General features: G+C 36.2%; 50 protein-coding genes, 5 pseudogenes and 3 riboswitches (1 of these 58 cut by a window edge). Of the genes and pseudogenes, 18 read left to right on the forward strand and 37 right to left on the reverse strand.

From position 1 onward, the window contains the following. Nucleotides 1-357: 357 nt before the first annotated feature. The 3 genes and pseudogenes from AB1280_RS15905 to AB1280_RS15915 all read left to right on the forward strand — a co-directional run bounded on the left by AB1280_RS15905 (nt 358) and on the right by AB1280_RS15915 (nt 2,355). Nucleotides 358-552 (forward strand): hypothetical protein, encoded by a 195-nt coding sequence (locus tag AB1280_RS15905; protein WP_429756419.1) that lies wholly within the window; start codon nt 358-360, stop codon nt 550-552. A gap of 30 nt (nt 553-582) precedes the next feature. Next, nucleotides 583-1,217, forward strand: a pseudogene (locus AB1280_RS15910) (IS66 family transposase); the annotation flags it as partial. A gap of 328 nt (nt 1,218-1,545) precedes the next feature. Continuing rightward, nucleotides 1,546-2,355 (forward strand): hypothetical protein, encoded by an 810-nt coding sequence (locus tag AB1280_RS15915; RefSeq protein ID WP_429756420.1) that lies wholly within the window; start codon nt 1,546-1,548, stop codon nt 2,353-2,355. A 252-nt stretch (nt 2,356-2,607) separates the two neighbouring features. On the opposite strand, the gene AB1280_RS15920 is transcribed toward AB1280_RS15915, so the two are convergent. Continuing rightward, entirely contained in the window at nt 2,608-4,857 is a 2,250-nt protein-coding gene (locus AB1280_RS15920) for a glycoside hydrolase domain-containing protein (protein WP_429756421.1), read from the reverse strand. 463 nt (nt 4,858-5,320) lie between these two features. On the opposite strand from AB1280_RS15920, the pseudogene AB1280_RS15925 reads away from it, so the two are divergent. Both AB1280_RS15925 and AB1280_RS15930 read left to right on the forward strand, forming a co-directional pair. Continuing rightward, nucleotides 5,321-5,572 (forward strand): annotated as a pseudogene (locus AB1280_RS15925) (recombinase family protein); the annotation flags it as partial. An 833-nt stretch (nt 5,573-6,405) separates the two neighbouring features. Beyond that, on the forward strand, nt 6,406-6,582 hold the full coding sequence (locus AB1280_RS15930; protein ID WP_429756422.1) for a hypothetical protein: 177 nt from the start codon (nt 6,406-6,408) through the stop codon (nt 6,580-6,582). Between the two features lie 22 nt (nt 6,583-6,604). Here the strand turns inward: AB1280_RS15930 and AB1280_RS15935 are convergent, their stop codons facing one another. The 10 genes from AB1280_RS15935 to AB1280_RS15980 form a co-directional block, all read right to left on the reverse strand. Next, nucleotides 6,605-6,748, reverse strand: a complete 144-nt coding sequence (locus tag AB1280_RS15935) for a histidine kinase (RefSeq protein ID WP_272188853.1) — start codon at nt 6,746-6,748, stop codon at nt 6,605-6,607. A 135-nt stretch (nt 6,749-6,883) separates the two neighbouring features. Further along, entirely contained in the window at nt 6,884-7,108 is a 225-nt protein-coding gene (locus AB1280_RS15940; RefSeq protein ID WP_429756423.1) for a hypothetical protein, read from the reverse strand. 263 nt (nt 7,109-7,371) lie between these two features. After that, nucleotides 7,372-7,608, reverse strand: coding sequence for a DnaJ family domain-containing protein (locus AB1280_RS15945; RefSeq protein ID WP_429756424.1), 237 nt, complete (start codon nt 7,606-7,608; stop codon nt 7,372-7,374). A gap of 95 nt (nt 7,609-7,703) precedes the next feature. Then, nucleotides 7,704-7,832: a DnaJ family domain-containing protein gene (locus AB1280_RS15950; RefSeq protein ID WP_429756425.1), complete on the reverse strand. Its 129-nt coding sequence runs from the start codon at nt 7,830-7,832 to the stop codon at nt 7,704-7,706. 43 nt (nt 7,833-7,875) lie between these two features. Continuing rightward, the gene (locus tag AB1280_RS15955; protein ID WP_429756426.1) at nt 7,876-9,414 is read right to left on the reverse strand and encodes an ABC-F family ATP-binding cassette domain-containing protein; all 1,539 of its coding nucleotides are present in this window, start codon (nt 9,412-9,414) and stop codon (nt 7,876-7,878) included. Nucleotides 9,415-9,823: 409 nt separating this feature from the next. Then, nucleotides 9,824-10,573: an ABC transporter ATP-binding protein gene (locus AB1280_RS15960; protein ID WP_429756427.1), complete on the reverse strand. Its 750-nt coding sequence runs from the start codon at nt 10,571-10,573 to the stop codon at nt 9,824-9,826. Next, complete coding sequence (locus AB1280_RS15965; RefSeq protein WP_429756428.1) at nt 10,570-11,562, reverse strand: ABC transporter substrate-binding protein; 993 nt, start codon at nt 11,560-11,562, stop codon at nt 10,570-10,572. The genes AB1280_RS15960 and AB1280_RS15965 overlap by 4 nt, the downstream gene beginning before the upstream one ends. After that, on the reverse strand, nt 11,559-12,359 hold the full coding sequence (locus tag AB1280_RS15970; RefSeq protein ID WP_429756429.1) for an ABC transporter permease: 801 nt from the start codon (nt 12,357-12,359) through the stop codon (nt 11,559-11,561). The genes AB1280_RS15965 and AB1280_RS15970 overlap by 4 nt, the downstream gene beginning before the upstream one ends. Next, nucleotides 12,307-12,627 (reverse strand): MTH1187 family thiamine-binding protein, encoded by a 321-nt coding sequence (locus AB1280_RS15975; RefSeq protein ID WP_272188845.1) that lies wholly within the window; start codon nt 12,625-12,627, stop codon nt 12,307-12,309. Before AB1280_RS15975 ends, AB1280_RS15970 begins: the two co-directional genes overlap by 53 nt. Nucleotides 12,628-12,733: 106 nt before the next feature. After that, nucleotides 12,734-12,836, reverse strand: a riboswitch (TPP riboswitch). A gap of 275 nt (nt 12,837-13,111) precedes the next feature. After that, complete coding sequence (locus AB1280_RS15980) at nt 13,112-13,618, reverse strand: DNA topology modulation protein (RefSeq protein WP_429756430.1); 507 nt, start codon at nt 13,616-13,618, stop codon at nt 13,112-13,114. A 278-nt stretch (nt 13,619-13,896) separates the two neighbouring features. Beyond that, nucleotides 13,897-13,983: riboswitch (cyclic di-GMP riboswitch) on the reverse strand. A 160-nt stretch (nt 13,984-14,143) separates the two neighbouring features. Here AB1280_RS15980 and AB1280_RS15985 point away from each other — a divergent pair. Both AB1280_RS15985 and AB1280_RS15990 read left to right on the forward strand, forming a co-directional pair. Continuing rightward, nucleotides 14,144-14,356, forward strand: a pseudogene (locus tag AB1280_RS15985) (anaerobic C4-dicarboxylate transporter family protein); the annotation flags it as partial. Between the two features lie 161 nt (nt 14,357-14,517). Next, nucleotides 14,518-14,709 carry a hypothetical protein gene (locus AB1280_RS15990; protein WP_429756431.1) on the forward strand — a complete coding sequence of 64 codons (192 nt, stop codon included), beginning with the start codon at nt 14,518-14,520 and terminating at the stop codon, nt 14,707-14,709. 112 nt (nt 14,710-14,821) lie between these two features. On the opposite strand, the pseudogene AB1280_RS15995 reads toward AB1280_RS15990, so the two are convergent. The 3 genes and pseudogenes from AB1280_RS15995 to thiM form a co-directional block, all read right to left on the reverse strand. Further along, a pseudogene (locus tag AB1280_RS15995) lies at nt 14,822-15,016 on the reverse strand (threonine ammonia-lyase); the annotation flags it as partial. A gap of 265 nt (nt 15,017-15,281) precedes the next feature. Beyond that, nucleotides 15,282-15,935 carry a thiamine phosphate synthase gene (gene thiE / locus AB1280_RS16000; RefSeq protein WP_429756432.1) on the reverse strand — a complete coding sequence of 218 codons (654 nt, stop codon included), beginning with the start codon at nt 15,933-15,935 and terminating at the stop codon, nt 15,282-15,284. Nucleotides 15,936-15,950: 15 nt separating this feature from the next. Then, nucleotides 15,951-16,760, reverse strand: coding sequence for a hydroxyethylthiazole kinase (gene thiM, locus AB1280_RS16005; RefSeq protein ID WP_429756433.1), 810 nt, complete (start codon nt 16,758-16,760; stop codon nt 15,951-15,953). A gap of 72 nt (nt 16,761-16,832) precedes the next feature. Then, nucleotides 16,833-16,942: riboswitch (TPP riboswitch) on the reverse strand. Between the two features lie 244 nt (nt 16,943-17,186). Here thiM and AB1280_RS16010 point away from each other — a divergent pair. Then, a complete protein-coding gene (locus tag AB1280_RS16010) occupies nt 17,187-19,376 on the forward strand; it encodes a DNA topoisomerase III (protein ID WP_429756434.1) in 2,190 nt (729 codons plus the stop codon). 119 nt (nt 19,377-19,495) lie between these two features. Here AB1280_RS16010 and AB1280_RS16015 read toward each other — a convergent pair whose 3' ends face one another. From AB1280_RS16015 to AB1280_RS16070, 12 genes and pseudogenes are all read right to left on the reverse strand, one after another. Next, nucleotides 19,496-22,132 carry a YhgE/Pip family protein gene (locus tag AB1280_RS16015; protein ID WP_429756435.1) on the reverse strand — a complete coding sequence of 879 codons (2,637 nt, stop codon included), beginning with the start codon at nt 22,130-22,132 and terminating at the stop codon, nt 19,496-19,498. 428 nt (nt 22,133-22,560) lie between these two features. After that, nucleotides 22,561-23,352, reverse strand: a complete 792-nt coding sequence (locus tag AB1280_RS16020) for an endonuclease/exonuclease/phosphatase family protein (RefSeq protein ID WP_429756436.1) — start codon at nt 23,350-23,352, stop codon at nt 22,561-22,563. Between the two features lie 3 nt (nt 23,353-23,355). Then, a complete protein-coding gene (locus tag AB1280_RS16025) occupies nt 23,356-24,999 on the reverse strand; it encodes a PTS transporter subunit IIBC (protein WP_272188823.1) in 1,644 nt (547 codons plus the stop codon). Between the two features lie 191 nt (nt 25,000-25,190). Then, a complete protein-coding gene (locus AB1280_RS16030) occupies nt 25,191-26,855 on the reverse strand; it encodes a glycoside hydrolase family 13 protein (protein ID WP_272188822.1) in 1,665 nt (554 codons plus the stop codon). Between the two features lie 282 nt (nt 26,856-27,137). Further along, nucleotides 27,138-27,827 carry a Crp/Fnr family transcriptional regulator gene (locus AB1280_RS16035; protein WP_272188821.1) on the reverse strand — a complete coding sequence of 230 codons (690 nt, stop codon included), beginning with the start codon at nt 27,825-27,827 and terminating at the stop codon, nt 27,138-27,140. A 280-nt stretch (nt 27,828-28,107) separates the two neighbouring features. Next, the gene (gene arcC / locus AB1280_RS16040; RefSeq protein ID WP_429756437.1) at nt 28,108-29,049 is read right to left on the reverse strand and encodes a carbamate kinase; all 942 of its coding nucleotides are present in this window, start codon (nt 29,047-29,049) and stop codon (nt 28,108-28,110) included. Nucleotides 29,050-29,083: 34 nt separating this feature from the next. Continuing rightward, nucleotides 29,084-30,499 carry an arginine-ornithine antiporter gene (arcD, locus tag AB1280_RS16045; protein ID WP_272188818.1) on the reverse strand — a complete coding sequence of 472 codons (1,416 nt, stop codon included), beginning with the start codon at nt 30,497-30,499 and terminating at the stop codon, nt 29,084-29,086. A 356-nt stretch (nt 30,500-30,855) separates the two neighbouring features. Continuing rightward, a complete protein-coding gene (gene argF, locus AB1280_RS16050; RefSeq protein WP_429756438.1) occupies nt 30,856-31,854 on the reverse strand; it encodes an ornithine carbamoyltransferase in 999 nt (332 codons plus the stop codon). A 30-nt stretch (nt 31,855-31,884) separates the two neighbouring features. Continuing rightward, the gene (gene arcA / locus AB1280_RS16055; RefSeq protein WP_272188816.1) at nt 31,885-33,117 is read right to left on the reverse strand and encodes an arginine deiminase; all 1,233 of its coding nucleotides are present in this window, start codon (nt 33,115-33,117) and stop codon (nt 31,885-31,887) included. Nucleotides 33,118-33,726: 609 nt separating this feature from the next. Continuing rightward, the gene (argR, locus tag AB1280_RS16060) at nt 33,727-34,176 is read right to left on the reverse strand and encodes an arginine repressor (RefSeq protein ID WP_272188815.1); all 450 of its coding nucleotides are present in this window, start codon (nt 34,174-34,176) and stop codon (nt 33,727-33,729) included. A gap of 167 nt (nt 34,177-34,343) precedes the next feature. Continuing rightward, nucleotides 34,344-35,270, reverse strand: a complete 927-nt coding sequence (locus AB1280_RS16065; protein WP_429757354.1) for a methyl-accepting chemotaxis protein — start codon at nt 35,268-35,270, stop codon at nt 34,344-34,346. Nucleotides 35,271-35,285: 15 nt separating this feature from the next. Then, a pseudogene (locus AB1280_RS16070) lies at nt 35,286-35,651 on the reverse strand (HAMP domain-containing protein); the annotation flags it as partial. A gap of 745 nt (nt 35,652-36,396) precedes the next feature. Between AB1280_RS16070 and AB1280_RS16075 the strand changes: the two are divergent. The 3 genes from AB1280_RS16075 (at nt 36,397) to AB1280_RS16085 (ending at nt 38,688) form a co-directional block, all read left to right on the forward strand. Beyond that, the gene (locus AB1280_RS16075) at nt 36,397-37,119 is read left to right on the forward strand and encodes an amino acid ABC transporter ATP-binding protein (RefSeq protein ID WP_429756439.1); all 723 of its coding nucleotides are present in this window, start codon (nt 36,397-36,399) and stop codon (nt 37,117-37,119) included. Between the two features lie 17 nt (nt 37,120-37,136). Next, nucleotides 37,137-37,922, forward strand: a complete 786-nt coding sequence (locus AB1280_RS16080; RefSeq protein ID WP_272188812.1) for an ABC transporter substrate-binding protein — start codon at nt 37,137-37,139, stop codon at nt 37,920-37,922. Nucleotides 37,923-38,001: 79 nt separating this feature from the next. After that, nucleotides 38,002-38,688 carry an amino acid ABC transporter permease gene (locus AB1280_RS16085; protein ID WP_272188811.1) on the forward strand — a complete coding sequence of 229 codons (687 nt, stop codon included), beginning with the start codon at nt 38,002-38,004 and terminating at the stop codon, nt 38,686-38,688. A 187-nt stretch (nt 38,689-38,875) separates the two neighbouring features. On the opposite strand, the gene AB1280_RS16090 is transcribed toward AB1280_RS16085, so the two are convergent. Further along, nucleotides 38,876-39,955: a fatty acid desaturase family protein gene (locus AB1280_RS16090; RefSeq protein WP_272188810.1), complete on the reverse strand. Its 1,080-nt coding sequence runs from the start codon at nt 39,953-39,955 to the stop codon at nt 38,876-38,878. 540 nt (nt 39,956-40,495) lie between these two features. On the opposite strand from AB1280_RS16090, the gene AB1280_RS16095 reads away from it, so the two are divergent. Beyond that, a complete protein-coding gene (locus AB1280_RS16095; protein ID WP_429756440.1) occupies nt 40,496-42,022 on the forward strand; it encodes an FAD-dependent oxidoreductase in 1,527 nt (508 codons plus the stop codon). A gap of 257 nt (nt 42,023-42,279) precedes the next feature. Here the strand turns inward: AB1280_RS16095 and AB1280_RS16100 are convergent, their stop codons facing one another. Continuing rightward, nucleotides 42,280-43,056, reverse strand: a complete 777-nt coding sequence (locus tag AB1280_RS16100; RefSeq protein WP_429756441.1) for a nucleotidyltransferase domain-containing protein — start codon at nt 43,054-43,056, stop codon at nt 42,280-42,282. 142 nt (nt 43,057-43,198) lie between these two features. Here AB1280_RS16100 and AB1280_RS16105 point away from each other — a divergent pair, with 142 nt between their 5' ends. After that, nucleotides 43,199-44,407 (forward strand): NAD(P)/FAD-dependent oxidoreductase, encoded by a 1,209-nt coding sequence (locus AB1280_RS16105; protein ID WP_429756442.1) that lies wholly within the window; start codon nt 43,199-43,201, stop codon nt 44,405-44,407. Nucleotides 44,408-44,443: 36 nt separating this feature from the next. On the opposite strand, the gene AB1280_RS16110 is transcribed toward AB1280_RS16105, so the two are convergent. Continuing rightward, nucleotides 44,444-45,586, reverse strand: a complete 1,143-nt coding sequence (locus tag AB1280_RS16110) for a PRK06851 family protein (RefSeq protein WP_429756443.1) — start codon at nt 45,584-45,586, stop codon at nt 44,444-44,446. A 473-nt stretch (nt 45,587-46,059) separates the two neighbouring features. Between AB1280_RS16110 and AB1280_RS16115 the strand changes: the two genes are divergently transcribed. Then, on the forward strand, nt 46,060-46,482 hold the full coding sequence (locus AB1280_RS16115) for an SRPBCC family protein (protein ID WP_429756444.1): 423 nt from the start codon (nt 46,060-46,062) through the stop codon (nt 46,480-46,482). Between the two features lies 1 nt (nt 46,483). Then, nucleotides 46,484-46,810 (forward strand): ArsR/SmtB family transcription factor, encoded by a 327-nt coding sequence (locus tag AB1280_RS16120; RefSeq protein ID WP_429756445.1) that lies wholly within the window; start codon nt 46,484-46,486, stop codon nt 46,808-46,810. Nucleotides 46,811-46,980: 170 nt separating this feature from the next. On the opposite strand, the gene AB1280_RS16125 is transcribed toward AB1280_RS16120, so the two are convergent. Beyond that, nucleotides 46,981-47,373 carry a RidA family protein gene (locus AB1280_RS16125; RefSeq protein ID WP_272188802.1) on the reverse strand — a complete coding sequence of 131 codons (393 nt, stop codon included), beginning with the start codon at nt 47,371-47,373 and terminating at the stop codon, nt 46,981-46,983. Nucleotides 47,374-47,493: 120 nt separating this feature from the next. Beyond that, nucleotides 47,494-48,729, reverse strand: a complete 1,236-nt coding sequence (locus tag AB1280_RS16130; RefSeq protein ID WP_429756446.1) for an ATP-binding protein — start codon at nt 48,727-48,729, stop codon at nt 47,494-47,496. A gap of 588 nt (nt 48,730-49,317) precedes the next feature. Between AB1280_RS16130 and AB1280_RS16135 the strand changes: the two genes are divergently transcribed. Beyond that, a complete protein-coding gene (locus AB1280_RS16135) occupies nt 49,318-49,449 on the forward strand; it encodes a hypothetical protein (RefSeq protein ID WP_429756447.1) in 132 nt (43 codons plus the stop codon). A 368-nt stretch (nt 49,450-49,817) separates the two neighbouring features. Here the strand turns inward: AB1280_RS16135 and AB1280_RS16140 are convergent, their stop codons facing one another. The 5 genes from AB1280_RS16140 to mtnK form a co-directional block, all read right to left on the reverse strand. Continuing rightward, entirely contained in the window at nt 49,818-50,516 is a 699-nt protein-coding gene (locus AB1280_RS16140) for a hypothetical protein (RefSeq protein ID WP_429756448.1), read from the reverse strand. A gap of 457 nt (nt 50,517-50,973) precedes the next feature. After that, nucleotides 50,974-51,213, reverse strand: a complete 240-nt coding sequence (locus tag AB1280_RS16145) for an excisionase family DNA-binding protein (RefSeq protein WP_090919763.1) — start codon at nt 51,211-51,213, stop codon at nt 50,974-50,976. 118 nt (nt 51,214-51,331) lie between these two features. Next, nucleotides 51,332-51,973 (reverse strand): L-fuculose-phosphate aldolase, encoded by a 642-nt coding sequence (locus tag AB1280_RS16150; protein ID WP_429756449.1) that lies wholly within the window; start codon nt 51,971-51,973, stop codon nt 51,332-51,334. Nucleotides 51,974-52,057: 84 nt separating this feature from the next. Beyond that, nucleotides 52,058-53,101, reverse strand: coding sequence for an S-methyl-5-thioribose-1-phosphate isomerase (mtnA, locus tag AB1280_RS16155; RefSeq protein WP_429756450.1), 1,044 nt, complete (start codon nt 53,099-53,101; stop codon nt 52,058-52,060). Between the two features lie 12 nt (nt 53,102-53,113). After that, nucleotides 53,114-54,346: an S-methyl-5-thioribose kinase gene (gene mtnK, locus AB1280_RS16160; protein ID WP_429756451.1), complete on the reverse strand. Its 1,233-nt coding sequence runs from the start codon at nt 54,344-54,346 to the stop codon at nt 53,114-53,116. A 271-nt stretch (nt 54,347-54,617) separates the two neighbouring features. On the opposite strand from mtnK, the gene ahpC reads away from it, so the two are divergent. Continuing rightward, nucleotides 54,618-55,181: an alkyl hydroperoxide reductase subunit C gene (ahpC, locus tag AB1280_RS16165; protein WP_272188795.1), complete on the forward strand. Its 564-nt coding sequence runs from the start codon at nt 54,618-54,620 to the stop codon at nt 55,179-55,181. A 14-nt stretch (nt 55,182-55,195) separates the two neighbouring features. Further along, nucleotides 55,196-56,725, forward strand: a complete 1,530-nt coding sequence (ahpF, locus tag AB1280_RS16170; protein ID WP_272188794.1) for an alkyl hydroperoxide reductase subunit F — start codon at nt 55,196-55,198, stop codon at nt 56,723-56,725. Between the two features lie 149 nt (nt 56,726-56,874). Here ahpF and AB1280_RS16175 read toward each other — a convergent pair whose 3' ends face one another. Then, nucleotides 56,875-57,671, reverse strand: partial view of a WD40/YVTN/BNR-like repeat-containing protein gene (locus tag AB1280_RS16175; RefSeq protein ID WP_429756452.1) — the 3' portion only. Its footprint extends 646 nt past the window's final position; only the last 797 of its 1,443 coding nucleotides appear in the window; the start codon falls outside the window, past its right edge; its stop codon occupies nt 56,875-56,877.

Consider the following 57,671-nt stretch of genomic DNA (forward strand, 5'->3'; position numbering starts at 1 on the left):
AACAAAAAGGTAGAAGATTTATATTGTGACAAATTATTTTTGAGACAGTATTTAGTTACATCTAAATTCAATACAATCTAGTTTAGAATTTAAAAAGAAATACTGTAACAAAAACGAACGTTTGAGTTACAGTTTGGTCTCTTCACTAAAATAATTGGGATTTATTTGCATATGGTCCCCAAAAAGCGTTTTAGTTGCCATACCCCAACCAGGGACAAAAAGTAAAGTTCAGTTTATAATTTTTTGTAATCCGTACACTTTACTGTTAAATAGTAAGCCCGTATTCAAACAACGCATATAAATAGAGTAGCACCCCCTGGTATGATAAACCTATCAATTTAAGGAGGTGCTTTTCTTATGCCACAACAAAAACTTACCATTGTCCCCGTATCATTACATACCGAAAGCAAAAATACCTCTGTAACAAATTCAGCAGTACTTTCCTCAAGTCCTACTTGCACGATTAAAACGAGCAACGCTGAAATTTCTTTTTACAATGGCGTAGATGAGCGCATCATCCAAATGGTCTTCAGGGAGTTGAAAAATCAGTGAAACACGATTATACAAATGTGAAGAATATTTATATTGTTTGCGGAAAAACAAACATGCGAAAAGGAATTGATGGACGGGCAATGTTCATTATTTGATGATGAATCGTCTTTTAGTGAATCTGAGCATACAGAAGAACAAAGCCAACAGATGATTTCCTATACTGTTGTACGAAATATTCAAAAGAAAAAACGAAATGATTCATTACGGGATGATATCGAAGTAGAAGCATTTCACCATTATCCAGAAAATACACAATGTGACTGTTGCCAAGGACAAATGATTGAAATCGACAGTACAATCGTACGTGAAGAAGCAAAATTTATTCCTGCGAAAATGAGAAAAATTCAGCATATTGAACACGCTTATGAATGTAAAAATTGTAAAGACGACGCATTGAAATCGATAATAACCCAGCTGAAAATGCCATCCGTCCAAACGTTATAGGCAGAAAAAATTGGCTTTTTTCGGTCAGCGAAGCTGGCGCAAAAGCGAATGCTATTTGTTTGAGTATCGCAGAAACAGCCAAAAGTAACGGGATTGATTTCTACGAGTACACAAAGAAACTTTTGATGGATTTACCGAATCCCGGAATACATCAAAATCCTGAAAATTCAGACCAATACATACCTTGGTCCAAAAAGATTCAGCTGGAATGTAGTAAGTAAATGAAAGTAGCCGTATTTTTGATTAAAAAGATCAGATTATACGGCTTTTTGTGATGCGTACCGTAAAGGTACGCTTATTTTTTATAATTCGGGCTTACGGACAGTCAAACCCATACCTACATCAAATTGATGTTAATACAACGATTGTTGTGTTTTAAATAAGGAACGACTTCTCACAAGAGAGTCCCTTTTTCATCTTTAAAAATGGTAAAATGTAGTTTAAGGAAGGGTAAGAATGAAAAATGAACATAGGGGGATTTAAATAAGGGATGGGCAAAAACCCCAACTATGATTGTATGAAGTATATAATAGAAAAGGGAGAACTTGAATGAGGAAACCAAAAGTAACTGTTTTTATCTTATTACTGAGCATACAACTATTCCTATTAAGTGGTTGCTCTACAGAAACAAAACTATTAGAAAAACCAATAGGAGATTATTTGTCCGAAAACTACGGGATAAAGAATGGGGATTTTAAAATTCTTTCTACTGATAGTGGGTTTGGAGCTCCTGATCAACAGACTTACGTGGAAATAAAAAAACCATACCGCACTCTTGCTTATTTAATTGTAGACAAAGACTCACATGAAATAGTTAAAAATGGAAGCGATGATGTTTTTCTAAAAATATTCAAAGGAGCTTATGTTGAACAACATCGTGATGTTTTGAAACAATCCGATAAGATGATAAAAAAGTATAACTTATTAAGTGAATTCTCCTATCATAAAAAGAATCCAAATTTCTATTACTATTTAGATATACATATAGATAAACAACAAGAAAAGGAATTAATTAAAAATTTCAAACGCGATCAAAAAATAAACACTGACAACATAATGAAAATATTAAAAGATAGTAACTCTAGAGATCATGCTAATTATACAGGAGTTATCAATTTTAATTACTATTATAATACCTACAAAAATAGTGAAACTGTTCCCAATGCTCAAAGTATTATGGATGATTTCGAAAAGAGCCACGTGCTAACAGAGGGCATTTATGAGATAGCTGTTCTGACCATGTATTCCAGCCCTAATGAAACAAGCATAGGAGGAACGGATAGTCGTAATAATAATGTCATGTTTACAGTGGATGAACAAGGGAAATTCGAAATATTAAAAACAACTGTAGATTCTTGATAAAATACGTCAATTGTTGTGTTTTAAAAAAGGGGCGACTTCCGACAAGGAAGAGGGGGCACTAAAAAAGTCCTCATGGTTTAAAAAGTGAAACCGACTTATGAGCAGCCCTTTCCTTTTTGAGTATACAAAAAAACCGCCCATCCATCTTTAAAGAAATAAAAAAACCAGCTATATTATGCAAAATACTCACAATATAGCTGGTTTTTACTGTATTTCTATAAGGGTATAGTGACCTTATTAGAAATACTTCTATTTTAAATTTACTTCTTTAAAGCGAGATGGATGATGATAATATTCAATAATCTCTTTTCGACCCTTAGTGTCTTCAATTGTTTTGTTATATTTGTCATAAACATAGAGTATTCCTAAGTCAAATCCAAACTTACTTATACTATCTTGTTCAATACGATGATTAATTATAAGATCATCATATTTTTTTAGTTTATTATTAGCAAGTTTTTGGATTACTTTTGCTTGATGTGTAATATCATGAAAATTGATAATAGGACTAAATCCTGGCGCATTAAATGTCACTGTGTTTGATTCAACCCAAGGTAAATTTTCATCAATCATTTCACTTTGTACCCATTGTGCTAAGTACCCACCAAGTGAGTGACCTGTAATGTACAAATGACTCATCTTTTTACCATCAGTCTCTATTAATTCTTTAACAAAATTAGCAGCTTCACCAATTTGTAAACCTCCCATGTTTAACCCTACTTGTAAGAAATCTACTACAAAGTCCTGCCACTGCTGTGAACCTCTAAATGCAACTGTATAAGCATATTTTTCTTTGGAAATTTCTTTTCTATACACATATACATCAAAGGAAGTTATTGATTGATTTGCATGTTTTTTGTGTAATACCCAGCCTCCTGGACTTATAAAGGCCTCAGCAGGGGTTTTTTCATCAGTTTTTAGATCATCATTATACGTGGATCTTGCCATTTCAAGAAGCTGAAGTGTAAAGGATAACTTATCAAATTCTGTTTTAGAAACACCAGTATCTCGACCTGATTTCATATTATTATCTATTTCAATAAGACCACTACCTGATCCAACTTTAATCGTTGAAATTTGATCAAAAGCCCAGTTTTTTGGTAGTGGATACCCTAAATTCCCACTAAATCCTGTGGACATTCCACTAACAAAACTTGTCTTCGCATAACCTTTCTCTGAAACTTGAATACATACGTTTCGAGCCCCATAAACACCTACTTTATAAGATCCACCAAGTTGAACCATTTTCTCATTTAAGGCTTTGAAATGGGGAAGAATATTATCCGTAATATCTGTCCCATATGCATCAAAATCAACTGCAAAATAAATAGTCGTACCATCTTGGAATCCATATTCTTTCGCTGCATCATATGCTGTTTTTGCATCTAATCGACCTTGTTCTGCACTAAAACTTGAAGCCTGTCTACCATTAGCTTGGTAAATGGGAAATACAGATAATCCAGCATCAAAAATATTTTTCAATTCACCTGGTTGTAGTTTTTTATTTAAAATACCTGGACTAGCATTAGTAAGATAACGTCCTACAGTTTCATAACCAGCAGCCTTTAAAGCTTTACCTCTCTCTAAAGTGACTTCCGTTATACAATCACAAGCCTTTCCTTTTCGATCAGGATCCCCGGTACTAACTAATGCTGATAACCAAGTTGACTTATTTGCAACACCATCTTGAGGAAGTAGTGTGAACTCTTGGAATTTCTTAACTGCACTTTCTATGCTGGCATTATATGTTGTTGAAAACGAACCAGAATCATAACCATTAAAATATAAAGCATATTGAAATAATGTAACAAATCTACCCGAACTACCTACTTTTAGAATTGGTAATCCATTCTTTGTCGCAGGACCAATCGAGCCAGTTTGAGAATCTGCAGCAATTCCCATTTCTGTTTGTAAACCGTACACTAAAGCTTTGTTTGTACCTCGTTGGTAATGACCATCTGTTGGTTGAACACCAGAAGTTTTGTAATACTTATTATTTAAATCTTGTTGAATTTGTCGTACTTTTGCATCTCCACCTGGAGTAAGACGATAAGCATCCATTGTTAAGAAAGCCTTAAAAATATAGTCATACACTTTACCATCAGCTACTGGAAGACCAGCATCTTTTTGTAAACTCACAACTGCATTTTTCGTTTTCTCATCAAAAACAGGATCATCAAATTTCCCCGGATTATATCCTTTACAATACATAGCACCTTTTAAAATTGTAACAATCGCTTTTCCTTTTTCATCAGTAGGAACATTTCCTAAAGACATTTCACCCCACTGCTTATATTTAGAAGCTGTAGTTGGTCCAAATGCATCTGCAAGCGAAGTAATACCCAATTCAACTTGAAGGGCTCTTGTTAAAGCATAAACAGTTGACCAACCTGTTTTACCATTTAAAGGAGCTAGCTGAAAACCTGCGACTTTTCCGTATTTTAAATTTACCCATGTTTGTACTGCCAATACTGCTGGATCTAACATCGGCTCTGCCATTATAAATTCTCTCCCTTTTCTTATTAGTGAAGCTTAATTTAATAATGTAGTTAAAAATAAATATACATATTTCAATAAAAATTTAATTAAATTAAGCTCTTACTCTATTAAGTGAAAGGAAAGTAGAATAAATCAAAAAATAGAAAAAAACTTTGTAACTACTTCAACAATATCGAATTCCTATTTTTAGTAAAAAATAAATTATTTGAATTGTTATGATCACTGTATTTGTGAGATGTCTACAATGTGTTTACAAAGGTACACCTTTAGATACGTTTTTAACTTCCATGTATTTAGTGTTACATTTCCGCCTCGAGTCTTCTGTAAAAGTATACCTTTACAGATGCATAGAAAACTATGAAAAACCACGTCTATAAATGTTTATTTCTCATTTTACACACATCTGTTTATTTCATGTACCTTTACAGACATAATTGGCATAATTATCAATGAGGTGTAGCATATGAAGCATAAAAAATTTGGATATGTCCGAGTTTCGAGTAAAGATCAAAACGAAGAACGCCAAATTCAGAATATGAAAGATTTAGGAATAGAGGATCGAGATATTTTCATTGATAAAGAATTTGGAAAAAATATGGAGAGAGAGAACTACCAAATGTTAAAACGTCTCGTTCATACAGGGGATACCATTGTGTTTGATTCCTTAACAAGACTTGGAAGAAATATGAATGATACATTAGAAGAATTTAGATACTAGGGGATACTGACGTCATTTCGCGGATTTTATACGTTAAGACATTTGTTGTAAATTAAAGTAACTAAAAACGTTAAATAGTTGTTGTTTTTGTAATTTGTTTTTAGTGTGGCTTTACTCACTCCGGTTTCTTCTGCCACACTATTGAAGTTAATTGCTTTAGAGCTCTTGGTTAGACGTTTTATAGCTTCATCAACCTTAGCTATAGTTGTCTGTTTCCTTTTTTCGTGTAGCTGCCTTAGTTACTCTTCACGGCCGAAATTTGCTTAGTGTATGTTTTCGTTAAAATGTGGGCGGTACGTCAAGCCCGTTTGTAAATGGCTACGCAAACGGGTAGGTGTTCGGCCGAGATATACACGTATCTATGTTAACCCTATAAGTATTGTGCATACCACAAAAATACATTTTTTTGAAAAAATGTCACGAAAAGAATGAACACGTCTATAGTTTTATTATTACAATATACGATGTATTAGTAGTTCTAGAAAAATTATACAAGGGCGGTGAATTATAGTGAATAATTTTATATTAGGCTCTCTAGGCCCTTTTTTATACCAGTTAGTCTTCGAACCAATTATTTGTATTTCACTTGGAATAACAGCTTTTTATATTTTTAAAAAGGTGTGGGTAGCTCCTGTAATAACAATGCTTCTTCAAATATCTATGTCATTTTATTTTATGGGGATGGGAATTTCGTCGTGGTCCTTTATTTTTCCTTTAATTTCTTTTTTTATCACACTCTCTATTCACAAAACAAAGACATAGTATATTTGTTAAATACTTGTAATTATTTCGCATTAAAATTTTAATACTAACAAATTGGAGAAGAAGATATGAAAAAGTATTCATTACTAAAAAAAACTTTATGTACTGTATCCTTAGTACCATTATTTTTATTTCCGTTACATAGCAGTGCAGCAAGCAATAATACATATACACAAAATGGTCCTGGTGCAAATACTTCAAAATATCTGGAAGTATTTGCACCAGAACCTGTTTTCTTAAGTTGATGGGTATGAAGGTGACCTCTATTTAAGAAAACATCTTATCAATCCAATTATGAATCGCATACAGTTTCCCTATTTTTAACGCAATCTTAAATAAAATAGCGCCTCCCCCTACTACAGCAAATGCAATCATTTTCCAATTTTTTTTTACTTTCGGCTTTTTTTCCATTCTATATTCCCTCTTTATCTCTTTATTAATCAAACGTTTGTTTAATAGATTTTACAAGCCTTTCCCCCAACTAATCAAACGTTTGTTTACATTTCAAAGCAATAAGAAATGCGCCTTTTCAGGCGCATTTCTATGTTAATCTCCACCACCACAGCTGCCGCCATCTCCGCCAAAAGAACTTCCGCAATCTCCCGAGCTGTCACTAGATTCTGCAAAAAATATTGGTGCACTATATCCTGTACTATCCGTTGAATCGGAATGATATCGGTTTCGTCTCCTTTTTCTTTCACTCGATACATTTGCTTTTACAATAATTGCAAACAGTAAAATAAAAAATATAACGCCTACTACCATTTCCATTCTAAAATCCCCCTTTCACTCTTCAACTAGAGTGCAGTTTATATTTTTTAGGGAAAATAATCACAACTAAATATTTCGCCAAAACTCCCTCCATATCCTCTAATAAAATTACATTTTTACCTAAATTAGGATAAATTTCGAACTAATAGTACAGATAACAATCGTTAACTCTTATTTACTTCGAAATCTTAAGAATCTCCTTATAGAAAATTTCGAAATATCTTATCGCGGTATATACCAAATGAAGCTGTTCCTTTTATTTTTCATTTTTCGATCAGTTGTTGAAAACGAAGTGATTTCACCGTTAATTCTTCTTGTAATTGTTTTCTCTCTGCCTCATCATGGCAACACGCCAGTAGATCTTCAATTTTTAACACCTCTTTTTGCAGATGCATTTCTTCAGGGATCATACCAGCATGTTTCAAAATTTTGTAACTCATGCGAAGTTCTTCCGGTATCATTGATAAAGTGAAACTTCCATCAGTGGAGAGTTTTTTCATCTCCCACTGATGGTTAGTTGAACCAATCGGGCTTTTACGGGCAGTTATCCCTCACCTATCTTCCTCGCTTCGCTCTGAATCTTGAGGTGGGGGTCTTACTGCCCGTTAATGCGGGATAAATCTTCTAATGCAAGAGATTTCCCTTTCCCTGGCAGGTCTTCAAATTCACCATCTTTCATTGCCTGACGAATACGTTCCTCCGCAAGAATCGAAAAGATATCCATAACACCACCGCCTTCTCTCTTCTATGAAACACTTCCCTCACCATTAAACACGTTTACACCAGTCCTGCACTGTCCAAACTTGCGTCACCCATTCTTCATAAAAATCTGGTTCATGGGAAACGAGCAGAATCGTGCCTTCATATTGCATAAGAGCTTGCTTCAGTGCTTTCTTTGCCTGAACATCTAAATGATTTGTCGGTTCATCTAAAACAAGTACATTACTTTCTGTTAACATTAATTCACATAAGCGTACTTTCGTTTGTTCCCCGCCACTTAATAAGCAAAGCGGCTGTAAAATGTGCTCTTCTGTTAAACCGCATCTTGCTAATGATTGCCGAATTTGTTTTTGCGTCATATCTGGACGCAGTGACCATACTTCCTCAAGCGGTGTTTGCTCCGTGGCAAATTCTTCTTGTGCAAAATAAGCTGGGTTTACTCGCTCTCCTATTTGCACCGTACCACTTAACGGCAGCAAATACCCGAGCAATGTTTTTAACATTGTTGTTTTCCCAATCCCGTTATAGCCGACGATAGCAATTTTTTCACCGCGTTTTATTTGTAAATCAATAGGACTAAATAAAGGCTCTTTATAGCCAATCTGCATATCTTTCGTCTCTAAAATTCGGCTAACAGGATCCAAATGCACATGAAACATAAAGCGCGGTTGCAGTGCAGAAGTTGGCTTTCCGATTTCATTTATTTTTGCTAATACTTTTTCACGACTCTTTGCTTGTTTTGCTTTACGAATTTTATTCTTCTGAATAAAATTCTTTAATCTTTTCATTTCCTTTTGCTGCCTATCATAAGCTACTTGTAATTGCTGTTTATGTTGCCCATAGTTTGTTATGAATGTTTGATAATTACCTATATAGCGTTTCAGCCCTTTATGTTCTAAATGATAAATGACATTCGTAATTTCATTTAAAAACCTTTCATCATGCGAAACGACAATATAAGCATGTTCGTAATTTTTCAAGTACCCTATAAGCCATTCAATATGCACGTTATCGAGATAGTTTGTTGGTTCATCTAGTAATAAAATATGCGGCTCTTCTAATAATAATTTTCCTAATAACAGTTTTGTTCGTTGGCCACCACTTAGTTGTTCCACAGCACGATCCATACCAAGTTCTGAAATTCCTAATCCCGCAGCAATCATTTCGATTTTTTCCTCAATATGATAAAAATCAGAATGCTCTAATACACTTTGTAATTCTCCGTATTGTACTAACAATTGTTCCAGATTATCACCTGTTGCCATTTTCTCTGCGATTTGCAGCATCCTGCTCTCGATATCATACAAGTGGGCAAAGGCACTTTGTAAATACTTCATAATTGTTGTGCCAACCTGTAAATCGATATGTTGCTGTAAAAAACCGATTTTCATCTGAGGAAACCATTCAATTGTTCCCTTATCAGGAAGTAACTCTCCTGATAATATTCGTAGCAATGTCGATTTTCCCGCTCCATTGCTCCCTACAAGACCAACATGCTCACCTCGAAGTAATCGAAAACCAATATTTTGAAAGATTATTTTATCCCCATACATATGGGTAAGATTTTCAACTGATAACATACTCATGTTACTCTCTCCTTTTCGCTTCATATTGAAAGCCAAACGAGAGAACAGTACAAAAAACAATATTCAATTCACTAAACGTAAAAATGGATAAGGCAAACACACCTTATCCATTACAAATTATTATCGCAAAAAAGGAATAAGGTTCTTTATCTACTGTCTTTCGGTTGGCTTTTACTCAAAAATTGGGCAGACTACTCCCTTATCAAGCCAAAACCATTTGAAGAACAGTTGATAAAGTCATCTTATCCTTTCACCTCTTTATAAATTATTATTTGTATATAGAATAAACAAAAATCATACATTTATTCTATCATATGCTATATTCTGCAAATTTGTTAAGATTCCTTCTTAAAATCTAACAAAAACCCCTTAACAGTAATTGGACCAAAAACCGTTAAGGGGCAACATCTTATTTCCTCATATAAGGAGCCAATATTTTCAATATCTCTGTTTTATCTTCTTTTAACTCTTCTGACGTTAACATGTCCATCGTTCTAGGACGCGGCAAATTTACTTTCACTTCGCCAACAATTGTTGATGGTTGCTGTGACATAATGAAGACACGATCTGATAACAATATCGCTTCATCTAAATCATGCGTAACCATAATGATTGTTTGTTTCCCTTTTTGCCATGATTCTAATAACCAGCTATGCACTTCCATTTTTGTAAATGCATCTAGTTTTCCAAAGGGTTCATCAAGCAACATAATCGGTTTATCACATAAATACGTTCGTAAAAAGCTAACACGCTGCCGCATTCCACCTGATAAAGCATCTGGGTAATGATCTGCGTATTCATCAAGTCCAAATTGCCTTAGCGCTTCCATACCAACTTCTAATCGTTTTCTTTTGGATTTCCCTTCAATTTCTAAAGGTAATACAATATTATGAAGAGCAGAACGCCATGGAAGCAAAAGATCTTGCTGCGGCATATAGCTAACAACGTTACGATTCATAACGGATTGATCTTCGTAACATACATCTCCATCATTTGCTTGTTCAATCCCCGCAATAATGTTTAATAACGTACTTTTTCCGCAACCACTTGGTCCAACGAAAGAGACAAATTCCCCCTCTTGAACCGAGACGCTCATATGCTCTAGCACTGTTTTCCCATCAAATGTTTTCGTAACGCCTTTTACTTGTAATCCGCTCATTTCTCACTCGGAAGGAATTCGTTCGTAAAGGCCGCTTTCACATCAATTTTCTTTTTAATGACTTTATTGTCATATAAGAAATTCATATAATTGGTCCATACTTCTTCCTTCTGTACTCCCCACGCTTTCGCATCATCTTGGTATTTCGTACTTAACCATTTTTGGCTTTCTTGTACGAGCTCTTTATTAATGTCTGGTACATTTTTAATTAAAATATCCGCTGCTTCTTTTGGTTCCTTAATTGCAAAGTTATAGCCATCTGTTGTTGCTTTCATAAACTTCTTCACAAAGTCTTTATCTTGTTTTGCGTGTTTTTCACTTGTAATAATAACAGGGCTATAATAATCTAACGCTGGATTTAAATCTTTTAGCATAATCGTGTTTAACTCAATGCCTTTTCTCTTTGCTTCAATACCATCCCAGCCATAATAGATCCACTCAAAATCAGCATCACGTCCAATAGATTTAAAGAAATCTGTTTGTCCAAGTACAACTTTTTGTACTTTATTATAATCTGCTTGCTGCTTATCCATAATTGTTTTTAATGTCGCTTCTTCAGCTGGTGCTCCCCAGCCACCATATCGTTTTCCTTCAAATGCTTTTGGAGATGTGATGTTATCCTTTTTTAGAGATGCGAATGCAGATGTATTATGTTGAATAACCGCACCAATTGATACAACTGGAATATCTTCAACACGAGCTGTTGTTACATTCTCTTGATAACTTACACCAAAATCAGCTTTTCCTGATGCAACCATTTGTTCAGCAGACGTATTTTCACCTGGCTGAATAATTTCTACATCTAATCCTTGTTTTTTATAATAGTCTTTCGTCTTTGCTACATATAAACCAGTATGGTTTGTATTTGGAAACCAATCTAATACTACTTTTACTTTCTGCTCTTTACTTTCTTCTTTCTTCCCTGCTGAGCAGCCTGCAAATGTAAATAATAAAGAAGCTGCTAATAGCGCTTTTAACCCTTTTTTCATTTCTCTCCATCCTTTCTGTAAACCCATGGTGCTGTTAGTCTTGCCATAAATTCAACAATAAAATACAAGAATAGCGTTACAAAGGCAATCACAGCAGCGATTCCAAACACACGAGCTGTTAAAAAAGATTTCGTTGCCCTTGTCAGCATAACCCCTAAACCTTCACTTGCCCCAAGCCATTCCCCAATAATGGCCCCCATTACGCTATATGTAACGGCAATTTTTAACCCTGAAAAAAAGTATGGCAGTACTGCTGGAAATTTCACTTTTTGATAGACTTGCCACTTACTTGCCCGCATTGTTTGAAGTAACTTTAGCATAGATTGATCTACCGTTTGAAAACCTTCTAAAATACTAAGTGTAACGGGAAAGAAGCATACAAGAATAACAACCATTACTTTTGGCAGCATTCCGTAGCCAAACCAAATAATAAATAAAGGTGCGAGTACAACGATTGGAACCGTTTGTGAAATTACTAATAATGGATTGATTAACACACGGCATAACGGAATCACATCCATAATAATTGCAATGATCGTTCCAAGTATAATTGCAAAAAATAATCCTATGAACACTTCTTGCAAAGTCTGCACCGTATTGGGAAGCAGTAAATCTTTCATTTCTATCAGTTCATGTACAATTGCAGAAGGCTTCGGCAAAATCCACGGTTCAATATGGAATATCGAAACAGCTCCTTCCCATATGGCGATGAGAAGGAAAAGCCAAATTGTCGTAGTTGCTATGTTAGATCGTTTCTGTTTTTTCATGTTCTTCACGATACTTCCATACTTTTTCATCAATCGTTACGCCTGTGCTTGGACGATAGTGAATTTTTATAGAAGTAATGACTTCTTCTGCTCCATCATCTATGCAAGCTTGCTGCGCACGTTTAATAATATCAAGAAGCTCGTTTAAATCCCCTTCCATCGTCGTTTCCATCGCGCCAACTTCAAAGCGCACACCTGATTGCTGAACAACCTCAATTGCTTTATCTACAACCGTATATACATCTTTATGCTTTGCTTGTGGTACAACTGAAAATGAAACTGTAACTTGCTGTGACATACTAAATTCCTCCCCATATTAAATAAATTTCATGCAAAAAGAAAAGGCTTTCCTGCAGCGAAGCAGGAAAGCCTTATATACAAGTTATCATAGAATAACAGTCGCTACGATTCTTGATACAACTCCCTACGCTGGCATTATCCAGATCAGGTTAAGGGTCGATGTATTGTTACATCCTCTCAGCCACATAGGCTCCCCTGTTTCAATTCGTTTTCATTGTAGCACGGATTATTTTTATGAACAAACAAATTTATTTTTTTCCTGTAAATACTATTTTTAGGTGCTCTTCATACAGGAAATCATACCCAACAATTGATGTAGAGAAATGCAATTTGTGTGAAAAATGGATGTGTTAATATCTCTTAATTTTGCATGATAGACCCATTCAATTATTACGTCTCTGCTGAACTTCTAGTCATGGTAATTGTATCGGGTCTTGCTATGATAAAGGTTGATGGGCATGGGTACACCGCATAGTTTAAAATTATTGCACTTGTTCTAGAAACCGTTGAACTTCTTTTGGTGATTTTAAGATAATAACCTTTTTATCACTAGATAATTGATCCAGTCTTTTTAAAATTGCAGGTCTTTTGGTCGTTGGATATTCCCATATCCATTTAAAAAATTCAAGTTCAAATCTTTCTTCGCATCCTTCGCCCATATCTGGTCTTGTTCTATTTCGATATTGTACTATTCTTTTGAACGCACGATAGATGCATATTGTTCTATAAATATCGAGAAAGATAATTGTATCAGCTGCGTTAAGTCTTATTTCCATTGTCCCACCGTAATTTCCATCTATAATCCATTCATCTTCTTTAATTAAATTATTTTGTACTTTTCTTTGTTCATCCTTTGGAATACCTACCCAATTCGGTTTCCAAAATAATGCATCAAGATGATAAACATTCATTTTTAGCTTTTCTCCTAAATGCCTTGCTAATGTAGATTTCCCTGAGCCACCCGAACCAATAATTACAATTTTTCTCATAAAATCCTCCTCCCCAAAAGGTAATAATCTTTTTTAAACAATCGTGCATTACGTTTCATAGCACAGACTTTTTCATATACAACACAGAATACAAATTTCCTCCTAAAAATAAAAACCTGTCAAAACGACAGGTTTTTATTTCTAATCACCACTTGCAATTTATCAGAATCATGCTGCTATCCCATTTGTTACTGATAGTAGCTTATCTTTTCGATTCAAATCTTTACACAAAAAAGGACCAATGTTATAAAAACATTGGCCTAAACCAACCCTATCAGTCCGGTAACTGGCTAGCATAGTCTCATTTGACCTTAGCTCCTATAGCTTTGCGACCTTGCGTTTCCACAAGTTTGCCTTTCTCGAGAACGAGTTGAACGATATGGGAGTTTTACGAGAATTAAACAATTCTCTGTCCACAGATTACAACATTTAAATCAATTTGTCTACTTATTTACACATATAAATTATAAAATTTTAAAACAATCCTCTTGTAACATAATGTTAACAAACAGGGCAAATCACGTTTTTAATGGTAACTTACAAATGATTCAAGGTTCTATTCAAGGACTCGTAACGATTGCACCATGGCTATTTGCACTTGCACTATTCGTGCTATCAATCTTGTTATATAGCCAAGCTGCAACGGTAGGTGCGATAGTACCGCTTGTATTAACACTTGGCATTTCACCAGCACTATTGATTGCGATGTTTCCAGCTGTAAACGGATATTTCTTTATCATTTTATCTCAGAAGACCCCTTCTTCAAACGCGTGAAGGGCAGAGCTGGGTCATCTATAGATACTTCGGATTGACGGTATAGAGAGCTTCTCTTGTTGAACGGAGGAGGTTTCGGAACCTGTTGTCATCGGAGCAAGAGGTACTGGAATCCCCCACTTCAAGTGGCGTTAGCCGGTAAGTGGGGGGAGTTCAATCCAAACTACGGAACAATCGTTGCGGCAATTAACTTTGACCGTACAGGTACAACGCGTATCCGTAAATATGTGTTAAATCATAGCTTTATGATTCCGGATCTTGTCGCAACAATTACATCAATTGGAATTGGAATGCTTCTCGTTTCACTGATGTTTTAATTCAGAAAGAGCTAGCCTTTACAGGGACTAGCTCTTTTTAATCAAACGTTTGTTTAAATATTTATCCCGCTATTCATGGACCCTCAAGCGCGAAGCAGTAGGTGGGGAAAGCTCAATCAATAACTTCGATACTATATCCTCTCTTCTTCATCCCAATTTGCACTTGCTCAACATGCTCTTTATCTTTCGTCTCAAGAGAAAGATGAAGCTGTGCATAACCTGGGAATACTTTCGATCCAATTCTCTCTAAATGAATGTGAGGAACATTTGCTTCTAAATCGGTGATAATTTGTAATACTTGCTGCAATATTTCTAGCCCAATTGTTCCTTGTTCAACGATCACACGTCATCAAATGGATGAACAAATGTCGCTCCAGTTCGCTCTTTTAAATCAAGTGCATAAGCTAATGCTTCATTTTTTCATGAGCTGCTATAATATTTTGTAACGTAATCATGTTGTCGCCTCTGAAACAGTATATTCATACACTTTAGTTTCAACGGCACAATTTGTTTTATACAAAAAAAGAACCATTTCTGCACATGAGAAATCGTTCTTTTCATATATGAACCCGTTATTTTTTTACTAACTCCGCTAATTTTTTCGTACTATCAAAAGGGGAATCTGCTAAACTAATTGCTGAAATCACAGAAACTCCATCCGCCCCGGCTTCCACGACAGAAGCAGCATTGTAGGCGGTAATCCCACCAATACCGACAATCGGAATTTCAATACCACTTTCACGGAAAAAACGTAATCCTGCCGTTCCTTGTACCGCTTTTGCATCTTTTTTCGTGGTTGTTTGAAAAATCGGTCCTACTCCTAAATAATCCGCACCATTTTCAATCGCAAAACGAGCTTCTTCTATTGTATGAGCGGACACACCAATGATTTTATCCCCCATTTTTTCACGTACAATCTGAATGTTTTCATCATCTTGCCCAACATGAACCCCATCTGCCTCTAACGCTAGTGCTAATTCCACATCATCATTTACAATAAAAGGAACATGATACTCTTTACATAAGGATTGCAACTGCTTTGCAAATGCATATCGGATTTCCCCCGTTAACGCTCCGTCACCTTTTTCACGGTATTGAAAAAGTGTAACTCCACCATCAAGTGCTTCTTTCATAACTTGTAATGGATCTTTTCTGCAATTGTTACTTCCCATAATAAAATACACTTGTAATAACTCCGACATCTGCCGTTTATCAATACGTGCCATTTCCCTCATCCCTTCTTAACGAATTTCTTCAACATTTCCATATTGTTCAACGTCTTCTGCCTTAACGCTTGCTAACTGATTTAAAAATTCAATTTGGAAACTTCCCGGCCCTTGTTCAGCTGTTTTACTTACAGCAATTTCTGCCGCTACACCGTAAAATGTTACCGCCGCAACAGCCGCTTTTACATAATCGTTTTCGATTGCTGCAAACGCTCCGATAACGGATGTTAATAAACAACCCGTTCCTGTTACTTTCGTTAAAATGGGATGACCGTTACGAAGAATGAAAGTTCTTTCTCCATCTGTTATCACGTCTTCTTTTCCAGTAATAACGATAATTGTGTTTAGCTGCTCTGCTGCTTGTTTCGCAACTGAAACAACATCACCATTTCCTCCCCCTGCATCAACACCTTTAATCTCCCATTTCTCATCAATCACATTTGCTATTTCTGCTGCATTGCCACGCATGATTGCTAGCTTTACTTCACTTGGAATATACCTTGCCACTTCTGTTCGATACGAAGTTGCCCCAGCACCGACCGGATCAAATACAACTGGTACATTGTGCGTATTTGCTGACTTTCCAGCAATAAGCATCGCCTCTACTTCTTCTTGGTGAAGTGTTCCCATATTTAAAACGAGCGCTCCCGCGATACTTGCCATTTCAGCTACTTCTTCTTTCGCATATGCCATCACAGGCGATGTACCTAATGCCAGTAATCCATTGGCAGTAAAATTTGTCACAACGACATTTGTAATATTATGAACAAGCGGATTTCTTTCTCGTACTGTCTCAACTACTTGTGCAATTTTTTTCATTTTCATATGTATCTCTCCTTTTTTATAACGGGAGATATAGCAAAAAAGACACTTTTGCGCATGCAAAGTGTCTTCATAATGTGCTTTTTACACTCTCCCTACGCTGGCATTACCCAACAGGTTCAAATGGTCAACGACGGATTAGCCGTACTCTCAGTTTGCATCCACAAACTCCCATGTGTTTTCTTATTCATCTACTTCAGTAGTCTACTCCGTTTCTATTGAAATAACAAGTTGAAAAAAAGATATAAAAACCTCTTTTTTCGATAGGTGAGAGCACCTGGCCATGCATAGGAGCGGTCATGTTGTGTTTTGCATAGCAGCGACTTAGAAACATGAAAACTACAATATGGTTCAAATCTTCGGAATAACTGAATCCGAAGGGGATGTATGCTATAGTTAACTTACGGAAATTGAAAGGATGTTTGAAATATGGCAAAAAGTGTAATAATTGCTGAAAAACCTTCTGTTGCACGTGATATTGCGCGTGTATTGAAGTGCGATAAAAAAGGAAATGGTTACATTGAGGGCAGTAAATATATTGTTACGTGGGCTTTAGGGCACCTCGTTACATTAGCAGACCCAGAAAGTTATGATGTGAAGTATAAAAAGTGGAATCTAGAAGATCTTCCGATGCTGCCGGAACGCTTAAAATTAACGGTGATTAAACAAACTGGCAAGCAATTTAATGCTGTGAAAAGTCAATTGACTAGAAATGATGTAAATGAAATTATCGTAGCTACAGACGCTGGTCGCGAAGGTGAATTAGTAGCTCGTTGGATTATTGATAAAGTTAGAATGAATAAGCCGATTAAACGTCTATGGATTTCATCTGTTACCGATAAAGCAATCAAAGATGGCTTTGCCAATTTGAAGCCAGGTAAAGCGTACGACAATTTATACGCTTCAGCGGTTGCCCGTTCGGAAGCTGACTGGTATATCGGCCTTAATGCAACACGTGCATTAACTACAAGATTCAATGCACAATTAAATTGCGGTCGTGTTCAAACACCTACTGTAGCGATTATTGCAGGACGTGAGGACGAAATTAAAAACTTCAAAGCACAAACCTACTACGGTATTGAAGCACAAACAACAGAGAAGTTAAAGCTTACTTGGCAAGATGGGAAAGGCAATAGCCGCAGCTTTGATAAAGAAAAAATTGATGCGATTGTGAAAAAATTAGGAAAGCAAAATGCGACTGTAGTAGAAATTGAGAAAAAACCTAAGAAGTCGTTTGCTCCTGGTCTTTATGACTTAACAGAGTTACAACGTGATGCAAATAAAATTTTTGGTTATTCTGCAAAAGAAACATTAAATATTATGCAGAAACTTTATGAACAGCACAAAGTATTAACATATCCGCGTACAGATTCACGTTATATCTCATCTGACATTGTAGGAACACTTCCAGAACGTCTGAAAGCTTGCGGAGTAGGTGAGTATCGTTCTTTAGCCAATAAAGTCTTAACGAAACCAATCAAAGCTTCTAAATCTTTTGTTGATGATAGTAAAGTAAGTGATCACCATGCAATCATTCCAACAGAAAGCTATGTAAACTTCTCAGCTTTCGCAGATAAGGAGCGCAAAGTTTACGATTTAGTTGTAAAACGTTTCTTAGCAGTTTTATTCCCTGCTTTCGAATACGAACAACTAACGTTACGTGCAAAGATCGGTGATGAAAATTTCGTCGCACGCGGCAAAACAATTGTGAATTCTGGCTGGAAAGAAGTATATGAAAATCGCTTTGAAGATGACGATGCAGCAGACGACTTGAAGGAACAAATTTTACCTCGCATCGAAAAAGGCGATACATTAAACGTAAAACTAATTGCAGGGACAGCTGGTCAAACGAAGCCACCTGCACGTTTTAATGAAGCGACATTACTTTCAGCAATGGAAAATCCAACAAAGTACATGGACACGCAAAACAAACAGCTTGCAGACACATTAAAATCAACCGGCGGACTAGGTACAGTTGCTACACGTGCTGACATTATTGATAAATTGTTCAATTCGTTCTTAATTGAAAAACGTGGCAAAGACATTCACATTACATCAAAAGGCCGTCAATTACTGGATTTAGCACCAGAAGAGTTAAAATCCCCTACACTAACTGCTGAGTGGGAGCAAAAACTTGAGGCCATTGCGAAAGGAAAATTGAAAAAAGAAGTATTTATTTCCGAAATGAAAAACTACACAAAAGAAATTGTTTCCGAAATTAAATCGAGCGATAAAAAATATAAGCACGACAACATTTCCACAAAAACTTGCCCAGACTGCGGCAAACCAATGCTAGAAGTAAACGGTAAAAAAGGAAAAATGCTTGTATGCCAAGATCGTGAATGCGGCCATCGTAAAAATGTATCCCGCACGACAAATGCACGCTGCCCGCAATGTAAGAAAAAACTAGAACTTCGCGGTGAAGGAGAAGGCCAAATCTTCGCATGTAAATGCGGCTATCGTGAGAAGCTTTCCTCATTCCAAGAACGTCGTAAAAAAGAATCAGGTAACAAAGCAGATAAACGTGCCGTTCAAAAATACATGAAACAGCAACAACAGCAGGAAGAACCTCTGAATAATGCATTAGCAGAAGCATTAAAGAAATTGAAGTTTGATTAAAAGGAGTTGGCTTGCCAACTCCTTTTTCCATGCCCACTAATATATCGGCGCCTCGACGTTATTCAACATAACTCTCCATAAACAAAAGGTTCCTACCAATTGGCAGGAACCTTTTGTTATTAATGAATTATCTTACTTCCTTTTGCATTTTCTACAAACTTTTCGCTCGACTTATTAATTGGCTTTTTCAAGACCAAGGCAATAATAAGCATGACAACTACCCATATACATAATACGAGAAGGTCTTTCCATACAATACCCCAAAGCATACCGCCTACTGTCTCACGAATAATACGAATTGCATACGTGAACGGCAGGAATGGATAAAGTGCTTGGAAGAACTTCGGCGTCATTTGAATTGGGAATGTTCCCCCTGAACCAGCAACTTGTAGTACAAGTAACACGATTGCCATAGATTTACCGATGTTTCCAAATACAGAAACAAGTGAGTATACAATACAAACGAACACTCCAGCAATTAACATGCTAAATAGGACAAACCAGAATTTATCAACTACATAAGTGCCCAGTATGAACATATCTCCCATTGCTACGATAAATGCCTGAGCAAGACCGACCGTTAAGAATGTTAAGAAACGGCCGAAGTAAATTTGATAACTTTTATACTCCGCATCTTCCTCATGTACTTCTACTGTTAATAATGACACCATGAGCAATGCCCCTACCCATAACGCTAACACTGTGTAGAACGGCGACATTGCTGAACCGTAGTTTGGAATTGGATATAATTTGTTCTCTTTTAAGTTTACTGGACTTGCGAAATAATCACTTTGTTTCTCGACATCATGTTTTAATAAACGAATGATGTCTTTTAAATCTTCTTGGGATTCAAATTCGCGAATTTTATTAGCAATTTCTTTAATTTTCTTCTCAGCTTCTGGAAGCTCTGCTTTTACTTTTTCAACTTTGTCTTTGCCAAGAACTAACCCTTTTGATGCATCCTCTAATAACTTCTTCACATCAGGCAACTTTGCATTCGCTGTGTTTAAAACATCTGCTGTGTTTTTGTTTATTCTTTTCGTTTTAACAATTGCATCATTGAAACTTGGGACAATTTCAGAGTCGTAGCGTGCTAAAATATCACCTATTTCTTGAGATGCATCTTTAGCTGCTGCATTTACACCATCTATATCCTCTTTTGATGGTAGTTTCCCACTATTAATGAAATCAAGCATTTTATTTGTTGCATTAATGCCCTTTTGCATTTTTCCTTTTGCATCATTTAATTGCGCTACAGTCTCAGGAATATTTGTTGTTTTTCCTGCGTCACCAGCAAGCTTATCTGCGCTATTTAATACAGGGATAATTCCGTCAATCAGATTAATTCCCTTTTGAAGCTGTGATTGGGTATCGTATAGCCCTTGTTTCATCGCTTCTAAAGTTCCTTTATCACCTACACCGTTATCAAGGATATTCATTAATTTATTCGTAATATCAATAATACCATCTGTAAGTCCTACAATACCTTTAGCTGCACTATCGATTTGGTTTAAAGCATTTTCAATGGTCTGTTTATTCTTTTTTGGATCGTTCGCTGCTTCTACTGCCTTTTTTGCAGCTACGTTAATTTTAGCAAACTCTTCATTAAGGACATTTAAGCTACTCATAAGCTTATCTTTTTGAGGGATATCAGAATTTTGCACCATTTTCATGAGTAACTCAGTTTGTTCAATACCAAATGCAGATAATTGCTCTATTCCTTCGACCATTTCCTTGACCTTTGCCGGATCAACTTTATTTAGTTCTTCTTTTGCCTTATCTGTATAACCAGAAATCTTTTGCGAAACTTCCTTTATTGTATTTGCTGTATTTTGTACAGATTTAATTTGCTCTTTCATCGTTTCCTTATTTACATTTTTCAACGGATCTTTTAATAAATCCGTAATCTGCGCCGTACTATCAGCAGCTTTTTTCGCATACGTTAAGTCTCTCTTAATCGCCGCTGGTGCCTCATCCAGCGTTTGATCATTTGCTGCAAAGAACGAATCTACATCCTTCGTCAATTGCTGGCTATCTTGAATAATACTTTCAACCTTTGGCATCGTATCTTGTGCTGTTTTGACAAGATCCTGCGCTGTGCCAGCATCTGTTAATGCTGTATCCACCACTTTATTGATTTCTGGCATTTGCGCTTCTAATTTGAAAACGAGATCTTTTACCTTTTCGATACTTGGTAAGTTTGTTTCTAAGTCGATTCCAAGCTCATTAAAGATTTTGAAAATCTCACCATTTGCTGTTTTGACAAAATTTTTACCTATTTCTTCAACAATACCAGACGCACCTTTTGAAGTGATTTTTGGTGCAATGGCATTTACCTTTTCATTTACATAGTATTGAATCTCCGGCTTTTGCGGATTCTCATCCAATACCGTTGCAATTTTTTCTGAGAAGTCTTTTGGAATCGTAATACTTGCGTAATAATCACCATGCTTCACGCCATGTATCGCTGTCTTCTCATCAACGAATTTCCAACCGAGGTTTTTATTTTTTTTTAGGGAATCCACCACTTCTTTCCCTATATTAATGTCTTTCCCTCGTAGATTTGCACCTTTGTCTTCATTAGTTATTGCAATGGGAACATCTTTCGTATTCCCATAAGGGTCCCACGAGGCTTCAATATTAAACCACGCATAGAGCGATGGTAAAATCGTAAGCCCTATGATGATAACAATTGCAGCCCAGTGCCTTGCTACATTCCTTATGTCTGTCGTATAAATACGCCATATTTGTTTCATATTATTAATCACCTAATCATATGTTTTTTCTTTTTTCCAAGTTCATACATACATTTCGCCATTATAACATTATTTTTAGAAAACTTTAACTGAAACGATGTATATGTTAGTTCATCACCAAACGAGAGGGGGGACATATAGATGTACACTCCGCTTTCCGCAGGTGAGAGCAAACCTGCGGGGTCTCACAGGAGTCGCCACTCTCCGTTACGCGTATTAAAAATGATTCATTTTCAAAAAAACAATCCCATGTTACGGTGCTGAACCATATATGGTCCTAAAAAACTGTATACATCATTATATGATAATTCCAATGAAATATACAAACAAATTGACCGTTTTAGTTTTACGTTCAATATTGAAGATTATATATGAAATGTAATAAAAAAGGCAACCACTCCGTATTTTGTACGGTGGTTGCCTTTTCATTACATGCTAATTTGAACTTCAACACCAAAATGGTCTGATATTACTTCTCGGTTTATCCCATTAAAAATGACTTTAGAAGAAGTAACTTGTACAGCTTGATTGCTTAAAATAAGATCGATACGTAAATTCTGCTTATTCTCATCCCATCCAGCAATCTTTCCTTGCACTGTTGTTCCTTCGTCTTTTCGTTCTGCTAATTGGTATGTGTCATATAAACCTTTTTGCACCAGATAGTCATAGCCCTCATTTTGCATGCGTGCATTGTTATTGAAGTCACCCATTAAGAACGACAACTCATTATCCTCTACACGATGCAATAAACGATCTACTTGCTTCTGAAATGGTTCTTCTTCATCATTCCACCAGCCGAGATGACAAGAATAAAATGTCACCAGCTGATTGTAATAAGAAAGCGTAACGCTTACAATTTTTCGTGTTTTCCAGTACGTTGTGTCGGTACTATCTGATACGAAAAATGAATCACTCTTTTTAATAGAATGCTTTGTTAAAATGGCTAAACCTTCTTCATACACATCGTAGCCAATATGAGCAAAGTCCCATACAACGTCATATTTTGCCGCGCCAAGCTTCTCTAGCTCCGCTTGTAATAAGCGTCCAAAATTATCGTCTTTCATGTTTCCAGATACATCTCTGGCCGCAATTGACTGACTTACCTCTTGCAATGCGATAACATCATAGTCATTTTCCTGAATCGTTTTTGCTAAATAATGAATCTTTGCAATTTGCTCATCTTCTTGCCATGAATGACAGTTTAGTGTTAATAATTTCATTTCTTATATCCCTAAAATATCTTGAATATCTGATTTTAATACGTCAGCTTTTGGACCATATACAGCTTGTACACCTTTATCTTTTACAATTAATCCAAGTGCGCCGTTCTTCTTCCACTCTGCTTCTTTTGCAACAATATCTAAGTCTTTTACTGTCACACGTAAACGCGTCATACAAGCATCTACATCGGCAATGTTGTCTTTCCCACCTAACAACGCGATAACCGCTGCTGCTAATGAGCCTTCTTTTACACTTGCTGCTGCTACTTCTTCAGTACCGTCTTCATTATCAATGTAGTTACCAGCACGTCCTGGTGTTGGTAAGTTGAACTTTTTAATTAAGAAGTTGAAGATTGTAAAGTTTAATCCAAAGAAGATAGCTGATACAACAAAGAAGTTAATAAGATCTCTTGTTAATCCAGCCTTTACAATCATTGGTGTACGAGTTAATAACTCAATAAAACCAAATGCATGAACGCGTAAATTAATAATATCTGCTAATGCAAATGCTACACCAGTGATAACTGCATACACAACATATAATACTGGAGCGATAAACATAAACATAAATTCAATCGGCTCTGTAACCCCAGTTAAAAATACCGCTAATGCTGCTGAGAAGAACATTGGTTTATATTTATGACGTTTTTCTACATCTACGTTGCGGTACATCGCAAATGCGATACCAATTAATGATGCAGTTGAACCGATAACTTGTCCTACTTTGAAACGTGCAGGAACAACACTATTTAATAAGTCATGATATGCCTTCATATCACCTTTAGTAATTAAGTTATTTAAGTCTGTAATCCATGCAAGCCATAATGGATCTTGTCCCGCTACAACTTGTCCTGCCTTAGCACCTGTTAAGATTGTGTACGATCCGCCAAGCGCTGTATAGTTCATTGGAATCGTTAACATATGATGTAATCCAAATGGTAATAATAAACGTTCTAATGTTCCGTATACAAACGGCGCAACTATTGGTGCGCTATCTTTTGAAGCTGCAATCCAGCGTCCAAATTCGTTTAATCCACTTTGAATGAATGGCCATACGAATGATAAAATAATAGCAGTGATTGTAGAACCAACGATTACTACAAATGGTACGAAACGTTTTCCGTTAAAGAAAGCTAATGCTTGTGGCAATTTATTATAGTTATAATATTTATTGTATAGCGTAGCTCCTAAGAAACCTGAAATAATCCCTACGAAAACTCCCATGTTAAGTGCTGGTGCACCAAGAACAGAAGTAAAGTAATCTTTTACAAGTAAATCTCCCGCTAACAAGGAAGAGACTTTCGCTTTTTGATCCACTAACATTGCAGCGTTTACACCAAAAATCGCCCCTGTAATTCGGTTTGTTAATATAAATGCTAACAATGCTGCAAACGCACCGCCTGCACGATCCTTCGCCCAAGATCCCCCAATTGCTACAGCGAATAAAATATGTAAGTTTACAATAATCGCCCAACCGATATCTTCCATAACTCTAGCAATCGTTTGTACTGCAGTTACATCCCCAGCAGACATACCGATTAGTTTACCAATGGAAATCATTAAACCAGCAGCCGGCATAACCGCAACTACTACTAGTAAAGCTTTCCCAAACTTTTGCCAAAAATCAAAAGATGCAAGCTTCTTCATTTTTTTGTTCCTCCTTTTTCTAACTTAGTCCCTCATGTATAAGTAATAATTGCTTATCCCCTTTACGAAAACGTTTGCGTAATCGTTTTCATAAATATATTTTAATAAAAGCGTTTTCATATTGCAATAATAATTTTATAAAAAATATAAATTTTTATAAAAAAAAGATGCTATATCAGCATCTTTTTCTATTATTTAACACGATAAATCCTTGTTTCAAATGGTTGTAAAGTAATTGTTGTCACTGCTTCATGAGCTTCTACTTTATAGTTATTTAAAAGCAAACGATTGCATTCTAACTTGAATAAAGTCTCTTCATATACAGCTTCACTCTTCGATATATTGCTAATAACAACGACTTTTTCATCACCTAGCGTACGTGTATACGCATAAATTTGTGGATGATCTTCTAAAAGTAAATCGTACGTTCCATACGTAAACACTTCATGTTCTTTTTTCAGTGTAACCATCTTTTTATAGAAATTCAAAATAGAATTTTCGTTTACTTGCTGCGCTTCGACATTAATTTCTTTATAATTTGGATTCATCCCAAACCATGGCGTACCTGTTGTAAAGCCAGCATTTTCTTCGCTGTTCCACTGCATCGGCGTACGTGAGTTATCGCGGCAAGATGCCCAAATAATCTCCATAATGTCTTGATGAGGTACTCCCTCTTCAATCTTTTGACGATATAAGTTCTTAATCGCCACATCATCATAATCTTCAATACGCGGGAACTGAACATTCGTCATCCCGATTTCTTGCCCTTGATAAATGAACGGTGTGCCCTGCATAAAGAAATACATTGCCCCTAAAGCTGTTGCACTTTCGCGCCAATATTGTTTGTCATCCCCCCAAGTAGAGACAATACGAGGTTTATCATGATTCTCAATATACAGCGCATTCCATCCTTTATTCTCCAAACCTTTTTGCCACTTCGTTAACACTTTTTTAAGGCCTACAACATCAAGTTCTTTTTTCTTTTCTGCATCCCATAAGCTTAAATGCTCAAATTGGAATACCATATTGAACTTCCCTTGCTCTTCCCCAACCCAAAGCTCAGCATCTTCAATTTTCACGCCATTTGCTTCGCCAACAGTCATAATATCGTATTTAGCAAACGTGTTTGCTTTTAACTCTTCTAAAAGCGGCTGAATACCTTTAACATTCATATGTTTATCGAAAGAAGGCACATACTTTAACCCTTTCGGATTCGGCATATCCTTGAATCCATCTTCCTTCTTAATGTGACTAATCGCATCAACACGGAAGCCGTCAATTCCTTTATCAAGCCACCAGTTCACTGTGTCATATAAAACTTGGCGCACTTCTTCGTTTTCCCAATTTAAATCTGGTTGCTTACGTGAGAACAGATGTAAGTAATATTGGCCTGTTGCCTCATCATACTCCCAAGCAGATCCGTTAAAAATACTTTCCCAGTTATTCGGTTCTTTTCCATTTTTCCCATCGCGCCATATATACCAATCGCGCTTTGGATTATCCTTAGAAGAACGCGATTCAATAAACCAAGGATGCTCATCACTTGAATGATTAATAACTAAATCAATAATCAGCTTCATATCACGCTTATGCACTTCTGCTAATAATTCATCAAAATCTGCCATCGTACCAAATTCGTCCATAATATCTTGATAATCACTAATATCATAGCCGTTATCATCGTTTGGCGATTTATACATTGGACAAATCCAAATTACATCAATGCCCAGATCTTTTAAATAGTCTAACTTTGAGATCATTCCTTGCAAATCTCCGATACCATCACCATTTGAATCCATAAAACTGCGCGGATAAATTTGATAAGCTACAGCTTCTTTCCACCACGTTTTGTTCATAGCTCCTTCTCTCCTTTTTGCACAAGGTTATGCAAACGTTTTCGTAACACTATCATAACAAAATATAAAGAGTTTGCAACGATAAATTTTATATTATTACTAAATATATATGTGTATGATTAGTCTGAAACAAAGTGAAACTTTTATCCCACTATTTGATAACGCCAAAAAAGTCCTTTATAACATATAAAGAACTTTCATTATAGAAAATAGGAAAAGAAAGATGAACAATCAGTTTTGTTATTGCTACCTTCTTTTTACTTTCCTTACTATTTATTATTTTCACATCGAACTTTCTTCAAAATAAGTCGGATCATGTATGGTAATTTTTTTATCCAGAATTGTGACGATACAATCATTTTTTAGTTGCTTTAATACCCCACTAACCGTCTCCCGAGATGTCCCGGATATTTTAGAAATTTCAATTGTTGTGAGAGGACATGAAATTAAAATTTCTTCTCCCGCTGCCTCTCCTAAATCGTTCATCAAGTAACCTAATGTTTGTATGACGCGATCTTGGGCATTTGGAATTGTAATATTCTGGACTCGTTTTTCATTTATTTTCAATATAGAAGATAGCTCCTGAACCATATACATAAGCTGCTTTTGATTTGATTTCACCATATCCTCAAAGATAGAAGTGGGAATATAGTACACATCGACGTCTGTCATTGCTATAGCAGTATAATTATATGACGCATCTGTAAACATACCGCAATAAGGAAAAATAGAAAAACGCTTTATGTAATCTTCATATAACAAATTACCGCTTTGATTCGCTCGTTCTAATTTAACAAATCCATCTAACATCAGGTAAATTCTTTCTCTTGAATCACCTTCTAAAAATAAAAATTGGCCCTTTTTATAGGTTCGCCAATAAACAAGCTCTGCTAAACTTTTTAATTTCTTATCTGATAGATCAGCAAATAATTCAAATTGCTTTAAGTCTTCAACTATATTTCGTCTTTGCATGAAACGTCCTCTCTCTTTCTATAAAGTGAAACTTCCATCAGTTGAGGATGTCCTCGCCCTATTTTATTCGCTTCTCTTTGAATCTTGAGGTGAGAGTTCCCACGAATAGTAGGATAAGTTATAATGCAGCATAAAGAAAGCGCCTTCAAAAATTATTTTATCATAATAAAACGCTGTATTTTCCCTTTATGAATGAATACTTTATGAACTTCTTATATATTTACATATAAAAAGAATGAAGCATGTCACTTCATTCTTTTTATGTACAAATATATAGATTTTACTTGGAAATGATGGTACCCGCAGTCTCTTCTAACGCTTCATATACCTTTTCCAATGAAGTAATAATTGTTTTTCGTTTTGGATCTGTATTCGCAAAGTTAATAGCTGCTTGAATTTTCGGAAGCATACTTCCAGGTGCAAATTGATTTTCTTCTATATACTGCGCTAGCTCATCCGCTTTAACATGCTCTAGCTTCTTCTGATCTGGTGTATTGAAGTTTACATACACATAATCAACTGCAGTTAAAATAACGAGAATATCAGCATCTACTAATTCAGCTAATTTTTGAGCAGCAAAATCTTTATCTATAACAGCCTCCGTTCCTATTAATCCATCTTTTGAATCAATAACTGGAATGCCTCCGCCTCCAACAGCGATGACAATATCACCGTCCTCTACCAATGCATTAATCACTTTATGTTCGTGAATGCTTACCGGTTTTGGCGATGGAACAACACGTCGCCAGCCACGTCCTGCATCTTCTTTAAATGTCGCTTTTGTTGTCTCCATTAACTTCCGTGCTTCTTCTTCTGTATAAAAGGGACCAATTGGTTTTGTTGGATTTTCGAACGCCTCATCCTTTTCGTCCACCTCAACCCGAGTGATTACCGTTACTACATCTTTTTCGATACCCCGCTTTTTCAATGCCTTTTCAATTGCATTCTCCATCCAATACCCGATCATCCCTTGACTCATTGCACCGCAAGTATCTAATGGCATGGCAGGTGTTTTGTCCGTTTCTGCTGCTTTTTGCTGCAATAAGATGTTACCTACCTGCGGACCATTCCCATGTGCAATGACAACGTCTACATTATTTTCCATGATTTTAACCAATTGTTCTGCCGTTCTTTCTAATGCTTCTTGTTGTGCCTGTGCAGAAGCATCTCCAGATTGGATTGCATTTCCTCCTAGTGCAACGACGATTTTTTTTCTTGTCATTTTGTAACCCTCCATTTCTTTTCAAAAGAGTTTTTTAAAGAGTAATACCGCCTGTAGCCAATTGATAAATTGCAAACAGTGCTAAAATTCCAATAACTATCGAGGAAATAAGCTCGACACGAGTAAAGATTTGTTTTGAATTTGTTTGCTTTTGAACTTTGTAAAAGATATAAATTCCTGGTGCATATAATGTCATAGTCAGCAATAAATAATTTAAACCTGCTGCATAAATTAACCAAATCCCATACATACTCGCAACTAAACCAATGACAATATTTCTTGTACGATCTTTCTCTTGAGACTGCAAACTATACTTAAATTGATAGAATGCTGAAAAAGCATACGGAATTAAAATTGCCGAAGAAGCGAGCGAAAATGCAAAGTGATAAGCTTGATCTGAAACAACAAATGTCAACAAGAACACTTGAATCAGACCATTTGTTAACCATAATGCATTGGCAGGAGCCTTATTTTCATTTTCCTTCGCAAACCATTTTGGAAATACGCCGTCTTTAGCAGCCAAGTAAGGAATTTCAGATGCTAATAACGTCCAGCCTAACCAAGCACCTAATACAGAAATAATTAAACCTAAATTAATAAAGATAGCTCCCCATTTTCCGACAACGCTTTCAAATAAATAGGCCATTGCAGGACTTTTTAAATTCGCAACATCAGCCTGCTTCATAATCCCTAATGATAATAGTGTCAGAAGAATGTATATAATAAGAGTTCCTATTAATCCAATAACCGTTGCTTTCCCAACATCACTTCGACTTTTTGCACGACTTGATAAGACGACAGCTCCTTCTACCCCAATAAACACCCAAAGTGTGACAAGCATTGTACTTTTAACTTGGCTTCCTACATCCGCCCATGAAAAAGCAGCACCTTGCCCCCAAAATCCATCTACGAAAATATCAATATGGAAAGCAAATATCCCTACAACAATAAATACAAAGACTGGTACTAACTTTGCAATTGTTGTTACTAAATTCACAAGTGCCGCTGAGTGTACACCGCGTAAAATCATCATATGAACACACCATAGTAATATACTTGCTCCAATAATCGATGCTACATTTTGCCCACCTTCAAAAATCGGAAAAAAATAACCTAGTGAAGCAAATAATAACGTACCGTAAGCTACATTTCCGAGCCAAGCGGATAGCCAGTATCCCCAGGCACTATTAAACCCCATGAAATTACCAAATCCAGCTTTTGCATAACTAAAAATCCCACCATCTAAATCCGGTCTTTTCACTGTTAAATTTTGAAACGCCAATCCAAGAGAAACCATTCCGATACCTGTTATAACCCAACCAATAATAATTGCCCCTGCACCTGCACCCTTTGCCATATCACTTGCTAAGTTAAATGCTCCGCCTCCGATCATGGAGCCTACAACAAGCGCGGTCAAAGTAAACAGTCCTAATTTTTTTTCTTCCCCCATTACACTCACCTCTCTTTTATCAGATAGGACTAAAGTGAAACTTTAATCAGCGGGGGGTTCTTCATCCCCACTGATTATCAGTTGAACCAATCGGGCTTTTACAGGCAGTTTATCTCCCACCTTAACTTCTTAAGAAAAGCGGAGGCGGCTCGCTCAGAATCGCAGGACGCCCACGCCCAGGGCAGAGAGGCACTTTTTGCCTCGTCCGAGAGGGCGAAACGACCGGAGATTCTAGCCGCTAGAGCTAGACAATGCTTTCACCGAGTTTTGAGGTGGGAGTATTATTGCCCGTTAACGCGGGATAAAGTGAAACTTCTATTAATAGAGGGATAAAGAAGGAGGAATCTCCTCCTTCTTTATTCCATATTTCCTAAAGTAGCTGCCATAACCGCTTTAATTGTATGCATTCTATTTTCCGCTTGATCAAAGACTTTTGAATGCTTACTGCGGAATACTTCATCACTTACCTCCATTTCTTTTATGCCATATTTTTCATATATTTCCTCTCCATACAATGTTTCTACATCATGAAATGCAGGTAAACAATGTAAGAAAATCATATTTTCATTTCCAGTCTTTTTAACCATTTCCATGTTCACTTGATATGGAGTAAGAAGTTCAATACGTTCAGCAAACTTATCTTCTTCCCCCATAGATACCCATACATCTGTATAAATAACATCGGCACCTGCAACAGCTTCTTCCACATTGCTCGTTACCATAATCCGGTCACTATACTTTTTAGCTGTATCAATAATTTCCTGTGCTGGGAATAGTGACTCTGGAGTACAAATGCGTACTTCCATTCCTACCATCGAACCGCCGACTAATAAGCTATTCGCCACATTGTTACGTCCATCTCCAACATAGACGAGCTTAATATCCTTTAATTTTCCGAGGTGCTCTTTTATTGTTAACAAATCTGCAAGTGTTTGTGTCGGATGCCACATGTCTGTTAAGCCATTCCATACTGGCACACCTGAATTATTTGCTAGAGATTGTACTGTTTCATGGGAAAATCCACGGAATTCAATACCGTCAAACATACGTCCTAACACTTTTGCTGTATCTTCAACCGATTCTTTCTTTCCTAGCTGAATATCATTTTTACCTAGGTATTCAGGACTTGCCCCTAAATCTGTACACGCTACCGTAAATGCACAACGGGTACGAGTTGAAGTTTTTTCAAATAAAAGAGCCACATTTTTGCCTTCTAAATAATGATGCTGGATACCGTTTTTCTTTTTCTCTTTTAATTCTGCCGCTAAATCAATAAGATATAATAATTCTTCCTCTGTAAAATCTTTTTCTGCAAGAAAACTTCTTCCTTTTAAGTTTGGTTTTGTCATCATCATCACTCATCCCTACTTTCTCCTGAATTTATCCTAGATATCTTTTCGAACAATCGGCATACTCATGCAACGTGGACCCCCACGGCCGCGAGATAATTCCGAACTTAATACTTCCACAACCTCTATACCATGCTCTCGTAATAAAGCATTGGATACATAGTTGCGATCATATGTAACAACTACACCCGGTGCAATTGCTAATGTATTGGATCCATCGTTCCATTGTTCACGGGCAGAAGCAATCGCATCTCCTCCTCCGCAAGGAATAAGAACTAATTCACTCAAACCTAACACTTCTTTTAAAGCCTCAGTTAAAGATGTACGGTGAGTAATATTGAGAACTTCTTCACTCTCTCCTTTTTCTAAAATGTAAATATTCATATTACCTTTTGAATCTTGAATAGCTGGATGAATTGTAAATTTATCGTAATCAACCATTGTAAATACTGTATCTAAATGCATAAACGCACGGCATTTTGGAATCTCTATTGCTAGTACTTTCTTAATTTTATTTTGTCGACTAAATAGATTTTTTGCTAAGCGCTCAATCGCTTTAGCTGATGATCTAGCTGATACGCCAATCGCAATTGTTTCCTCATTTAAAATCAGCTCATCGCCACCTTCAATTGGAAACTCATAATTACGATCTAACCAAACTGGTACATTGTGACTCGCAAAGCGTGGATGATGTTTAATGATATATTCCATAAACAACGATTCACGTCTCCGTGCTGGTTCTCTCATTTTGTTAATTGTTAAACCGCTACCTATACTAGCTGCTGGGTCACGAGTAAAATATAGATTTGGCATTGGATCTAAATAAAATGGATAATGATCTTCCATTAATTCATACAGGTGGGTCTTTTTACTAGTTTCAATTTCGTTTTTACGTACGCCCCCCATAATTTTTTGAATCATTTCTTCATTTGAAAAGGAAAGTAAATATTCTTTTAAATTCTGGTATGCACCATTTACGTCAGCCTGTCCTTCTTTTAAAATACGATCAACAAATTCTTCACGAAGTTTTTTACCAACTAACGCCTCAGCTGCTAGTGTTTCTAAATAAAGAACTTCGACACCCCGATTGCGTAATGTTTGCGCAAAATAATCATGTTCTTTTTGAATAATTGGTAAATATGGAATATCGTCAAATAATAATTGTTGCAAATAATCTGGCGTTAAGTTTTCCACTTCTTTACCAGGACGTTTTAGTAAAACTGTTTCTAATTCTCCAATTTCTGAAGTAACATGTATCGGATGTTTCATTTGTTGTACCTCCTTTTAAATTTGTTTGATGTCTACAAATACATAATAAACAGAATGCACATATCGCCTTGTGAAAACGCTAACAATATTAAGTGGAATATTTCACAAATTATTTTTTAAAACATATATGTAATTGTATTTTTATAAGGTATTTCATTTCATAATTAAATAATGGGGTAAAACATTACGTATATTAGCTGTATAATTGCCTCTATTTTTAATTAAAAATTTTTATCTCGTATTCTCATACAGTGAAACTTTCTCTTGTTAGACGCTTTCCCTCACAAGAAGTTAGCTCTCCCAATCGGGTGCATGCCAGCAGTTTATCTCCCACCGAACATTCTAGTCACCGAAACTGGACAACGCTTCTCTCCAAATCTTGAGGTGGGAGTATTACTGCCCACAAATAGCGGGATACAGTTCAGTAAAAGCAAAAAAGCTGTTCTAATTTCCATTAGAAACAGCCTTCTCATTTGTATGTATAAATATGTTTTGGAGCCTGCTACTTTCTCCCCTTATTTTTACTTCGCATGTAACACATTCTATGCATAGCTAGGTACTCTAGCCCACCTAAAAAGAATGCTTTTATGTCGTTTTTTTAACTTGTATCTACATAATCAAACCCAATCTATCTTTTATAATCTCCCTATCTACTTTTGATCGAGAAATTACAAGACATGTATCATTCCCACATATACATCCTACTTTTTCTTTCCAGTCTAAAGAATCTAGTAAAGCACCGATAACATGGGCATTCCCAGGCAAAGTTTTAATAACAATCAGTTGTTCTACATAATCGATTTTTTCAACCACTTCTCTTATTTTTTTCTTTAGCTGTATATCTGTTCGCTGGTTCTCTTCTATAAAAACCTTATATATCGCTACTCCTTTTGAAGAAGCTCCCTTTACTAAATTTAATTCATGAATATCTCGAGAAACCGTTGCTTGTGTAACCAATACATCACGTTCCTGTAACAACTCTACCAATTTTTCTTGTGTATCTATTTCATTCTCTCTCACCAATTGTTTAATTAGTTGTTGTCTTTTCTCTTTTTTCATGAAAGGCACCCCCTCTAACATTATATCTTGCTATAATTTTCATCTGAAAGAGATAAAGATAAATGTTGCGGAAACGTTCATATTTTTATTTTTATAACAAGTTTTTCGTTTACATCCTCTGCATCATCTATAGCAAAATAAAAAGGAAGAACAATCATCGTTCTTTCCTATATCATAAACTGTGCAATTGTCTTTTTTAACTCTCCTGCGCGCTTCTCTAAATCTTTTGATAGTTGATCAATGGATATCATATTTTCAGATTGCTTCATCGTTAAACGGACAACTTCTTGTGCTCCTGCCGAGGTTTCTTCAACAATCGCTGCTACTTCCTTCGTTTGTACACCAGTTTCATGAATATAATTCATCTGTTCTTTCATATAACCGCCGATTTTTTGAATTGCATCCGCTACTTCCATAATACTCTCTGTCATGTCTTTCAAAATGAGTTCCGTTGTTTCTCCTCGTTTCGCTTCTTCCCTTGCTGTTTTCACCTGATCTGTCATTTGCATAGAAACACGGTTCACTTCGTTTTGCATATCATGCAACAATTTTGAAATATTTTGTGCTGAACTTGCGCTTTCGTCTGCCAATTTTCGTACCTCTTCAGCAACAACTGCAAATCCTCTCCCATGCTCCCCAGCACGAGCTGCCTCAATTGATGCATTTAATGCTAACAAATTTGTCTGACTAGCAATCTCACTCACTAACGAAACGATATGCCCTACTTGTTTTGTATGTTCTTCTAACTTTTGTACACTTTTCATCGATTGCTCGTTTTCTTTCGCTAACATTTGAATTCCTTCAATAAGCGATACAAAGACACGTGTACTTTGCCCGAGCGCCTGCACCATTTGCGAAGATAATTCATCAGACTGCTTTGCTTTTTCTTCTACTTCACTTGCAATCGAAATTGTCGCATCGACTGTAGAAACAATTGTTTGAATAGAAGCAGCTGATTGCTCTGCTCCTACAGAAATTTCAGTAAGCGTTTCCGATACACCTTGTGCTTGTTTCGTTGCCTCTCCCGTTTGCTCACGAATTTGCTGCACTTGATGGTTTGTATATGTAAATGTCGTATCAATATTCTCCACCATTTTCCGCAAATTTCCAAGCGTCGCATTAAAAGCGACACTTAAAGAACGGATCTCATCATCTGCTTTTGGAAGCGAAACATCTTCACGAATATCACCATTCGCCGCTTTATGAGCAGCCTCCTCAAGCTTTCGAAGCGGTTTAATAAGAAAATCTGCTGCAAAATATGCCAAAATCCCTGACCAAATAACCCCTAATATCATTACAACAATATTGTATATAGTTTGATTTACATATTCATGAACATAATCATATACAACATAAATGAAAATTAAACTTGTTGAATACGTAATAAGCGCTAATACCGTTATAAAAAACATTAACTGTAAATGCAGCCCAAAAGAAAAAGGCTTTTTTTCTTTTTCCACTCCAAGCTCCCCCATCCAAATAATATAAACACACTCTATATATTATTATTTACTTTTTCATTATAAATAGATATAACAATTTTTAAAATAAATATTTCTAATCCTATTCCTTTCCTTACATGACAATATGTAGGAAGGATACAAAAAAGCGAAGAATGTTTATCGTTCTTCGCTTTCCATAATGAAACCTTAGGGTATTTTGCTATATATGAGATCCAGGATACGGGATCATTCTGCCCTTATATTATAACAATATAAACTATTTATATTTACACTTCTTATTATCACAATCAAAAACCATATTTATTAAAATTTTATATAACTATATTGCGAGGGAAAATAATTATGCTTACAAAACTTTCAACTCCTGTATTAGACTTAGTAACAAGCTTATTAGGGGGCCTTTTAGGTACTCTTATCTAAGTAATACTAGTACTATTACCCAACTAATTTTTATATACACCTCAACCTGTAACAGCAAATGATTTGTGTATACTATTCCCCCATTTTCCTTGAACAAGATGCCAACGTATTCCCACCGCTATCTACCATCGTTACATCCGAACCTTCTACATGGATACTATGAATCGAGTTATTTTTTACTTCTACTTTCTAAAATAACAATTTTTCCTGTTTTCTATTAATATACGACCGATAATCCCTTTGAATTTTTAACGAAAATAAAGGAATTTTACAATTAATGACTAATTAACAAAAATAAGTTATTTTTATACATCTACATTTCTTTGGAGGGGGATGCATGATACAAGTCCAAAATCTTACAAAATCATTTGGCTCTTTAAACGTGTTAAAACATGTCAATTTACACGTAAAAGAAAAAGAAGTTGTTGTCCTAATCGGTGCAAGCGGTTCAGGAAAAAGCACATTACTTCGTTGCTTAAACTTCCTGGAAGTGTATAATAATGGAGAAATTTCGATACAGGGAGAACAAATTCATTCGAAACATACAAATTTAAACAAAGTCCGCGAAAATGTCGGTATGGTTTTTCAACATTTCAATTTATTTCCTCATATGACCTCACTAGAAAACATCATAGAAGCTCCTATTCACGTCAAAAAACTAGATAAAACAAAAGCAACAAACATTGCCTACGAATTATTAGAAAAGGTCGGATTGCAAGATAAAGCGAATGTAACACCCGATCTTTTATCCGGTGGTCAAAAACAGCGAATTGCTATTGCAAGAGCACTCGCAATGAATCCAAAAATTATGTTATTTGACGAACCTACCTCAGCCCTCGATCCTGAACTCGTCGGAGAAGTACTACAAGTTATGAAAGATCTCGCAAAAGAAGGGATGACGATGATTATCGTCACACATGAAATGGGATTTGCTCGCGATGTAGCTGACCGCATTATTTTTATGGATGACGGACAAATCGTCGAGGATGCACCCCCAGAACAATTTTTCACTGCTCCCTCAAACCCGCGCGCGAAGCAATTTTTACGAAATATTTTATAAAAATTGGAGGTACTTGTATGAAACGAAATATGTTTAGAGCGATAGTAGCAATCACTTTATGTGCTTCTTTATTATTAGGTGCCTGTAGCAAAGAAAGCAGTACTTCATCGACTGATGGAAAGAAAGAATTTCGCTACGCGATGAGCGGTGTGTATAAACCGTTCAGCTATAAAGAAAATAGTAAGCTTGCCGGTTTTGACGTTGAAATTGGTGAAGCTCTTGCTAAGAAAATGAACATGAAGGCTGTTCCTGTTACAAATCCTTGGGAAACATTAATCCAAGGCCTGCAAGCGAAAAAATATGATGTGATTTTAGGAAGTATGGCCATCACAGAAGATCGTCTAAAAGCAGTTAACTTTACAAATCCATATTATCGTTCTGGCGCCCAAATTTTCGTTACAAAAACGAACAAATCCATCTCCTCCGCTGAAGATTTAAAAGGAAAAAAAGTAGGTGTTGTAAAAGCAAGTACATTCAAAACACTTATTGCCAAACAAACAGACCAAATTACCGAATACGATAGTGATATTACCGCCCTTATGGACTTAGAACCAGGACGAATTGATGCTGTTGTGACAGATCAAATGGTAGGTCTTCGCATGATGAAAGAAGGAAAAGCAAATATAAAAGACGCTGGAAAACCACTATCCCTTGATGAAATGGCCATTGCTGTTCGGAAAGACGACAAAGAATTACTACAGAAATTAAATAAAGCATTAGATGAAATCATTCAAGACGGCACTTATGAAAAAATCAGTAAAAAGTGGTTCGGCCGTAACATTCTAGGTGAAAAAGCAAAATAGATTTTTTTAAAAATAGTGCCCCACATCTTTCAGTGGGGCATGGTTATCATAGTAAAAAACTGATATAGAGGTGATAACGATGATTGATATTTTCGTATCTACATATCCAGCGTTCCTAAAAGCAGTTGTCATTACACTGCAACTAACTATAACGTCCTTATTACTTGGATGCTTAATTGGATTATTATTTGCCTTTTTTCGTATTTCCAATAGCAAACTCTTAAATGGAATCGCCCATATATATATTGCGATTATTCGTGGGATACCGCTAGTTGTACAAATTATGATCCTCTATTTTGGAATTACATCTATTATTGTGTTATCCCCGTTTTGGGCGGGGGCAATTGCTCTTGCTGTTCATAACGGTGCTTATATTACAGAAATTTTTAGGGGCTCTATTCAATCCGTCGACCGCGGCCAACTTGAAGCAGCTCGTTCTTTAGGGATGTCATATCCATTAGCAATGCGGCGGATTATTTTGCCACAAGCTTTTCGTTTATCACTCCCGCCGCTTGGCAATCAGTTTATTATTGGTTTAAAAGACTCCTCTCTCGTTGCCTATGTAGGAATGTCAGAGCTGTGGGGTACTGGTCTTTCTGAAGCTGCCGCAAACTTTCAGCAGCTCGAAACATATATGATTGTCAGTATCTATTACCTTGCACTTGTCCTTCTATTCACGTACTTTGTACATCTTCTTGAAAAAAGATTGGCACGAAAAAACACGAATTATCCACAAGGAGCAAACCAAAAAGAAATTCCTATGTAAAAAGCACGAACTCTTCGCGAGCTCGTGCTTTTATCGTCCTGTATATATAAAACATGAGCACTCGCCTGCTTCCTTTGTTTTTAACATCGCTCGTGGCAAAAAAAAGCCCTGACCGCTTCTATACACGGCCAGGTGCTCTCACCCTCCTAAAAAAAAAGGGGGGGATTTCATTTTTTAAACTTATATTTTAGCCGTTCTTCACAACTTTTGATTCTTCTATATTTTCCTGGCGATATTCAATATTCGCAGGATCTAACCCATTCCCTAAAGAGCCGTATAAATGTGCTTTATGTGGATCAACTAACTCACTACCTTGATAATACACACGCGGTGTATTCCAAAGCGCAGCTAACGCTTTCTCCATCGGCATTTCATGATAGCGTTCTGGCCACATTTCTTTAATTTTTTCTTTTACTAACGGATAGTATTTCGAGCTCATACCTGGGAACAAGTGATGTTCTGTATGATATGAGAAGTTAAAATGTAATACGTCTATCCAGCGCGGCACTGTTACCGATAAACAGTTTGCAAGCGGATCGTTTACAGGAACAATTGGATTCAAACGGTGATTTGTTGCAATATACGCCATTACAATGAAATTTGCAATTAACAATGGAACGACATAAGCGAAAAACCATTTTGTAGGCCCCATAATAAACAATAAACTAATCCACACTGTCCATGGCAAAAGAAGCTGGAACCACACAGATTTTTGATTCTGCGGTTTAAATTCCTTAATAAAAAGGAAAAACATACGAGACGAATGCATTGTAAATTGAATTGTTAACGACAAAAAGCTGAAGAAAGAGCGAACATGTAACGGAAGGCGATATACCCAGCGTAAAAATTTACTTTTCTTAAACTTATCCATCGTTGGCCATGCATCTGGATCATTTTCTTCATGTTGTGTATGTACATGGTGCGTTAAATTATGCCACTTTCTCCACAATTTTGGTCCAGTTGATAATGGCAAGAACGCAATTGCTCCAAGAAAATCTCTTAACCAAGCTTTTCTTACTACTGTACCATGTAAAATCTCATGTCCAAGAAATCCCATAGATGCAAAACACAATCCTAAAACGATTGCAATTCCAAGATTGGCCCACACATTCAAATTGAATAAGCCAATTGCCAAAAACCCTGCTATCGTAATCAATAAGTAGGCTAGTCCGCCGTACAAACGAGCCGGGACTGGTTTAAATGCCTTTTTTGGCAAATGTGGTGATACACGGGCTGCATACCAACCAAACGTATGAAGATCCTTCATTCCTTTTGCCCCTTTCTCATGCCGCGCTTACGCACTTTGCATCGATTGTTGTTTCCAGATTGATAATACTATTATTATAAATTTTCTTTCTCTAAGAAAATTATGCTCACTCACTCTTACAATTATTATTCATTGAAAAACATTTCTCTTTTTACTCTTTATCAATCTTTCCACAAGATGAATCATATCAGTACGCTTTCCACATTGTCAATATAATTTATTACTAGGTCATAAAAGTTGGTTATATTTTTATAATCACTTTCTATGTTACTAAAGAAAAGACGTTTATTTATCAACATTTACACTTCTTATTATCTTTTCAGCCGTCCTTCGCTAATTACTTCATTTCACGATGATTACTATACTTAATCTTATTTACTCTGCGTTCTGCTAATTCACTTAAAATACAAAATTTCATATAGAACCCCTTCTAAGAAATTATATAAAAATAATTTTAGGTAATTCAATTTAAATACATGAAATTTCTCTATTTGGAAAAAATAACTAACAAGAACTTATTAGAATAAGAGGTGTATTCACTTGGAACACAATCAACTCCCAAAATTTCCAGAACCATATTGGCGTGATTCTATTCAATTGCCTACCTTCCCAAAGCTAACAGAGAACATTAAAACTGAAGTTGCCATTGTTGGAGCAGGTATCACCGGTATCACAACTGCTTATTTACTCGCTAAAGAAGGCATCAAAGTTGCTTTAATCGATGCAGGAAATATTTTAAACGGAACAACTGGACATACAACTGCAAAGATTACAACACAGCATGATCTTATTTACAATGAACTCATTGATCATTTTGGAGAAGAAAAAGCGAAATTATATTACGAGGCAAACAATGAAGCACTGCAATTTATAAAAAACACCGTACAGCAGCACAATATCCAATGTGATTTCATGGAAGAAGATGCTTATTTATATACAAACGAAACCGATAATCTTCACAAGTTAACAACAGAATTAGAGGCATACAGAAAACTTGATATTCCTGGCGAATATGTAGAAAGTATCCCACTTCCCATTCCCATAAAAGCGGCACTTGTTATAAAGAATCAAGCGCAATTCCACCCGCTTCGCTACCTAGCAGCGCTTGTCGAACAGTTCATTGAACATGGCGGCGTTATATATGAAAATACAACTGCAATTGATGTAGAAAAAGGATCTTATCAACAAGTGATGACAAAAGATGGACATCGGATCACTTGTAGTTACATTATTTCTTGCTCTCACTTTCCTTTTTATGATGCAAGCAGCTTCTTCTTTGCCAGAATGTACGCAGAACGCTCTTATGTCCTTGGCGTGAAAACAAAGCAAGAGTATCCAGGAGGAATGTATATAAACGTTGATAACCCAAAACGATCACTCCGCTACACCACCATGGATGGCGAAAAACTCGTGTTAATTGGTGGTGAAAGTCATAAAACGGGACAAGGCATTAACATGATGAACCATTACGAAGCATTGCAAACATTTGGCGAAGAAACCTTTGGTATAGAGGCAATTCCATACAGATGGGCAACACAAGACTTAATTACACTCGATAAAGTTCCTTATGTCGGACATATTAATGAAAATAATCCTAACATTTTTGTAGCAACAGGCTACCGCAAATGGGGCATGACAAATGGAACCGCAGCAGCTTTATTGCTAAAAGCATCCGTTATGAAAATCGATAGCCCATATAAAGAACTCTATGCACCATCACGATTCCATGCGGATCCGGATATAAAAACGTTTGTTACACAAAACCTCGACGTAGCAAAACATTTGATTGAAGGAAAACTGGAATTTGCTCTTCGTAAACCAGAAGATCTCGAACACGGAGAAGGTGCGGTTGTAAGTGTAAATGGAAAACGTGCTGGTGCGTATAAAGATGATGACGGTAAGCTTCATATTGTCGATACAACTTGCACACATTTAGGCTGCGAGGTGGAATGGAATAGCGGTGATTGCACATGGGATTGTCCTTGTCACGGTTCACGTTTTTCAATTGAAGGAGCGGTAATTGAAGGGCCAGCAGATGAAGCCTTAAAAAGAATTGAAGATATGTAATGCTATAAACTCATCATTTTATATATAGAAGTTAAAAAAGACATAAAAACCTCTTTCTTTTTTTGAGAAGGGCGAGAGCATCTGGCGGTGCATAGAAACGTTCAGGGTCTTTTCCTTCCACATGCGAGGGTCTCAAACAAAAGGAGCAAGCAAGTAGCGGTCATGGTGGATTTTTCATAGCAGCGATTTATATATTGAAAAATGAATTTATATAGGTAAATATGAAATTTCATCCCGCATATAAGAAAGAGCACGAATTATCGGTGCTCTTTCCAGCTTTGCTGTAACAGATCTTGAAACAGGACATTTAACTTTTCAATATCGGTAACTGATTTCTTTTCTAAACTCTTCACATACTCTTCATAATAGGTAATCTGCTCTTCTAAAAATTCATTCAGCAACGTAATTCTTGGGCCTACGTCCAGCTCAACACCTGCCTTTTTCTTCTCCAGCAGTTCTTCTATTGCTTGTAAAAGCGCCGTATCCAATGATAACCCATTCCTTAATTTTTCAAACTCAACAGGTGGCAATATTCCTTTCTCTTCTAACCATTTGCACGCCAGTATTGGACGTAATACATAAAAGTATTTCTTCAACTTTACTTCTTCACCTTGCAAAAATGCGCGATAGTTTTTAGATGCCATATGTAAATAATGATATACCGTTGCTTTTGGATCAAACTGATTACTCATTTCCTGCAAACGCTCAGAAAGATCTGATGCCTTCGCGTATACAATTGGTGAACTGATCCACTCTAACAAAGCTGGATTCGATTTCGAAAATAGCTGCAGTGCCTTGCGGAGTTCCCAACCGCTTATATCAAGGGCATCGTTAATTGGATACTCAATAACATCCCGCTTCGGCTCAATTGATAAATACCATTCCAATCGATGTACATATACAAAACGCACATCATAATCGCTATCTTTTGATGGAAATCCCCATGCACGACTCCCTGACTCAACTGCAAACAAGATTTTCACATCATTCTCTTTCTCAATTCTTTCTAATTCGAATTGGATTGTTTCTCTCATATGTATCACTCTCATTTTCTGATCATTTCCTCGGAAATTCGACAAATAGAATAACATTCCTTCTTTTTATTCAAAAACGTATACAACTCCATTAAATCGGTAATTTTAGAAGTATGATTTTCATTTAGGCAGGTGTATAGGAATGGATTTACATACAGGTAAAATGTTTTGGACGACAACTCTCCCCAGTCCACCCACGTATCCTTCTTTACAAGAAGATATAGCATGTGACGTGTTAATTATAGGTGCAGGAAGTTCTGGAGCACAATTTTCACATTTCTTAAGTAAAACAGACTTACGTGTCGTTGTTGTTGATAAAAGAAAAGTTGCGCATGGCAGCAATTTACCGAACACGGGACTCATTCAATATTTAGGTGACAAAATGTTTTTTGAACTCGTGAATACGTTTGGAGAAGAGCATGCCGTTCGTCATTTTAAATTATGCGAACAAGCCATTTGCGACATTGAATCTGCTTCTCAAAATTTACCCATTTCATCTGATTTTATTCGACGTGATAGCTTGTACTATGCTAGCTATGAAAGTGATGTTAAGAAACTAGAAAAAGAACTTTATCACTTACAAAAGCATGGATTCAAGGCAGTTTGGTTAACAGAAAAACAAATTGGTCAAAAGTATCCCTTCCAAAAGCACGCTGCTCTTTATACATATAACGATGGTGAAATTAATCCATATAAATATACGCACGGCCTCTTAAAGCAATCCTCAAATAAAGGCGTACAAATATATGAGGATACCGAAATAACAGGGCAGAAATTAGAAAGAGATACAGCCACTCTTTTTACAAAAAACGGTCATGCTATCACTGCAAAAAAAGTAATTATTGCTGCAGGCTATGAAGGCTTAGAGTTCAAAAAAGACAAAAATGCAACACTTAGCAGTTCTTATGCAATTGTCACAACCCCTATATCCGATTTTTCTTCCTGGTACAAGCGGACACTTATTTGGGAAACTGCTCGCCCATATATTTATATAAGAACTACCACTGACAACCGCATTATTATCGGCGGGCTTGATGAAGATACAGATATCGCCGAAGAACGAGATGCGAAACTTATCCATAAACGAGATACACTACTAACAGAATTTCAAAAGTTGTTTCCTACTATCGATGTGACACCTGAATTTTACTTCGGTGCCTTTTATGGCGGCACGCATGACGGCCTACCAATGATTGGTATGTATGACGAAATGCCTAACTGCTATTTTATCTATCCTTATGGAGATAATGGTATAGTGTACAGTATGGTGTTTGCGAGAATTATTCGAGATATTATTATAAATGGATCAAGTCCAAATCTTGATTTATACAGACAAACACATCCGATTTGAAAAAGATGAGATACAACAAAGTATCTCACCTTTTCTTCACTTTTGCTTCTCGGCAACAAGTTCAGCAATCCGCTCAAACTCAGCTTGAATTTCCGCTTTGTATGCATCCACTTTTTCAAAATCCATCGCTGTAATATAAATTTTCTCTAGTTTATCACGCACAGATTTTGCCTTTGCTAAATAGGACATCGCTTCATTCATTTTCTCTCTATAGCGTCTTGATACATCTTGAATTTCTACTGCATATTTCTCATCTGTTCCCGGTTCAATAATAAGCTCATACATATCAATGATTTCATCACTCTCACGGGTTGGAAAATATTCATGCGGTGCTGTACTATCAAAAATGGCAAAACCAAGTTCTCTGACAATAACCATATCAAGACTATTTGGATCAAAGCCGCAATGATAGATTTCAACATCAAATCCTTTCTCTTCAGCTGCCGTCGCTAATTTCTTTAACATCGTCGATTTCCCAGAACCAGGTCGCCCTTTTACAAAATAACGCTTCGGTACATCTTCTGTTAAATTCGGAACAAAATCAACTGCTCCTTTTGGCGTTGCCGCTCCTAAAAAACGATGCTTCACATTCGCTTTTTTCGTACACGTTTTATCAGTGAAAAATTGCTGCACCAGCTTCTTTGTTAATTCATTTGCTTTTTCAAAATCAATGTGATCAATATAAAACTTCTCCCATTCATCATGAATCTCTAGTGCCGTCTTAAAGCACGCATAAGCTGACTGAAATGCATTCGTCGCTTCTGATGTATGATGTACAATCTCACCTTTATGTTTCTTAAGTTCAGCAGAATCCCAAGCAATCCCTAAGTTTACATACTCTTCTACAACACCTGGCATTTTTGGTTCAATCACATGCGGTGCCGTTCCATCAACAATCCCTACTTTTAACGCGGGAATGATCACACCATCAATTGAATGATTGTCAGATGAACAATGTAACAACTCAATATCGTATCCTTTCTTCACCCACTCACGACCAATCGCCTTCATCAGTGAAGATTTTCCTGTTCCAGGCCCGCCTTTTAGAATAAATAATCGGTCTAATCCCGCTACGTTCTCTTCATACAAACTGTAAAATCCCCTTGCTGTATTACCGCCAGCATAATAATTTTTTATGTTTCCTGTCACTGCCTTCCACTCCTTTGTAAGCAGTTTCATTACATAAGCTACGATATGCAAGTAAGAGGGAATAGGTGAATACCCACAAATACAAATTAAAAAGACGAAATACCCCCTTTCTTTTTACACCTGGCCATGCATAGAAGTGGTCAGAGCCTTTCCTGCCACTCACAAGAGTTAAAACACAGAGAGAAAGCAGGTAGCGGTCATGTTTTGTTCTGCATAGCAGTGCGTGTTAAAAAAATCAAAATGGCTTTATAGAATGTGGAACATCCATCGGTGGTTTTTGTTTAAGTGTGGATTTGAATAATATTTTGTTCTATTTGAGTAAATATTAATAAAGTTCCATAAGTGATCGTTTTATGATTCTCTGACAAACTGAGCTTTCTACTCTGTGATAGAATTCCGAACACGATTAAGGGAAATAAAAAAGCATTTGACATAACACTGAAAGGTGTTACAATGAAATCCCGACACCAAAAGGTGTTATATTTGAACTTGGAGGAACAATTATGCAAACAGATAAAATTTTACCAGAAATCCGTAAAACGGTTGTAATCAATGCACCAATTGAAAAAGTATGGAAAGCTGTTTCAACAGCAGAAGGTATTGCTTCATGGTGGATGCCAAGTACTTTTGAGCCTATCGTAGGACGCGATTTCATCCTTCATGCAGGTCAATATGGTGATTCTCCTTGTAAAGTAACAGAAATTACTCCTATGAACCGTGTTAGTTTTGACTGGGGTAAAGACTGGCATCTTACTTTTGATTTAAAAGAATTAGAAGATAGGAAAACAGAATTCACACTAATTCATTCTGGCTGGGATGCAGAAAAAGTTACAGAATTTGGACAACCTCACTCAGTTGTTCAAGGCTTCATGGCCGGTGGATGGGAAAAAATTGTCGAAACTCTTCCGGCAAAAATCGAGGCTTAAATTGACCACATCTCCATCCAATTATGATATTTTTCAAGCAATCGCTGACCCTACTCGCAGAAAGCTACTAAAATTGCTTGCTGAAAAAGAAATGTCAATTACTGCAATTACGGAATATTTTCCAATAACCCGTACTGCAGTTAATAAACATTTGCATGTTCTTTTTGTTGCGGGTCTTGTCAGCAGTCAAAAAATCGGACGAGAAACACGGTACAAGCTTCAGCCAGAACCTCTTGCCGAACTAAAAGAATGGCTTTCCTTTTTTGAACAATATTGGGATGAAAGATTATTGGCTCTTAAAGAATTTTTAGAGGCTGATAATGAATAGCGATTAAAAAACGAGATCGTGATAAATTGAACTGCACCCTAATTGTTAGTTCTTGTCTAACAATTAGGGTGCAGTTCAAACATGCATCTCGTTTTTTTATTTCTTTATATTAAGGGAATTTACACTGAAACATACATAGCTCATACCACTTATCATTCTAGAAACGTGAATTATTTTATTTCTTGGCATGCCCAAGCATCGATTTCGACTTTAAAGACAGGTGCAGCTAATGCGACTACATACATCATTGTCGTACAAGGAAGGTGGTCTCCAAGAAAATCATTTATTACCTTCTTTCTTTGAACAGGGTCAATCTCTTCAACCAAATAAAAAACTAGCTTTGTCAAATCTTGAACACTCATGTTAGCAGCTTCAAGATTTTTTCGGATATTGTCTAGCGCTAACCTCATTTGTTCTACTGGATCTTCAGGTACAGTTCCATCTACTTCCATACCTAATTGTCCAGATAACGTTAACCATTTATTAGGTCCAGTTACTTCAATTTGATGTACATAAGGAGCTACTGGCGCGTGAATTTCTTCAGGATTTCTAGAGATTTTCATATAACCAATCCTTTTCTTTAATATTCTGATTTTTCTTTCTGATGGTAATATTATAATAAACAAAAAAGAAAAACTCCATTTTGATTCATCTTTTTCAAAATAGAGTTTTTCGACGTATATTTAATTCCCTTCTCCTACCGGCAGCTTAACATTTACCTTTGTTCCAACACCAAGTGTGCTTTCAAATTCCATTTCACCGTGATGTTCTTCAAGAATTTTGTATGTAACCATTAACCCTAAACCTGTTCCATCTTCCTTTGTTGTATAAAAAGCTGCACCTATTTTACCTATTTTCTCTTGGATGATCCCGCAACCTTCATCAATTACACTCACTACAATCTGATTATCATGAACTACATTTGCTTTTACAATAATATTACCTCCATCAGGCATAGACTCTATCGCATTTTTAATAACATTAAGAAACACTTGTTTCATCTGTTTCTCATCACACTTTATAGAAGGTAACTTTTTCGTAAACGCTGTTGTGATGGTAATACCATATTGAGAAGCTGGTTGTTCTACAATCGAAATCACATAAGATAAAATATCTTCTATATTATGTAATGCATATTGTCTCTGTTTCGGTTTTCCAAGAACCATTAATTCACTAACAATTGCATTCATACGTTCAATCTCCTGCACCATAATGTTATAGTACTCTGCATCTTCAGGATGTTTTTCTCTCTGCAACTGCGTAAAGCCTTTTAATGATGTTAATGGATTGCGTATTTCATGTGCAATTGTAGCTGCCATTTTTCCGATGACTGCTAGTTTTTCAGCTTGTTGTGCTTCTTCAAACATGTTTTCAATTGTATGTACATACGATTGAAAACGTGTTAACAGAATAAACGCGATCGTTGCAAAACTTACACATAGCACAATAGGTACAATTACAATTGGTGTATGTAACACAATTCCTAACAAGGCATACTTTCCAATAATCCCAATCGACACTACCCAAAAATATCGTTTATTCACAAAAATGGGAGAAAACAAAAATAAAAACAGTTCTACCGCATTACCATCATCAAATTGTTTTGTAGTGCCATAATACACCATTATATTATTAATCAAATCAATAAAAATATATCCTATAAAAATAATATATTTTACAAAATATATATTGTTCTTTTTTATAAAATATATAGCGATTAACAACAATAAGAACATAAAAGCATACATCCACAATCCTAAACTACCTTCCGTAAAACCTATATCGCTACTTCGCATATGTACTTTTGGATAAATATAATAATATATGATATCACTCAGGAAGAAGATTACATAAAATAAACTTAAAAAAAGCTTTAATGCTTTAACTTCCTCTTGTATAAGAGTAAAAGCTTTGTCCATGTTAAAACTCCTTTATCGACAACAACAATTTTATAAACAACTATTAAACTATACCCCACCATTTTTATTATAACGATATACATATAACCTACAATCCTATCTTCAAAAAAACAACCAAATTTTTCCTAAACCACTTAATCTATGACCACATAAAGTGAAATTTTAATCAGTGGGGGTTTTCTCCATCCCCACTGATTATCAGCCCTCACCAATCGGGCTTTTACACCTCTTTACTTTCGCTGAATTTTGAATTGGGAGTATTACTTATCCGCGAATAGCGGGATAAAAATAGAAGAGAATTTAAAATACATTTCAATATGCAATATTGCATATTGAAATGTATTGATAAAAATGTAAGCGCTTACTATAATGAGGATATAAAGATGAATCACATCTTAACACGAAGAAAGAGGAGGAAATCCTATGGCAATCGCAATGGCAGTTTTATCATTTTTAGGTGGAGTACTTCCATTAGTTCAAGAACTTTTAAAAGCATTTATGTAAGTTCATTATTCCGCAATTATTTATAAATAATTATCATACAAATAATCTGTACATCAAATATGAATTGTTGTGCAGATTATTTGTATGAGCAAAGTCTCTTTAGATATTACGAAACATTCTGCTTATGTCATTCATCATCATTACGAAAATTGGATTTTTCTAACAGGTGAGGGTGTTGAAGGTTGGATCCATTTTGACGAGTCTTACATAAATTGACTTAAATAATACAAAAAAGCTGGCTCTTATGAGTCAGCTTTTTCACTACTTTCTTTTTTTAGGTTATCGATGATTTGTTGTAATCTTGATAGTTCACTTTGATAATTTTTTACCCATTTTCTCATATAAAGACTGTATTTTCGTATTGGCGTACGGCCCACATTTTAATGAAAATATGCGCTAAGCAAAATTGGGCATGAGAAAGATCACCTAACCTCAAAAACGTCGGTAGGTATTTGAGACAAATGCACTTCAACGTAAAATAAGATAAAAACAGCTTAAACGGTGTCTCAAAACTTATCTTTAAATTAAAATCATGCTATTGTTTTTTTAATCTTTTAGCGTATAAAATCATTAAAGTGTACATGCTACTCCGTTTTAAATTTCTGTTCAATCTTATCATGTACTGATTCAATTTTTTCAGGCACCACAAATAAATATTCGATAAGTACTTCTAATAGTTCTGTTAATAAAGCTACTGCTTCATCATCAATTTCCTGTTTCAACTCAAACATTTCATACAAAGGGCTTTCCGGATGAACGAGGTGGCCAACATCTTGAAACTGTTTAGCTAAATCGACATATTTCGGCAATTGCTCAAATTGCTGGGAAAGAAGCTGTCCATTACTTTTCTCTCCAAGAAAATGTTTGAGGACACTTTCAAGAACTCGTTTTGACAGTACTGCAGTAGCAGAATTATCTTTTGACTGACAGACATTTAATGCAGATTGATATGCCCTAACAAGATCCCTAGGGATACGTTTATTGCGTTTGAGCCGTTCCAAAGGATCTCTTAAATCTGAAGGACTATAAATATACACTTCCAATTCTTTATTCATTCGATCCGAATCACCATTAAACATAATCACAAATTCTGATGGCTTTTGACATTCAAAACAAATTCCTTCCGCGAATAATCCTCCTCTTGTAACTTGGTAAAAATTTGTTTTTAACGTAAACTCACCTGATTTACCGCATTTAGGACACTGACTTTTTACATTTTTGGGGATCCTTAAATACCCATACTGTGTATAAGATAAAATGGCCCCTGGCAATATTTTTCTCATTTAAACCTCCTAAAAACTCAAACCCAACTCGTAACCTAAATAAATACTCCTGGTAATTACTTAGTCATCTTATGAAGATATAAGATGACTAGAAACATCCATTAAATACTATGTTTGAATGTTTCATCACAAGATATAGTGTTGCACATGTTTATGTTGTAGTCAAAAAAAAAAAAAAAGTAGACCAAATTTCCGCCTATGAAACAACTAAACTAAAGATAGAGCTGAGTAGTTATTATTTCTATATAGTTCATAATTGGCATTGCGAATTTTTATCGGTAGATTGCCACTGTAAACATCCAAATTTTAATAAATATGTAAGCTAAGCCATTTCGATATGAAAAAACACCAATTGTGTAGGAAAAGTCCCTTTAGATATTATGAAAGGACTTTCGTATACTTAAACCACTGATAAAAGATGGTACTACCCCATATAATAAAGACTAGGAAATACTTCCTAGTCCTCATCTTTCACATCTATATCTTCCGGAATTGGTTCATTTAATATTTCTTCTACTAGCTTTTTATATTTCTCCATTTGTTCTAAGTGCGTATTAAATTGCTCTTTATTCAATAAATACTGCTCCCCGTCATGAACAGCACGTATGCGTTTTTGTTGAATTAAGCTTTCGATATACGATTCTGGCATACTTAAAAATTCAGCTGCTTCTTTTACCGTTAAATACAATGTGTTCATTCCTTTCTTATTCATAAAAGGAGTAAATAAAATTGCTCATTTCATGAATCAATTCAACTTTCATCCATATCAACTTTACCACATACATTGTATATTGAGGAGCTAGTCATATGAAAACTCATTTTTGACCGTAAGTCTCAAATTTTTTCGCTAACACATACAACTCTTCTTCCGGCAATAGTTTCGGTTCTCCAATGCATTTCGTTTGATAGTAAATTTGTGCACAAAACTCGATCTCTTCAGCAACTGTAAATGCCATTTTCATGTTATGTCCACCTGCAATTAATCCATGATTCGCAAGTAACACAGCCCGGCGATCTATCATTCCTTCATAAGCTGCTTCTGCCAATTCTCTCGTCCCAAACGTTTCATACGGAGCACAGCGTACATTTGGTCCGGCAAAGGCTATTAAATAAGAAACAGCAGGGAGCTCCCAACCTAATGAGGCAATTGTCTTTGCATAAGGAGAATGTGTGTGCACAAGAGCATTTAAATCGTCTCTTTTCCGATAAAAAATGAGGTGCATATCAAGTTCACTAGATGGTTTTCTTGCTCCATCAACAATCTCACCATCTAAATTTAATATGACCACATCTTCAGGCGTTGTTTCAAAGTAATCTAATCCACTTGGACTCATTGCTACAAGTCCTTGTTCACGGTTAAAAATACTAATGTTACCGCCTGTCCCCTTTGTTAAACCGCTTGTAATTAATTTCTTTCCATACTCTACAACTTCTTCTCTCTCTTTTTGTAGTAACATATACTATACATCCCCCTCAGTGAAACGTTTCTTACTGCTCATTCGCTATAATGACCACTGTTACATCAATTTTATCTATCATAATTACTGAAATAGCTTTTCCAAGTTTGCCGCAAACGGTGGGCGTACAATTCCCTTTTCTGTAATAATTGCTGTAATATTCTCGTGCGGCGTTACATCAAACGCTGGGTTATATACTTTGCTATCCTGCGGTGCTGAATATTGGCCAAAACGATTAATCACTTCCGACGCATCACGCTCTTCAATTGGAATCTCTTTTCCCGTTGGCGTTTTTAAATCAATTGTTGGTGTCGGTGCTGCTACATAGAACGGAATGTTATAGTACTTTGCTAAAATAGATACACCTAACGTTCCAATTTTATTGGCTACATCACCGTTTGCAGCCACACGGTCACAGCCGACAATGACTGCATCAATTTTCCCTTGTGACATAACCATCGCTGCCATATTATCTGTAATAACTGTTACATCAATACCAGCTCGCTGCAGTTCTAATGCCGTTAACGTAGATCCTTGTAACCTCGGACGCGTCTCATCCGAATAAATTTTTAAATCCCATCCTTTTTCTTTTGCCAAGTACATCGGCGCTGTCGCTGTTCCATATCTTGTTGTCGCCAAAGCACCAGCATTACAATGCGTTAACACACCCATACCATCTTGAAATAACGTAAGTGCATGCTCGCCAATTTGACGATTAATCTCCTCATCTTCTCTATGAATCATTATTGCTTCTTCTAACAATCTCTGTTTTAAATCGTTAATCGATAAATGAGCATTTTCCTTTGCAGTATTCTCCATTCTCTCAAGCGCCCAAAATAAATTTACAGCTGTCGGTCTTGAAGTTGCCAAATACGCACATACCTTCTGCACTTTACCTATAAACAATTCCACTAAATCTTCTTGCACGTCTTTTACCCCTAAATATACACCGTAAGCTGCTGAGACTCCAATCGCTGGTGCACCGCGCACCTTCATCACTTGAATCGCATCCCATACACTCTCTGCCGTCCCAAAAGATTCATAGACAACTTCATTTGGTAATAGAGTCTGATCTAATAAAACTAAAGTATTTTCTTTCCATTGAATCGGTATTAATTGTTCAGACATCATCTTCTCTCCTTACTTTGCACTAAATGAAAGCGCTTCTGCTTTTAACGTTTTTAAAAAATCATTTCCTGTTTTATGCGTATTTGCTTGTAAAATGAACGACTTTGCCGCTTGTAAACAAATACGTTCTGCTCTAGCACGAGCTTCATCATCTAGAATAGATGTCATATCCTTTACCTTTGCTAACCCAACAATACGGCGAATTAATTCAAGTCCAGTAACAGACGCTGTATCTTTTAACACAGACTGTAAATACCAACGACTAAATCCCGCTTCTTTCGCCATAATATCTGTAACATGAACATCCCATGCTTCTAAAAACTTCGCAGAAAACAAATCAATTACATCTATAATTGTATTCTCCAACCAGTTCATATACACATTTTTCTCTACTTCTGAAACCATTGTTGCATCTGCATTGGCCCATGCAAATATTAAATTTGCCACAACGTTCCCTATGTCATATCCCATCGGTCCGTAAAATGCAAATTCTGGATCAATTACCTTTGTAGAATCTTCTCTGACAAACACAGATCCAGTATGTAAATCGCCATGTATCAAAGCTTGTGAATTTGTCATAAACGAAAACTTTAACTTCGCTGCTTCCATGCGAAGTTCAGAATCACCATATATATGTTCTCGAATCCAGCCTTCATTTAAAGAAAACAGCTCATTTCGTTTATTATGATCTGTAAATGGCTCAGAATACACGAGGTCTTCTGTAATTTCACATAACTCTGGATTAATATAGTTTTTTACAAGCTCTTTCTTTTCTTTATGATTCATGACCACATCCGATGTGAATAATAATGTGTTCACCAAAAAGGTTGTCAAATCCTCTGCAAGTTTCGGAAAGATTTGATGACTTATAAGTGCAGTCCGAAGAATTGTATGATCTGACAAATCTTCCATCACGCAGCAATTCATGACATCATCATACAAATACACATCCGGTACAAGTCTTGATGCCAGTTTCCCCTCTAACTGCAACACATCTGACTCGATACGAATGCGATTCGTAGATAACTTAAACTCATCCGAAATACGAGCTGTATCTCCTGCTTGCTTTACAATAACAGAAGCTCCCTTCTCTTCATTCCAAACGCGGAACACATAATTTAAATTACCATCTCCAATTTCCTTACACTGCAAACGCTGCGCATCTTCGAACATCGATAGTTTTTCCATCACATACGGTATAACATCACTAGCTTCCATTAAAAAATACTTCGTGAACTTAGACATGGTTTCTCCCTCCACCCTAAATGTAAGCGTTTTCTAAAAGCCGTAAAAGTAATAGATTGATAGCATTTCAATCTATATACCACAATTTTTTTTGAAACGAACATCTAGTTTTTATTATAGCTTGTTAGGAATATGCGTCAAACATTTCTCTTGACAAAATAAACACTTCTATATAATAATTAATATTGAATTAGAATTATTATATTTTAACTAAAACTACATACTGAGTAATCTATGATTCTCAGAATATATACTTAGGAGGAATTTTATTATGTTATTAATCGGCACAGAAGTACAACCATTCAAAGCATCAGCTTACCACAACGGTGAATTTATCCAGGTTACTGAAGAAAACTTCAAAGGCAAGTGGAGTGTAGTTTGCTTCTACCCAGCAGACTTCACATTCGTATGCCCAACTGAACTTGAAGATTTACAAAACCAATATGCAGCTCTAAAAGAACTAGGAGTTGAAGTATATTCTGTTTCTACAGACACTCACTTTACACATAAAGCATGGCATGATAGCTCAGAAACAATCGGTAAAATCGAATATATTATGATTGGTGACCCAACACGTACAATCACTACTAACTTCAACGTATTAGTTGAATCAGAAGGTCTTGCTGCTCGTGGTACATTCATCATCGATCCAGACGGCGTTATCCAATCTATGGAGATTAATGCAGACGGTATCGGTCGCGATGCAAGCATCCTTGTAAACAAAATTAAAGCCGCACAATATGTTCGCAACAATCCAGGTGAAGTTTGCCCAGCTAAATGGCAAGAAGGTGCTGCAACACTTAAACCAAGCCTTGACCTTGTAGGAAAAATTTAAGGAGCGTAATCAAAATGATACTAGATGCAGATATAAAAGCACAATTAGCCCAGTATCTTCAACTGATGGAAAACGATGTACTACTTAAAGTTAGCGCAGGATCCGATGATGTATCGAAAGACATGCTGGCTCTAGTAGATGAGTTAGCTACAATGTCATCCAAAATTAAGGTAGAGAAAACACAATTGGAGAGAACACCAAGCTTCAGTGTAAATCGTATCAGCGAAGACACTGGAGTAACGTTTGCTGGTATCCCTCTAGGACATGAATTTACTTCATTAGTGTTAGCTTTACTACAAGTTAGCGGAAGAGCTCCAAAAGTTGAACAAAAAGTAATCGATCAAGTAAAAAATATTCAAGGTGAATATCATTTTGAATCTTACATCAGCCTAAGCTGTCATAACTGCCCAGATGTTGTGCAAGCACTGAACTTGATGAGCGTACTGAATCCTGGTATTACACATACTATGATTGACGGCGCTGCATTTAAAGCAGAAGTAGAAAACAAAGACATCATGGCAGTACCATCCGTTTACTTAAACGGTGAATTCTTAAGCAGCGGCCGTATGACGCTTGAAGAAATTCTTGCTAAGATAGGTAACGGTCCTGATGCATCAGAGCTTTCTGATAAAGATCCATACGATGTTCTTGTTGTTGGTGGCGGCCCAGCTGGTGCAAGTGCAGCAATTTATGCAGCACGTAAAGGCATTCGCACAGGTATCGTTGCGGAACGCTTCGGCGGTCAAGTAATGGATACGATGGGTATTGAAAACTTCATCAGCGTAAAACACACTGAAGGACCTAAGCTCGTAGCAAGCCTTGAAGAACACGTAAAAGAATACGACATTGATGTCATGAATCTACAACGTGCGAAAGGTTTAGAAAAGAAAGAACTTATTGAAGTGGAACTGGAAAACGGCGCTGTTCTAAAGAGTAAGAGCGTAATCATTTCAACAGGTGCTCGTTGGCGCAATGTTGGCGTACCAGGTGAAGCTGAGTTCAAAAACAAAGGTGTAGCATACTGCCCTCACTGTGACGGTCCATTATTTACTGGAAAACACGTAGCTGTTATCGGTGGCGGTAACTCTGGTATCGAAGCAGCAATTGATTTAGCAGGTATCGTAAAACACGTAACGGTTCTTGAATTCATGCCAGAACTAAAAGCTGATGCTGTATTACAAGAACGTCTTTATAGACTACCGAACGTAACGGTTCTAAAGAACGTTCAAACAAAAGAAATCACTGGTACTGACAAAGTAGACGGTATTTCTTACATCGACCGTGAAACAGAAGAAGTTCATCACATTGAACTACAAGGTGTATTCGTTCAAATCGGTCTTGTACCCAACACAGATTGGTTAGGCGAAACTGTTGAACGTACTCCATTCGGTGAGATTGTAACAGATAAGCGCGGTGCTACAAACGTTCCTGGAGTATTTGCTGCAGGCGACTGTACAAATAGCCCATATAAACAAATCATTATTTCTATGGGATCAGGTGCTAATGCTTCATTAGGTGCATTCGATTACCTAATCCGTAATTAATGAACGGACATAAGTAGTACGTACCGTTCATAAACAACAAAAAAGAAAGTCACTGTGCTACCTGATTGGTAGTGTAGTGGCTTTCTTTTTTGGAAAGGAATAACCCCATTACGAGTTATAACTCGTAATGGGGTTATTGCAAATTCTCGCTATTTCTTTTTAACTTCCTCTACAAATTCCCATGTCTCCCCTTTATCTTTTGATTGATAAAGTGCACTACTATCACCATTATAGTCTCCATCTTCCCCTTGTCCAACTAACATATTAAAAACTCCATCTTTCTCATATGGCATACCTGGAGAATCAAAAGGACTTATTATAGACTGTGTATGATCTAATTTCACTTCATGAGGCGGATAATTTACCTTTTTAAAAGATAGGCCCCCATCATCTGTACGATATAACTCTCCCTCATTACCAGAAGGACGGACTGCTCCTAAAAATCCAAGTTTATCATTTATAAAGGTTATTCCTGATACACTACCAATTCCTCTGTTGAATGGGTCTGTATTGATAACCTCCCATGTTCTACCTCCATCAATAGTCTTACTTAGTGAATAAAAAGCACTACCTAATGCTTTTTCTGTCATATTTAGTTTATAACCAACTTCTTTGGATAGGAAAAACTGTTCCTTTTCATTCGTTAAATCTTGTTTCTTCTCTTTAAACTTATCTTTATTTGGAGGAGTCTTTGATTTACTCCAACTCGCGTCACATATTAAGTTATATCTAGCAGGTACTAGCTCTTTCTCTTTTCCAGGAACAAATATAGATACAGTATATCCAATGATTTCAGAAGCTGATTCTTTAAGATTCTGCGCCTTACCATCCTCAGTAATATTAATAATTCCCTCTGTATTGTATCCCCAACTCCTTTTCCCGTAATAAATTAACCCATACTTACTTTCATTCCACTTACTAACCGTTCGCTTAACTGGAATGGCCT

The organism is Bacillus sp. S10(2024) (assembly GCF_050473865.1).
GTDB lineage: Bacteria > Bacillota > Bacilli > Bacillales > Bacillaceae_G > Bacillus_A.

What these genes read in the sequence shown, in the direction of transcription:
- thiE (WP_429756432.1), bottom strand. Translation starts at nt 15,935, where the DNA reads ATGGCACGTATTGATAAACGGCAGATGTCGGAGTTATTACAAGTGTAT.
- AB1280_RS16020 (WP_429756436.1), bottom strand. Translation starts at nt 23,352, where the DNA reads ATGAAATTATTAACACTAAACTGTCATTCATGGCAAGAAGATGAGCAA.
- AB1280_RS16065 (WP_429757354.1), bottom strand. Translation starts at nt 35,270, where the DNA reads ATGGTGGAGAATATTGATACGACATTTACATATACAAACCATCAAGTG.
- AB1280_RS16145 (WP_090919763.1), bottom strand. Translation starts at nt 51,213, where the DNA reads ATGAACACATTGTATTTAACGGTAAAAGAAGCAGCTGAATTTTTAAGT.
- AB1280_RS16135 (WP_429756447.1), top strand. Translation starts at nt 49,318, where the DNA reads ATGAGCAAAGTCTCTTTAGATATTACGAAACATTCTGCTTATGTCATT.
- AB1280_RS16015 (WP_429756435.1), bottom strand. Translation starts at nt 22,132, where the DNA reads ATGAAACAAATATGGCGTATTTATACGACAGACATAAGGAATGTAGCA.
- AB1280_RS16035 (WP_272188821.1), bottom strand. Translation starts at nt 27,827, where the DNA reads ATGCAAAGACGAAATATAGTTGAAGACTTAAAGCAATTTGAATTATTT.
- AB1280_RS15980 (WP_429756430.1), bottom strand. Translation starts at nt 13,618, where the DNA reads ATGAGAAAAATTGTAATTATTGGTTCGGGTGGCTCAGGGAAATCTACA.
- AB1280_RS15930 (WP_429756422.1), top strand. Translation starts at nt 6,406, where the DNA reads ATGAAAAAGTATTCATTACTAAAAAAAACTTTATGTACTGTATCCTTA.
- AB1280_RS15975 (WP_272188845.1), bottom strand. Translation starts at nt 12,627, where the DNA reads ATGTCACAGCAAGTTACAGTTTCATTTTCAGTTGTACCACAAGCAAAG.
- AB1280_RS15960 (WP_429756427.1), bottom strand. Translation starts at nt 10,573, where the DNA reads ATGAGCGGATTACAAGTAAAAGGCGTTACGAAAACATTTGATGGGAAA.
- AB1280_RS16110 (WP_429756443.1), bottom strand. Translation starts at nt 45,586, where the DNA reads ATGAAACTGCTTACAAAGGAGTGGAAGGCAGTGACAGGAAACATAAAA.
- AB1280_RS15950 (WP_429756425.1), bottom strand. Translation starts at nt 7,832, where the DNA reads ATGGATATCTTTTCGATTCTTGCGGAGGAACGTATTCGTCAGGCAATG.
- AB1280_RS15905 (WP_429756419.1), top strand. Translation starts at nt 358, where the DNA reads ATGCCACAACAAAAACTTACCATTGTCCCCGTATCATTACATACCGAA.
- AB1280_RS15920 (WP_429756421.1), bottom strand. Translation starts at nt 4,857, where the DNA reads ATGGCAGAGCCGATGTTAGATCCAGCAGTATTGGCAGTACAAACATGG.
- AB1280_RS16140 (WP_429756448.1), bottom strand. Translation starts at nt 50,516, where the DNA reads ATGAGAAAAATATTGCCAGGGGCCATTTTATCTTATACACAGTATGGG.
- AB1280_RS16100 (WP_429756441.1), bottom strand. Translation starts at nt 43,056, where the DNA reads ATGAGAGAAACAATCCAATTCGAATTAGAAAGAATTGAGAAAGAGAAT.
- AB1280_RS15945 (WP_429756424.1), bottom strand. Translation starts at nt 7,608, where the DNA reads ATGAAAAAACTCTCCACTGATGGAAGTTTCACTTTATCAATGATACCG.
- AB1280_RS16090 (WP_272188810.1), bottom strand. Translation starts at nt 39,955, where the DNA reads ATGAAGGATCTTCATACGTTTGGTTGGTATGCAGCCCGTGTATCACCA.
- AB1280_RS16030 (WP_272188822.1), bottom strand. Translation starts at nt 26,855, where the DNA reads ATGAACAAAACGTGGTGGAAAGAAGCTGTAGCTTATCAAATTTATCCG.
- AB1280_RS16025 (WP_272188823.1), bottom strand. Translation starts at nt 24,999, where the DNA reads ATGAAGAAGCTTGCATCTTTTGATTTTTGGCAAAAGTTTGGGAAAGCT.
- AB1280_RS16115 (WP_429756444.1), top strand. Translation starts at nt 46,060, where the DNA reads ATGCAAACAGATAAAATTTTACCAGAAATCCGTAAAACGGTTGTAATC.
- AB1280_RS15955 (WP_429756426.1), bottom strand. Translation starts at nt 9,414, where the DNA reads ATGAGTATGTTATCAGTTGAAAATCTTACCCATATGTATGGGGATAAA.
- AB1280_RS16125 (WP_272188802.1), bottom strand. Translation starts at nt 47,373, where the DNA reads ATGAAAATCTCTAGAAATCCTGAAGAAATTCACGCGCCAGTAGCTCCT.
- AB1280_RS16010 (WP_429756434.1), top strand. Translation starts at nt 17,187, where the DNA reads ATGGCAAAAAGTGTAATAATTGCTGAAAAACCTTCTGTTGCACGTGAT.
- AB1280_RS16130 (WP_429756446.1), bottom strand. Translation starts at nt 48,729, where the DNA reads ATGGACAAAGCTTTTACTCTTATACAAGAGGAAGTTAAAGCATTAAAG.
- AB1280_RS15940 (WP_429756423.1), bottom strand. Translation starts at nt 7,108, where the DNA reads ATGGAAATGGTAGTAGGCGTTATATTTTTTATTTTACTGTTTGCAATT.
- AB1280_RS16085 (WP_272188811.1), top strand. Translation starts at nt 38,002, where the DNA reads ATGATTGATATTTTCGTATCTACATATCCAGCGTTCCTAAAAGCAGTT.
- AB1280_RS16080 (WP_272188812.1), top strand. Translation starts at nt 37,137, where the DNA reads ATGAAACGAAATATGTTTAGAGCGATAGTAGCAATCACTTTATGTGCT.
- mtnA (WP_429756450.1), bottom strand. Translation starts at nt 53,101, where the DNA reads ATGTCTGAACAATTAATACCGATTCAATGGAAAGAAAATACTTTAGTT.
- AB1280_RS15970 (WP_429756429.1), bottom strand. Translation starts at nt 12,359, where the DNA reads ATGAAAAAGTATGGAAGTATCGTGAAGAACATGAAAAAACAGAAACGA.
- ahpC (WP_272188795.1), top strand. Translation starts at nt 54,618, where the DNA reads ATGTTATTAATCGGCACAGAAGTACAACCATTCAAAGCATCAGCTTAC.
- AB1280_RS15965 (WP_429756428.1), bottom strand. Translation starts at nt 11,562, where the DNA reads ATGAAAAAAGGGTTAAAAGCGCTATTAGCAGCTTCTTTATTATTTACA.
- argF (WP_429756438.1), bottom strand. Translation starts at nt 31,854, where the DNA reads ATGATGATGACAAAACCAAACTTAAAAGGAAGAAGTTTTCTTGCAGAA.
- thiM (WP_429756433.1), bottom strand. Translation starts at nt 16,760, where the DNA reads ATGAAAATGAAAAAAATTGCACAAGTAGTTGAGACAGTACGAGAAAGA.
- AB1280_RS16075 (WP_429756439.1), top strand. Translation starts at nt 36,397, where the DNA reads ATGATACAAGTCCAAAATCTTACAAAATCATTTGGCTCTTTAAACGTG.
- AB1280_RS15915 (WP_429756420.1), top strand. Translation starts at nt 1,546, where the DNA reads ATGAGGAAACCAAAAGTAACTGTTTTTATCTTATTACTGAGCATACAA.
- arcD (WP_272188818.1), bottom strand. Translation starts at nt 30,499, where the DNA reads ATGGGGGAAGAAAAAAAATTAGGACTGTTTACTTTGACCGCGCTTGTT.
- AB1280_RS16105 (WP_429756442.1), top strand. Translation starts at nt 43,199, where the DNA reads ATGGATTTACATACAGGTAAAATGTTTTGGACGACAACTCTCCCCAGT.
- arcA (WP_272188816.1), bottom strand. Translation starts at nt 33,117, where the DNA reads ATGAAACATCCGATACATGTTACTTCAGAAATTGGAGAATTAGAAACA.
- AB1280_RS15935 (WP_272188853.1), bottom strand. Translation starts at nt 6,748, where the DNA reads ATGGAAAAAAAGCCGAAAGTAAAAAAAAATTGGAAAATGATTGCATTT.
- mtnK (WP_429756451.1), bottom strand. Translation starts at nt 54,346, where the DNA reads ATGTCTAAGTTCACGAAGTATTTTTTAATGGAAGCTAGTGATGTTATA.
- AB1280_RS16150 (WP_429756449.1), bottom strand. Translation starts at nt 51,973, where the DNA reads ATGTTACTACAAAAAGAGAGAGAAGAAGTTGTAGAGTATGGAAAGAAA.
- arcC (WP_429756437.1), bottom strand. Translation starts at nt 29,049, where the DNA reads ATGACAAGAAAAAAAATCGTCGTTGCACTAGGAGGAAATGCAATCCAA.
- ahpF (WP_272188794.1), top strand. Translation starts at nt 55,196, where the DNA reads ATGATACTAGATGCAGATATAAAAGCACAATTAGCCCAGTATCTTCAA.
- argR (WP_272188815.1), bottom strand. Translation starts at nt 34,176, where the DNA reads ATGAAAAAAGAGAAAAGACAACAACTAATTAAACAATTGGTGAGAGAG.